General features: G+C 66.6%; 55 protein-coding genes, 2 tRNA genes, 1 pseudogene and 1 riboswitch (2 of these 59 only partly in view). Of the genes and pseudogenes, 22 read left to right on the top strand and 36 right to left on the bottom strand.

Going from position 1 to position 55,124, the window contains the following annotated elements:
* The 4 genes from BM115_RS03440 to BM115_RS03425 form a co-directional block, all read right to left on the bottom strand.
* Positions 1-419: the start of a TolC family outer membrane protein gene (locus BM115_RS03440; RefSeq protein WP_092290577.1), read on the bottom strand. 1,069 nt of this gene lie to the left of the window's left edge; the window shows 419 of its 1,488 coding nt (coding positions 1-419); it begins with the start codon at positions 417-419; its stop codon lies off the left edge, out of view.
* A 136-nt stretch (positions 420-555) separates the two neighbouring features.
* A complete protein-coding gene (locus BM115_RS03435; RefSeq protein ID WP_092290575.1) occupies positions 556-879 on the bottom strand; it encodes a rhodanese-like domain-containing protein in 324 nt (107 codons plus the stop codon).
* A 16-nt stretch (positions 880-895) separates the two neighbouring features.
* The gene (locus tag BM115_RS03430; protein ID WP_092290573.1) at positions 896-1,549 is read right to left on the bottom strand and encodes a protein-L-isoaspartate O-methyltransferase family protein; all 654 of its coding nucleotides are present in this window, start codon (positions 1,547-1,549) and stop codon (positions 896-898) included.
* 136 nt (positions 1,550-1,685) lie between these two features.
* A complete protein-coding gene (locus BM115_RS03425; protein WP_255370676.1) occupies positions 1,686-2,444 on the bottom strand; it encodes a TetR/AcrR family transcriptional regulator in 759 nt (252 codons plus the stop codon).
* 248 nt (positions 2,445-2,692) lie between these two features.
* Between BM115_RS03425 and BM115_RS03420 the strand changes: the two genes are divergently transcribed.
* The 3 genes from BM115_RS03420 to BM115_RS03410 all read left to right on the top strand — a co-directional run bounded on the left by BM115_RS03420 (position 2,693) and on the right by BM115_RS03410 (position 4,551).
* Positions 2,693-2,980 (top strand): zinc/iron-chelating domain-containing protein, encoded by a 288-nt coding sequence (locus BM115_RS03420; protein WP_092290569.1) that lies wholly within the window; start codon positions 2,693-2,695, stop codon positions 2,978-2,980.
* A 39-nt stretch (positions 2,981-3,019) separates the two neighbouring features.
* Positions 3,020-3,589 carry a DUF1439 domain-containing protein gene (locus BM115_RS03415; RefSeq protein ID WP_092290567.1) on the top strand — a complete coding sequence of 190 codons (570 nt, stop codon included), beginning with the start codon at positions 3,020-3,022 and terminating at the stop codon, positions 3,587-3,589.
* An 80-nt stretch (positions 3,590-3,669) separates the two neighbouring features.
* Positions 3,670-4,551 carry an undecaprenyl-diphosphate phosphatase gene (locus tag BM115_RS03410; RefSeq protein ID WP_092290565.1) on the top strand — a complete coding sequence of 294 codons (882 nt, stop codon included), beginning with the start codon at positions 3,670-3,672 and terminating at the stop codon, positions 4,549-4,551.
* A 74-nt stretch (positions 4,552-4,625) separates the two neighbouring features.
* On the opposite strand, the gene trmB is transcribed toward BM115_RS03410, so the two are convergent.
* Both trmB and BM115_RS03400 read right to left on the bottom strand, forming a co-directional pair.
* Positions 4,626-5,393, bottom strand: a complete 768-nt coding sequence (trmB, locus tag BM115_RS03405) for a tRNA (guanosine(46)-N7)-methyltransferase TrmB (RefSeq protein WP_092290563.1) — start codon at positions 5,391-5,393, stop codon at positions 4,626-4,628.
* Between the two features lie 76 nt (positions 5,394-5,469).
* Positions 5,470-5,544 (bottom strand) — tRNA-Gly (locus BM115_RS03400).
* 155 nt (positions 5,545-5,699) lie between these two features.
* Here BM115_RS03400 and BM115_RS03395 point away from each other — a divergent pair.
* Complete coding sequence (locus BM115_RS03395; protein ID WP_092290561.1) at positions 5,700-6,089, top strand: DUF5594 family protein; 390 nt, start codon at positions 5,700-5,702, stop codon at positions 6,087-6,089.
* 13 nt (positions 6,090-6,102) lie between these two features.
* On the opposite strand, the gene BM115_RS03390 is transcribed toward BM115_RS03395, so the two are convergent.
* Positions 6,103-6,996 carry an aldose epimerase family protein gene (locus BM115_RS03390; protein WP_092290559.1) on the bottom strand — a complete coding sequence of 298 codons (894 nt, stop codon included), beginning with the start codon at positions 6,994-6,996 and terminating at the stop codon, positions 6,103-6,105.
* Between the two features lie 64 nt (positions 6,997-7,060).
* Here BM115_RS03390 and BM115_RS27435 point away from each other — a divergent pair.
* A pseudogene (locus BM115_RS27435) lies at positions 7,061-7,189 on the top strand (cupin); the annotation flags it as partial.
* A gap of 21 nt (positions 7,190-7,210) precedes the next feature.
* Here the strand turns inward: BM115_RS27435 and BM115_RS03380 are convergent.
* Positions 7,211-8,425, bottom strand: coding sequence for a polyhydroxyalkanoate depolymerase (locus BM115_RS03380; protein ID WP_092290557.1), 1,215 nt, complete (start codon positions 8,423-8,425; stop codon positions 7,211-7,213).
* Between the two features lie 299 nt (positions 8,426-8,724).
* Here BM115_RS03380 and BM115_RS03375 point away from each other — a divergent pair, with 299 nt between their 5' ends.
* On the top strand, positions 8,725-9,381 hold the full coding sequence (locus BM115_RS03375; RefSeq protein WP_092290555.1) for a glutathione S-transferase family protein: 657 nt from the start codon (positions 8,725-8,727) through the stop codon (positions 9,379-9,381).
* A gap of 24 nt (positions 9,382-9,405) precedes the next feature.
* Here BM115_RS03375 and BM115_RS03370 read toward each other — a convergent pair whose 3' ends face one another.
* The gene (locus BM115_RS03370; RefSeq protein WP_092290553.1) at positions 9,406-11,406 is read right to left on the bottom strand and encodes an acetoacetate--CoA ligase; all 2,001 of its coding nucleotides are present in this window, start codon (positions 11,404-11,406) and stop codon (positions 9,406-9,408) included.
* A 120-nt stretch (positions 11,407-11,526) separates the two neighbouring features.
* Positions 11,527-13,077, bottom strand: a complete 1,551-nt coding sequence (gene ubiD, locus BM115_RS03365) for a 4-hydroxy-3-polyprenylbenzoate decarboxylase (RefSeq protein WP_092290551.1) — start codon at positions 13,075-13,077, stop codon at positions 11,527-11,529.
* A gap of 643 nt (positions 13,078-13,720) precedes the next feature.
* Between ubiD and BM115_RS03360 the strand changes: the two genes are divergently transcribed.
* Positions 13,721-14,764, top strand: coding sequence for a lytic transglycosylase domain-containing protein (locus BM115_RS03360; RefSeq protein WP_092290549.1), 1,044 nt, complete (start codon positions 13,721-13,723; stop codon positions 14,762-14,764).
* 91 nt (positions 14,765-14,855) lie between these two features.
* Here BM115_RS03360 and BM115_RS03355 read toward each other — a convergent pair whose 3' ends face one another.
* From BM115_RS03355 to ribBA, 4 genes are all read right to left on the bottom strand, one after another.
* Positions 14,856-16,037: a pyridoxal phosphate-dependent aminotransferase gene (locus BM115_RS03355; protein WP_092290547.1), complete on the bottom strand. Its 1,182-nt coding sequence runs from the start codon at positions 16,035-16,037 to the stop codon at positions 14,856-14,858.
* A 163-nt stretch (positions 16,038-16,200) separates the two neighbouring features.
* Positions 16,201-16,707, bottom strand: a complete 507-nt coding sequence (gene nusB / locus BM115_RS03350) for a transcription antitermination factor NusB (RefSeq protein WP_092290545.1) — start codon at positions 16,705-16,707, stop codon at positions 16,201-16,203.
* Positions 16,707-17,210: a 6,7-dimethyl-8-ribityllumazine synthase gene (ribH, locus tag BM115_RS03345; RefSeq protein WP_092290543.1), complete on the bottom strand. Its 504-nt coding sequence runs from the start codon at positions 17,208-17,210 to the stop codon at positions 16,707-16,709. The genes nusB and ribH overlap by 1 nt, the downstream gene beginning before the upstream one ends.
* An 88-nt stretch (positions 17,211-17,298) precedes the next feature.
* Positions 17,299-18,414 (bottom strand): bifunctional 3,4-dihydroxy-2-butanone-4-phosphate synthase/GTP cyclohydrolase II, encoded by a 1,116-nt coding sequence (gene ribBA, locus BM115_RS03340; RefSeq protein WP_092290541.1) that lies wholly within the window; start codon positions 18,412-18,414, stop codon positions 17,299-17,301.
* A gap of 244 nt (positions 18,415-18,658) precedes the next feature.
* On the opposite strand from ribBA, the gene BM115_RS03335 reads away from it, so the two are divergent.
* Positions 18,659-19,699: a CaiB/BaiF CoA transferase family protein gene (locus BM115_RS03335; RefSeq protein ID WP_092290539.1), complete on the top strand. Its 1,041-nt coding sequence runs from the start codon at positions 18,659-18,661 to the stop codon at positions 19,697-19,699.
* Here BM115_RS03335 and BM115_RS03330 read toward each other — a convergent pair.
* From BM115_RS03330 to glyA, 16 genes are all read right to left on the bottom strand, one after another.
* Complete coding sequence (locus tag BM115_RS03330; protein WP_092290537.1) at positions 19,688-20,320, bottom strand: riboflavin synthase; 633 nt, start codon at positions 20,318-20,320, stop codon at positions 19,688-19,690. The two genes, BM115_RS03335 and BM115_RS03330, sit on opposite strands and share 12 nt — an antisense overlap.
* 42 nt (positions 20,321-20,362) lie before the next feature.
* Positions 20,363-21,484: a bifunctional diaminohydroxyphosphoribosylaminopyrimidine deaminase/5-amino-6-(5-phosphoribosylamino)uracil reductase RibD gene (gene ribD, locus BM115_RS03325; protein ID WP_092290535.1), complete on the bottom strand. Its 1,122-nt coding sequence runs from the start codon at positions 21,482-21,484 to the stop codon at positions 20,363-20,365.
* Between the two features lie 40 nt (positions 21,485-21,524).
* The gene (locus BM115_RS03320) at positions 21,525-22,064 is read right to left on the bottom strand and encodes a GspH/FimT family pseudopilin (RefSeq protein WP_092290533.1); all 540 of its coding nucleotides are present in this window, start codon (positions 22,062-22,064) and stop codon (positions 21,525-21,527) included.
* A 1-nt stretch (position 22,065) separates the two neighbouring features.
* A complete protein-coding gene (locus BM115_RS03315) occupies positions 22,066-22,542 on the bottom strand; it encodes a type IV pilin protein (protein WP_092290531.1) in 477 nt (158 codons plus the stop codon).
* Positions 22,539-24,329, bottom strand: a complete 1,791-nt coding sequence (locus tag BM115_RS03310; RefSeq protein WP_255370675.1) for a pilus assembly protein — start codon at positions 24,327-24,329, stop codon at positions 22,539-22,541. Before BM115_RS03310 ends, BM115_RS03315 begins: the two co-directional genes overlap by 4 nt.
* 29 nt (positions 24,330-24,358) lie before the next feature.
* A complete protein-coding gene (locus BM115_RS03305; protein ID WP_092290529.1) occupies positions 24,359-24,931 on the bottom strand; it encodes a pilus assembly protein in 573 nt (190 codons plus the stop codon).
* Complete coding sequence (locus tag BM115_RS03300; protein WP_143093846.1) at positions 24,925-25,857, bottom strand: PilW family protein; 933 nt, start codon at positions 25,855-25,857, stop codon at positions 24,925-24,927. The genes BM115_RS03305 and BM115_RS03300 overlap by 7 nt, the downstream gene beginning before the upstream one ends.
* Positions 25,854-26,258, bottom strand: a complete 405-nt coding sequence (locus tag BM115_RS03295) for a type II secretion system protein (RefSeq protein WP_092290527.1) — start codon at positions 26,256-26,258, stop codon at positions 25,854-25,856. Before BM115_RS03295 ends, BM115_RS03300 begins: the two co-directional genes overlap by 4 nt.
* A gap of 173 nt (positions 26,259-26,431) precedes the next feature.
* Positions 26,432-26,878: a type IV pilin protein gene (locus BM115_RS03290; protein ID WP_177219838.1), complete on the bottom strand. Its 447-nt coding sequence runs from the start codon at positions 26,876-26,878 to the stop codon at positions 26,432-26,434.
* Between the two features lie 35 nt (positions 26,879-26,913).
* Positions 26,914-31,635 carry a pilus assembly protein gene (locus tag BM115_RS03285; protein WP_092290523.1) on the bottom strand — a complete coding sequence of 1,574 codons (4,722 nt, stop codon included), beginning with the start codon at positions 31,633-31,635 and terminating at the stop codon, positions 26,914-26,916.
* 46 nt (positions 31,636-31,681) lie between these two features.
* A complete protein-coding gene (locus tag BM115_RS03280; protein WP_092290522.1) occupies positions 31,682-32,275 on the bottom strand; it encodes a pilus assembly PilX family protein in 594 nt (197 codons plus the stop codon).
* A 6-nt stretch (positions 32,276-32,281) separates the two neighbouring features.
* A complete protein-coding gene (locus BM115_RS03275; RefSeq protein ID WP_092290885.1) occupies positions 32,282-33,121 on the bottom strand; it encodes a PilW family protein in 840 nt (279 codons plus the stop codon).
* Positions 33,118-33,669, bottom strand: a complete 552-nt coding sequence (gene pilV, locus BM115_RS03270) for a type IV pilus modification protein PilV (RefSeq protein WP_092290520.1) — start codon at positions 33,667-33,669, stop codon at positions 33,118-33,120. Before pilV ends, BM115_RS03275 begins: the two co-directional genes overlap by 4 nt.
* Positions 33,670-33,673: 4 nt before the next feature.
* Entirely contained in the window at positions 33,674-34,273 is a 600-nt protein-coding gene (locus BM115_RS03265) for a GspH/FimT family pseudopilin (protein WP_177219837.1), read from the bottom strand.
* Positions 34,274-34,510: 237 nt separating this feature from the next.
* Positions 34,511-34,978 (bottom strand): transcriptional regulator NrdR, encoded by a 468-nt coding sequence (gene nrdR / locus BM115_RS03260; protein WP_092290516.1) that lies wholly within the window; start codon positions 34,976-34,978, stop codon positions 34,511-34,513.
* 135 nt (positions 34,979-35,113) lie between these two features.
* Positions 35,114-36,361: a serine hydroxymethyltransferase gene (glyA, locus tag BM115_RS03255; RefSeq protein WP_092290514.1), complete on the bottom strand. Its 1,248-nt coding sequence runs from the start codon at positions 36,359-36,361 to the stop codon at positions 35,114-35,116.
* Between the two features lie 182 nt (positions 36,362-36,543).
* Positions 36,544-36,644, bottom strand: a riboswitch (ZMP/ZTP riboswitch).
* 210 nt (positions 36,645-36,854) lie between these two features.
* Between glyA and ybgC the strand changes: the two genes are divergently transcribed.
* From ybgC to BM115_RS03195, 12 genes are all read left to right on the top strand, one after another.
* Positions 36,855-37,259, top strand: coding sequence for a tol-pal system-associated acyl-CoA thioesterase (ybgC, locus tag BM115_RS03250; RefSeq protein WP_092290881.1), 405 nt, complete (start codon positions 36,855-36,857; stop codon positions 37,257-37,259).
* A complete protein-coding gene (tolQ, locus tag BM115_RS03245) occupies positions 37,256-37,939 on the top strand; it encodes a protein TolQ (RefSeq protein ID WP_177219836.1) in 684 nt (227 codons plus the stop codon). The genes ybgC and tolQ overlap by 4 nt, the downstream gene beginning before the upstream one ends.
* A gap of 33 nt (positions 37,940-37,972) precedes the next feature.
* Positions 37,973-38,410: a protein TolR gene (gene tolR / locus BM115_RS03240; protein WP_092290512.1), complete on the top strand. Its 438-nt coding sequence runs from the start codon at positions 37,973-37,975 to the stop codon at positions 38,408-38,410.
* Positions 38,411-38,425: 15 nt separating this feature from the next.
* Positions 38,426-39,484: a cell envelope integrity protein TolA gene (gene tolA / locus BM115_RS03235; RefSeq protein ID WP_092290510.1), complete on the top strand. Its 1,059-nt coding sequence runs from the start codon at positions 38,426-38,428 to the stop codon at positions 39,482-39,484.
* 205 nt (positions 39,485-39,689) lie between these two features.
* The gene (gene tolB / locus BM115_RS03230; RefSeq protein ID WP_092290508.1) at positions 39,690-41,057 is read left to right on the top strand and encodes a Tol-Pal system beta propeller repeat protein TolB; all 1,368 of its coding nucleotides are present in this window, start codon (positions 39,690-39,692) and stop codon (positions 41,055-41,057) included.
* Positions 41,058-41,085: 28 nt separating this feature from the next.
* Positions 41,086-41,595, top strand: coding sequence for a peptidoglycan-associated lipoprotein Pal (pal, locus tag BM115_RS03225; RefSeq protein ID WP_177219835.1), 510 nt, complete (start codon positions 41,086-41,088; stop codon positions 41,593-41,595).
* Between the two features lie 17 nt (positions 41,596-41,612).
* Entirely contained in the window at positions 41,613-42,368 is a 756-nt protein-coding gene (ybgF, locus tag BM115_RS03220; protein ID WP_092290506.1) for a tol-pal system protein YbgF, read from the top strand.
* A 203-nt stretch (positions 42,369-42,571) separates the two neighbouring features.
* A complete protein-coding gene (queC, locus tag BM115_RS03215; RefSeq protein ID WP_092290504.1) occupies positions 42,572-43,255 on the top strand; it encodes a 7-cyano-7-deazaguanine synthase QueC in 684 nt (227 codons plus the stop codon).
* Between the two features lie 51 nt (positions 43,256-43,306).
* Positions 43,307-44,422 (top strand): YeeE/YedE family protein, encoded by a 1,116-nt coding sequence (locus BM115_RS03210; protein WP_092290502.1) that lies wholly within the window; start codon positions 43,307-43,309, stop codon positions 44,420-44,422.
* 50 nt (positions 44,423-44,472) lie between these two features.
* Positions 44,473-44,548 (top strand) — tRNA-Lys (locus BM115_RS03205).
* 173 nt (positions 44,549-44,721) lie between these two features.
* Positions 44,722-45,630: a hypothetical protein gene (locus BM115_RS03200; RefSeq protein WP_092290500.1), complete on the top strand. Its 909-nt coding sequence runs from the start codon at positions 44,722-44,724 to the stop codon at positions 45,628-45,630.
* A 137-nt stretch (positions 45,631-45,767) separates the two neighbouring features.
* Entirely contained in the window at positions 45,768-48,611 is a 2,844-nt protein-coding gene (locus BM115_RS03195; RefSeq protein WP_092290498.1) for an EAL domain-containing protein, read from the top strand.
* An 18-nt stretch (positions 48,612-48,629) separates the two neighbouring features.
* On the opposite strand, the gene BM115_RS03190 is transcribed toward BM115_RS03195, so the two are convergent.
* The 3 genes from BM115_RS03190 to BM115_RS03180 all read right to left on the bottom strand — a co-directional run bounded on the left by BM115_RS03190 (position 48,630) and on the right by BM115_RS03180 (position 49,982).
* Positions 48,630-49,145, bottom strand: coding sequence for a DUF3318 domain-containing protein (locus BM115_RS03190; RefSeq protein ID WP_092290495.1), 516 nt, complete (start codon positions 49,143-49,145; stop codon positions 48,630-48,632).
* Positions 49,142-49,519: a phage holin family protein gene (locus BM115_RS03185; RefSeq protein WP_092290877.1), complete on the bottom strand. Its 378-nt coding sequence runs from the start codon at positions 49,517-49,519 to the stop codon at positions 49,142-49,144. The genes BM115_RS03190 and BM115_RS03185 overlap by 4 nt, the downstream gene beginning before the upstream one ends.
* Before the next feature lie 145 nt (positions 49,520-49,664).
* Complete coding sequence (locus tag BM115_RS03180) at positions 49,665-49,982, bottom strand: ElaB/YgaM/YqjD family protein (protein WP_313818631.1); 318 nt, start codon at positions 49,980-49,982, stop codon at positions 49,665-49,667.
* Positions 49,983-50,183: 201 nt separating this feature from the next.
* Between BM115_RS03180 and BM115_RS03175 the strand changes: the two genes are divergently transcribed.
* Entirely contained in the window at positions 50,184-50,822 is a 639-nt protein-coding gene (locus BM115_RS03175; RefSeq protein ID WP_092290490.1) for a peroxiredoxin, read from the top strand.
* Between the two features lie 79 nt (positions 50,823-50,901).
* On the opposite strand, the gene BM115_RS03170 is transcribed toward BM115_RS03175, so the two are convergent.
* The gene (locus BM115_RS03170) at positions 50,902-52,095 is read right to left on the bottom strand and encodes an acyl-CoA dehydrogenase (protein WP_092290488.1); all 1,194 of its coding nucleotides are present in this window, start codon (positions 52,093-52,095) and stop codon (positions 50,902-50,904) included.
* 190 nt (positions 52,096-52,285) lie between these two features.
* On the opposite strand from BM115_RS03170, the gene BM115_RS03165 reads away from it, so the two are divergent.
* The gene (locus BM115_RS03165) at positions 52,286-53,107 is read left to right on the top strand and encodes an IclR family transcriptional regulator (RefSeq protein WP_092290486.1); all 822 of its coding nucleotides are present in this window, start codon (positions 52,286-52,288) and stop codon (positions 53,105-53,107) included.
* A gap of 12 nt (positions 53,108-53,119) precedes the next feature.
* Here BM115_RS03165 and kynA read toward each other — a convergent pair whose 3' ends face one another.
* Complete coding sequence (kynA, locus tag BM115_RS03160) at positions 53,120-54,004, bottom strand: tryptophan 2,3-dioxygenase (RefSeq protein ID WP_092290484.1); 885 nt, start codon at positions 54,002-54,004, stop codon at positions 53,120-53,122.
* 17 nt (positions 54,005-54,021) lie between these two features.
* A protein-coding gene (kynU, locus tag BM115_RS03155) for a kynureninase (protein ID WP_092290482.1) crosses the window boundary here: on the bottom strand, positions 54,022-55,124 show its 3' portion. Its footprint extends 151 nt past the window's final position; 1,103 of the gene's 1,254 nt are visible here — the last part of the coding sequence; the start codon falls outside the window, past its right edge — the gene reads right to left on this strand; the stop codon is at positions 54,022-54,024.

Below are 55,124 nucleotides of genomic sequence, written 5' to 3'. Positions count from 1 at the left end.
TCGAGCTGCGCCTGCTGGAACGTGACTTCGCCGGCCAGCGTGGCCAGTTCGCCCTGCTTGTACGTTTCCCAGCGATCCCAGCGGAACAGCGGCTGCGTCAGTTGCAGCGCCCAGGTGTTGGCATTGAAGTAGCGCGTGACGTCCACGGGCGAGCTGTAGTCGGCCATGGTGCGCTGCACGCCCGCCGTGCCAAGCACCTGCGGGAGCAGGCCGGCGCGTGCCTGGGGCAGGCGCTCGCGCGTGGCCAGCAGCTGTGAGCGGGCGCTCGCGAACTGGGCGTCATTGGCTTGCGCATCGCGGTAGACCTGGAGCAGGTCCGCCCCCGCAGCGGCCGGAACATGCAGCAGGGCCAGCAGGGACACGGCGAGCGCCAGGGGTTTCCTGGCTGCACCGGGCACGGCGAGAAGCGCGAAACTCATGACATCTCCAGCTCGGCCAGCGCGCGCGCGGCCATCGTTCTTGTTGGTCTACGGGTGATACTGCTGAGGCGAGCGACTTCGGGACTTCGGGATTCAGCGTGACGGCGGGGCCCGGACATCGCCCGGGCCGCCTTCCTCAATACTGCGGAACGGACGGGTCCACCTGCGTGGACCACGCGTGGATGCCACCGGTCAGGTTGTAGACGTTGGCGTAGCCCTGGCGCTCCAGGAAGCTGGCCACCTGCATGCTGCGCGCACCGTGGTGGCAGATGCAGACGATCTGCGCTTCATCGTCGAGTTCGCCGAGGCGGGCCGGGATCTGGCCCATCGGGATGTGGGTGATGCCGGGCATCGCGGCGGTGCGGATCTCGAGATCCTCGCGCACATCGAGCAGCACCGGCTTGGCGCGGCCGGCGTCAGCCAGCCATTGCGCGAGTTCGGGGGCAGTAATGACCTGCATGGCGGCTCCCGGCGGCTCAGAACTGGAACCGCGACGGCTGGGCAGCGCCTTGCAGCGGCTTGACCAGCGTCTCGAACAGGTTCACCGACTGGTAGCCGGATTCCGAGGTGCGCGTGATGATGCGCGCTTCCATCACCGGCGCGTCACCGACGATGACCGCGATGCGGCCGCCCACCTTGACCTGCGACAGCAGCGCCTGCGGAATCTCGGGCACCGAGCCCGACACGCAGATCACATCGTACGGCGCGGCGGCAGCCCAGCCCTCGGCGCCATTGCCTTCGGCCACTTCGGCGTTGCTCACGCCGGCGGCGGCCAGGTTCTGCCGGGCCAGTTCGGCCAGCTCGGGCACGATTTCCACGGTCAGCACGTGGCGGGCGCGGTTGGCCAGCAGGGCGGCCATGTAGCCGGAGCCGGCGCCGATTTCCAGAACATTCTCATGCTTGCGCACGTTCAGGTCCTGCAGCAGACGGGCTTCCACGCGCGGGGCCAGCATGTTCTGGCCGGCCGGCAGCGGGATCTCCATGTCGACGAAAGCCAGCGCGGCGTATGCCTGCGGCACGAACTGCTCGCGCTTGACCACGGCCAGCAGGTCCAGGATTTCCTGGTCCAGCACGTCCCACGGACGAATTTGCTGTTCGATCATGTTGAAGCGGGCTTTTTCGAGATCCATCTTGCCTTTTCCTTCCAATTCCAGTGCTTGCGGAGAGCCCGCCATTTTACCCCTGCGGACTGCCGCAGGATGTTTACAGATTATTGGCAACGACTTGCGCGGGGCCAGTTGTTGCGCGTTGGCACAGGGCCGGCGCTCAGCTGTCCTCGCCGCCAGCCCGCTCGGCCGCCTGGGCGGCCAGCATTTCATCCCGGATCTGTTCCCAGACCCAGGGGCCGGACTTCGCCGGCAGCGGCGTGTCCCGGGCCGGGCCCGTGGTCAGGCCGAACAGCAGCATCTGGATCAACTGGTCCACGAACGCCGCCGGATCGATCTCCTGCACCGCCACCTGGCTGAACGCGCGCTGCCACAGCATCAGGAAGACCAGCGGGGCGCAGATCAGCGTGGTGGCGGGGTTTGCCGGGGTCTCACGGAACTCCCCGCGCGCCGCGCCCCGGGCCAGTACACGGGCGAACAACTCGTCGCCGGGGCCCATCACTTCGTCCTGGTAAAACTGGGCGATGTCCGGGAAATTGCCCGATTCGGCCATGATCAGCTTGGTCAGCCCGGCGGCGCGCGTGGCGCCGATCAGGCCCCACCAGCCCAGCAGCAGCTCGCGCAACAGTTCGGGCGTGGACCCTTCGTAGGTCTCGACCAGATCGATTCCCCGGGCCAGCGCCGGCACCATGTTCTCGCGCACGACGGTCTTGAACAGCTCTTCCTTGTTCGCGAAGTACAGGTACACAGTGCCTTTCGAGACACCTGCGGCGGCGGCAACGTCCTCGAGCCGGGTCGCGGCGTAGCCGCGCTCCACGAACAATTCCAGCGCGGCCGCCACCAGTTCCTGCGGGCGCGCGGCCTTGCGCCGGTGCCACCGGCGCGCGTCGGGATCTTTCTTGGGCGAGAGTTCGGTCACAGGGCAGGGATACGCGAGACGGCGGCGCACGTCCGCGTGGCGGCGCCGCATCGAAATTAAATAACTTGTGGGTCAGTAATGTAGAGGAGCGGTCTTGAGCGGTCAAGCCAGCACCATCCCGCATTGTGACGCATCCGGCGCAGGTTGCGCTTTGTTGCAGGTTGGACGGGACGGCTCAGGCAGAATGACGCCTTTCGCGTACCTTTCCCGATGTCTTGCATGACGACATCTGCGCCTGAACCTTGAGCATGGCCTGCCAGTCTGACTTTTCCTGCCGCGATGGTTGCGGCGCCTGCTGCATCGCGCCGTCCATCACGTCGCCCCTGCCGGGCATGCCGCACGGCAAGCCGGCGGGGCAGCCCTGCGCGCAGTTGCTGCCCGACATGCACTGCGCGGTGTTCGGCCAGTCGGAGCGCCCGGCGTTCTGCGGCGGGCTGCGCCCTTCGGCCGAGATGTGTGGCAACTCCCGCGAGGCGGCGCTGCACTGGCTGACCCGGCTCGAGGCGCTGACCGCGCCATCCACCGTTGCCGCCTGACTGGCATCAGGCCGCAGCCCGTCTTTTGGAGGTTCTACGATGATCGCGATGACACGCCGGCGCTGGCTGGCGGCCGCAGGCATCGCCACGGCAACTGCCGCCACCGCCTGGCTGGCGGCCTGCAGTGGGTTCATGAACGAATACACGTTCTCGCAAAGCCAGCTTCAGTCGGCGCTTGAACGCAAGTTTCCGTTCAACAAGCGCTATATGGAGTTGTTCGATATCCAGCTCGCCAACCCGCAGTTGGCGCTGGACCCCACGCGCAACCGCGTGACCGTGCAGTTCGACGCCACCATCGACAACCGGCTGTTCTTCCGCCAGCCGCTGACCGGCCGTTTCGCGCTGGACAGCGCGTTGCGCTACGACCCGCCGTCACACTCGCTGGTGCTACAGGACCCCGAGGTGCGCCAATTCGACGTGCAGGGCATGCCGGCACAGTTCTCGCGTCAGCTCAATGCGCTGGGCGGGATCCTGTCCGAGCAGCTGTTGCAGGGCTACCCGCTGTATACGTTCAAGCCGGAGCAGTTGCGGCTGGCTGGCGCGCCGGCGGAGCCCGGTACAATCACGGTCCTGCCGGACGGTATCAACGTCAAGATTAATCGTCCGTAAACACGGTTTCCCAATAATAATGCCGAGGGTTCGCGCATCCCCGCGCGGACCGAACCGCGCCTGACCTCTCCTGAATCCGCATGGATATCGCACTTGCCCTGAAAGCCGTGATCCTCGGCATCGTCGAAGGACTGACCGAGTTTCTCCCCATCTCCAGTACCGGCCACCTGATTCTTGCCGGCCAGTTGCTCGATTTCAACGACGAGAAGGGCAAGATCTTCGAAATCGTGATTCAGTTCGGTGCGATTCTGGCGGTGTGCTGGGAATTCCGGCGCAGGATTGGTGCGGTGGTCAGCGGCCTGGGTTCCGATCCGAAAGCCCAGCGGTTTGCGATCAACGTCATTGTGGCCAGCGTGCCGGCCATCGTGCTGGCGCTGATCTTCGGCAAGTGGATCAAGGCCCATTTGTTCAATCCGATGAGCGTGGCCATGGCGTTTATCGTCGGCGGCGTGGTGATTTTGCTCGCCGAATGGCGCGACGCACGCCGGGGTACGGTTTCGCATCCGCAGGGCAATGCGCTGCTGGAAGCGGCCAAGGCCGGGGCGCCGCGCATCGAATCGGTGGATGACCTGAACTGGCGCGACGCGCTGAAGGTCGGCCTGGCGCAGTGCTGCGCGCTGGTGCCCGGCACGTCCCGCTCCGGCGCTACGATTATCGGCGGCATGCTGTTTGGCCTGTCGCGCCAGGTGGCGACCGAGTTCTCGTTCTTCCTGGCCATTCCGGTGATTTTCGGCGCCACGGTCTACGAGCTGTACAAGGCACGCGCGCTGCTCTCCGCCGACGACCTGGGGATTTTCGGCATCGGCTTTGTCTTCGCGTTCCTGTCGGCGTTCCTGTGCGTGCGCTGGCTGTTGCGTTTCGTCGCCACGCACGATTTCAAGCCATTCGCGTGGTACCGGATTGTCTTCGGGATTATCGTGCTGGCCACGGCGTGGACCGGGGTGGTGTCCTGGCACGCTTGAGGTAAGCGGAGCAAATAAAAAAGGCGTGGTCTCTATCGGCCACGCCTTTTTTGTTTCTGCTGGTGCCCCAGCGATCAACGCTTGCGGAACACCACGTCCCAGACGCCGTGTCCGAGCCGGACGCCGCGCTTCTCGAATTTGGTCACGGGCCGGTAATCGGGCCGCTCGGCAAAACCGCCCTCGGCCTGCGAGGTATTTTCTAGGGCCGGTTCGCCCGACAGCACTTCCACCATCTGGTAGGCATACTCCTCCCAGTCCGTGGCGCAGTGGAGATAACCACCGGGCTTCAGGCGGCTGGCCAGCAGCTTGACCAGCGGCGGCTGCACCAGCCGGCGCTTGTTGTGCTTCTTCTTGTGCCAGGGGTCGGGGAAGAAGATATGCACGCCATCGAGACAATTCTCAGTCAGCATGTGTGCGATGACCTCGACCGCATCGTGTCGCATGATGCGAACATTCTCAATGCCACGCTCGCCGGCCAGCTTCAGCAAGGCGCCAACGCCGGGCTCGTGCACCTCGCAGCCCAGGAAGTTGTCCTGCGGACGTAGTTGGGCGATGTGCGCGGTGGTCTCGCCCATGCCGAAGCCGATCTCGAGGATGGCCGGGCCCGAACGGCCGAAGGTGGCCGTCCAGTCGAGCGGCGTGGGCGCATAGGGCACGATGAAGCGCGGGCCAAGGTCGTCGATGGCGCGCTGCTGCCCGGTGGAGGTGCGCCCGGCGCGCCGCACGAACGAGCGGATGCGGCGCGGATGCGCAACGTCATCGCCGGGTTGGCGCGGGGCATCTGACGTGGCCTCGGCGTCGTCGGCCGGCTTCGGTTCGGTACTGGCGTCTTGGGGGAGCATGGCAACAAAAAGCCGCCGGGCGGAGTGCCGATCGGACTATCGACCGGGTGCCAGAGGCGGCTTGTTCAATCAGGGGTGGAGCGGGCGATGGGAATCGAACCCACGTCTTTAGCTTGGGAAGCTAAGGTAATGGCCATTATACGACGCCCGCAAGAAGCGCGATTCTACGCGGGAAGGGCGGACGAGCGCAAGCTGGCGGGGTGATGGCGCGATCACTACAACGGAACTCGCACAATTACGAGGCGGCCGCGCATGGGGTGCAAAGCAGGCGCAGAATAGCCGTCACGCCAAGCCCCCGCATCCGCCGTGCACCTCGCCCCCGCCCAGCGCTTCAATGCCGAATTCCTGCCGCGCATCATCGCGCGCATTCACGCGTTGTCTCGCGGCACGCTTCAGACCGAGGTGCGGCCGGCCGATCGCCCGCATCTGCCGGCCTGCCTGCGGGTCTCCGGGGCCGCGCGGGCCGGCGGCGGGCGCTATGCGCATCCGCTGGACATCACGCTGTCATGGGATGGCTACGAGGTGGAGCGGCTGTTCGAGATCGGCGGCGAAACGCGCTTTGCCGCCTACCTGGAGGCGCTGCCTGCCAAGCTCGATGCCTGGCAGGATGCCCGCCAGCTCGATCTGAACACCCGCACCCAGGCCGATCCGGCGGTCTTGATCGGCGGGCTCGATTTCGAGCATCTGGTTCGCTAGCCCGCGCGGGGGCTCAGATGACCAGCCGGCAGACGGCCGATTCGGCCTTGCCTGGCGCCAGCCACCGCAGCCCCTCTCCATGCCCGATCGCGTTGGGCAACCCCAGCCACGGCTCCACGCAGTAAAAGTCAGAATCTTCTCGCTCGGACCACGTCGTGATCGCGTGCCATGGCGCGCGCCCCGGGACGTTGAGAACGAAGTCGATCTCGCGCGCCGGCATTTGCAGCCGCAACGTGCCCGGCCCGCGCAGGATGTGGAAGGTGTCCTGCAGCCGGGCGTCATCCAGTCGATAGGTGCGCTCGCCCGGTTCGGCGCCGGTCAGGCCGCCGTCCGGGGTCTGTCGCACGCGGTCTGCGGGCGGCAGGGACAGGCGGGTTGCCGATCGCTGCGTGTGAGGCAGCGCGAAGTAGAAATGATGGCCGGCGTACCACGGCAGCGGCGCCGAGCCCGTGTTCCTGACTTCTAGCTCGACCTCCAGCCCTTCGGGCACGAGCCGGTAGGTGGCCGTGAAGACAAAGGCGAACGGATAGCCCGCCTGCGTCGCCTCGGACGATGTCAGCGTCATGCTCACCGCAGACTCGGAGAAATCCGATACCTCGAACGCCATGTCGCGGGCAAAGCCGTGCTGCGGAAGCTCGCGCACCACGCCGTCGGTATCGCGCCATTTCCCTGGTTCGCCGTCGACGAAATGCCGGCCGATGAATGGGAACAGCAGCGGGTTGCCGCCGCGCACCTTGGCCACGCGGGACCAGTCGGCATCGTCTGGCCAGTAAAGGATGTCCTGGCCGCGATGGACCCATCGCACCAGCCGGCCGCCATGCGCCGGCGCCAGCAGCAGATAGTTGTCACCCGTGCCAATGCGCACCAGATCCTGCCCTTGAAAACGTTCCATGCCGACCTGCGCCATGCGCCTGCCTCCCGCAGAAATTCGGAAAACCCCGAGGGTATCGCAACTTCCCGCCGGTATCCCTTTGGGGTGGCCCGCATCGTCCCCCACAGACTTTTCTCATGTGCGCCCGCGCGACACGGCTGTTGTCGACCAGAGTTTGAGAGATTTCTTCCTCTACCGCGATCTCGGCATTGCCGATGCTACGCACGGCATTCTCGCGATCCGGCATTCGCTAATCGGCCATGTGGATCGTCTCGCGCACCAGCGGATAGACCTGCGACTCCCAGTGCTTGCCGTTGAACACGCCGTAGTGGCCCACGCCGGTCTGGATGTGATGCATCCGCATGTAGGGCCGCACGTTCGTGCACAACTCCTGCGCCGCCATGGTCTGGCCGATGGCGCAGATGTCGTCGCGCTCGCCCTCCACGGTGAGTAGCGCGGTGCGGCGGATGGCCTGCGTGGCCACGCGCCGGCCGGCCACGTCGAGCAGGCCCTGTGCGAGCAGAAATCGCTGGAATACGAGGCTCACGGTCTCAAGGTAGAACTCGGCCGTGAGGTCCATCGTGGCGAAGTACTCGGCGTAGAAGGTCTGGATGGCATCGGCCTTGTCGTGCTCGCCGCGTGCGCGCAGGTCGTAGAGATCGCGCAGGGCCTGCTCGTGGCGCTCCCGGTTCATGCTCATGAATGCGATCAACTGCACGAAGCCCGGATACACGCGGCGCGTGGCGCCCGGAAAGCGCCACGGCACGTAGCCGATCAGCGTCGATTCGAACCATTCGATGGGCCGGCTCATGGCCAACTCGTTGACCTTGGTCGGATTCACGCGCGCGTCGATCGGGCCGGCCATCAGCGTCAGGCTTGGCGGCTGCGCCGGGTCGCCGTCCTCGGCCATCAGCGCCACTGCGGCCAGCGCCGCCACGGTGGGCTGGCACACGGCCATCAGGTGGGTGTGGCCGCCCAGCGCGTGCAGGAAGGTGATCAGGTGCTGCACGTATTCATCGAAGCCAAACCGTCCGTACAGCACCGGGACGTCGCGCGGGTTGTGCCAGTCCGTAATGTAGACGTCATGGTCGCGGAGCATGGTTTCCACCGTGCCGCGCAGCAGCGTGGCGAAGTGGCCGGACATCGGCGCCACCAGCAGCACGCGCGGCTGCGCGGGTGCGCCTTCGCGGCGGAAACGCAGCAGGGTGCAGAACGGCGTGCGCGTGACGATTTCCTCGACCACCGGTACCTCGCCGCCATTCACGCGCACGCTATGGATGGCGAATGGCGGCCGGTAGTGGGTCAGGCGGGCCAGCGCCAGCACCTCGCAGGCGGCGCGGACGGATCTCAATGGTTCGCATTCGTCGGCGCCCGGATAGCCGGCGATCAACGTGGCAGCGATATCGGCCAGAGAGCAGGCCGGCTGCATCATGTCCGCGTAGGTCTGGTAGGCCTGATAGAGCATTGCTCGTTTTCCTCCGCGGCATGGCGCCTCGCCTGATGTAAGCGTAGTGCGCCGCAATATATATGCCACCGATAATTGAACTTGGCACGCCGCTTGCGCGTGGCGAGTGGCATGACAAGCAGGAAGGAGGGAGTGCGGCAAGGGGCGCTTCCGCAGGCCATGCGCCACATCCGGTGGCGGGATACGGCCTCGGACTGGTGCCGGGCCGCGCACCGCGCGGGTGCTTGGCGATGCGGCATCCGCCACCGATACTGCAAACGATGCATCGCGCACTGGCCCCGGGGGGCCGAGGAGGCATGATGGCGAAGACCACGCTGACCATCAGCAGCAAGACCTATTCGTCCTGGTCGCTGCGCGGCTGGCTGCTGGCCCGGTTCGCGGGCCTGGAGTTCGAGGAAGTACTGGTGTCGCCCGAAGATCCGGCGGCGCGTGCCGAAATCCTGCTGCTGTCGCCGTCGATCCTCGTACCCTGCCTGCGCCATCAGGGCGTGACGGTGTGGGACACGCTGGCGATCGCCGAATACCTCAATGAGATTCGTCCCAAGGCGGGACTATTGCCCGACGATCTCGTCGCGCGCGCCCACTGCCGCGCCATCTGCGGCGAGATGCATTCCGGTTTCGCGGCGATGCGCGCCGCCTTGCCGATGAACCTCAAGGGGCATTTCCCCGGGCTCAAGGTCTGGTCGCGCGCCCAGGCCGACATCGACCGGATCGTCGCGATCTGGACCGAGTGCCTGACCCGCTACGGCGGCCCATTCCTGTTCGGCGAGCGCCGCACGATGGCGGACGCGATGTACGCGCCCGTGGTCACGCGCTTCGTCACCTACGGCGTGATGCTCGATCCTGAGCCGGTGGCCTACTGCAAGGCCATCCTCGCCATGCCCGAGATGCAGGAGTGGATCAGCGCCGCGCGCGAGGAGCCCGACGAGATCAGCGAACTCGACGTCGAATTCTGATCCTTTCCGATCCTTCTCCCAGCTCTAGGCGGCCGCCGTCCTCGCCAGATAGGTGGCCGCGTAGGCAAAGTACCAGTCCAGGCAGTCCGGATTGGCCATCGCGTCGCGGTTGGCAATCTGCTCCGGCGGATGGCCGAGCAGCAGCTTCTTGATCGGCACCTCCATCTTCTTGCCGGACAGCGTGCGCGGCACGCCGGGCACCTGCACGATGTCATTCGGCACATGGCGCGATGACAGCCCGGCGCGAATCCGGGCCCGCAGCGAGTCGCGCAGCGCCTCATCGAGCACATTGCCCTCGCGCAGCACGACGAAGAGCGGCATGTACGACTCGCGGCCCAGGTATTCGAGGTCGACCACCATGCTGTCGAGTACCTCAGGCAGTTCCTCCACCACGCGGTACAACTCGCTGGTGCCCATGCGGATGCCGTGCCGGTTGATCGTGGCGTCCGAGCGGCCGTAGATGATGGCACCGCCGCGCGGCGTGATGCGAATCCAGTCGCCGTGGCGCCAGGCGTTCGGATAGGTGTCGAAGTAGCTGTCGCGGTAGCGCTTGCCGTCGGCATCGCCCCAGAGGTAGAGCGGCATCGACGGCATCGGCTCGGTGCAGACCAGCTCGCCCACCGCGTCGATCATCGCCTGGCCCTGTTCGTCGAACGCTTCCACCTTGGCGCCCAGGCAGCGGCACTGCATCTCGCCCGCGTACACCGGCAGCAGCGGACAGCCCGCCACGAACGAGCCGGCGAAGTCGGTGCCGCCGGACATCGGCGCGAGCCAGATGTCGGCGCGCACGTGGCGATAAATCCACGCATAGGCCTCTTCGGGCAGCGGCGAGCCGGTGGAGCCCAGCCCGCGCAGCCGGGACACATCGGCAAAGGCGGCCGGCTCCAGCCGGGTCTTCATGCAGTTGGTGAAAAACGCGGCGCCGGCGCCGAACATCGTCACGCGCGCGTCATCGACAAAGCGCCACAGCACGCTGGCGTCTGGCCAGGCGGGGTTGCCGTCGTAGAGCGCCACGGTGGTGCCGAGCAGCAGGCCGCCTACCTGCGCGTTCCACATGATCCAGCCGCTGCTGCTGTACCAATGGAAGACGTCGTCCGGGCCGAGGTTGTTGTGGAACGCCAGCAGCTTGAGCTGCTCGATGACGATGCCGCCGTGGCCATGGACGATCGGCTTGGGCATGCCGGTGGTGCCGGACGAGTAGACGATCCAGAGCGGGTGGTCGAACGGCACCGGCTCGATCCGCAGCGGCACCGCGTGCGCCAGCACGTCCGCCCAGTCGTGGCGGCGGACCGGGCCGGCGGTGTCGATCTCACTGCCGATGGCCGGAATCAGCACGAGGTCGGTCAGCGAGGGCAGGGCGGCGACCAGATCGGCGATCACCGGCGCGCGGTCGTAGGTCTTGCCGCCGTAGTGGTAGCCGTCGACGGCAATCAGCACCTTGGGCGCGATCTGGCGGAAGCGGTCGATCACGGCCACCTGGCCCATGTCCGGCGCGCAGCCGGACCAGACCGCGCCCAGGCTGGCCGTGGCCAGGAAGGCGACGATGGTAGCCGGCACGTTGGGCAGGTAGCCGGCCACGCGGTCGCCCGGCGTCACGCCCATCGCGCGCAGGGCATGGGCGAGGGAGGCGACCTGGGCTTCCAGGGCATCCCAGCTCACATCGGCCAGCGGCTGGGCTTCGCCGGCATGGCGGATGGCCGGGCGCTGGCGCGCCTCACCGGTGCCGGCGTGGCGGAAGACCTGCTGGACGTAATTGAGCGTGGCGCCTTCGAACCAGCGCGCACCGGGCATGGTGCGGCGGTCCAGCACGCGCTCGGCGGGGGTATCGAAATGGACGTCGAAGTAGACGCGGATGGCGTCCCAGAACGCCTCGATGTCGGTGACCGACCAGCGCCAGAGGCTGTCGTAGTCATCGAAGGCGAGGCCGCGCTCGCGGCGCAGCCATGTGATGAAAGCGGCCAGCTGGCTGCTCTCGGCAAAGTTGGCGGACGGCGTCCACATCAGCTTTCCGGATGCCACGGTCATGCCTGTCTCCTCCTCGACCCGTCTGCGCGGGGGGTTGGGGTGCGCCGCGGGTTTGTCGCTGGTGCGTTGACAGCAGCCGGCGCGGCGCGATGCGAGGTCACATGATAACCGTCTCCGAGATCACCTGGCGGCGCCCCCCGATTCGAACAGCGTGCCCCACATCTCGTCCACGCGCGCCTTGACGGCGGGATCCATCGAGATGGTCCGGCCCCATTCGCGTGTGGTTTCGCCGGGCCACTTGTCGGTGGCGTCGATGCCCATCTTCGAGCCCAGGCCGGAGACCGGCGAGGCGAAGTCGAGATAGTCGATGGGCGTGTTCTCGACCATCACCGTGTCGCGGCTCGGATCGACCCGGGTGGTGATGGCCCAGATGACCTCCTTCCAGTCGCGCACGTCCACATCGTCATCCACCACGACGATGAACTTCGTATACATGAACTGGCGCAGGAAGCTCCAGACCCCGAACATCACCCGTTTGGCGTGGCCGGCGTACTGCTTCTTCATGCGCACCACCGCCATGCGGTAGCTGCACCCCTCGGGCGGCAGGTAGAAGTCGGTGATTTCCGGGAACTGCTTCTGGAGCAGCGGCACGAAGACCTCGTTCAGCGCCACGCCCAGCACGGCGGGCTCATCGGGCGGCTTGCCGGTGTAGGTGGAGTGGTAGATCGGGTCGCGCCGCATGGTGATGCGGTCGATCGTGAAGACCGGGAACCAGTCCTGCTCGTTGTAGTAGCCGGTGTGGTCGCCGTAGGGCCCCTCCAGCGCATGCTGGTAGCCGGACGGGTGGGCCGGATCGGGCTGGATGTGGCCTTCGAGGATGATCTCTGCCGAGGCCGGCACGGACAATTCGGACAAGGTCGGCGTCAGGCAGCCGGCCAGCGCGGTGCGGCTGCCGCGCAGCAGGCCGGCGAACTGGTATTCGGAAAGCGTGTCGGGCACCGGCGTCACGGCGCCGAGGATGGTGGCCGGGTCGGCGCCCAGCGCCACGGCGATCGGGAAGGGCTTGCCGGGGTTGGCCAGCGCGTGCTCGCGGAAGTCCAGTGCGCCGCCGCGATGCGCCAGCCAGCGCATGATCACCTGATTGCGGCTGATGACCTGCTGGCGGTAGATGCCCAGGTTCTGGCGCTTCTTGTGCGGGCCCTTGGTGACCACCAGGCCCCAGGTGATCAGCGGGGCGGCGTCGCCGGGCCAGCAGGTCTGGATCGGCAGGCGGCCCAGGTCCACGTCGTTGCCTTCCCAGACGATCTCCTGGCAGGACGGGCTGCTCACGCGCTTCGGCGCCATGTCCCACACGGACTTGGCCAGCGTGAACAGCTTGCCGGCCTCGCGCAGGCCGCGCGGCGGCTCGGGTTCCTTGAGCGCCGAGAGCACGCGGCCGATGTCGCGCAAGTCCTCGAGTGAGTTCGCGCCCATGCCCATCGCCACCCTGCGTGTCGTGCCGAACAGATTGGCGAGCACCGGCACCTTATAGATAGCGTCATGGCCCGCGCCTGCATCGTTCCGAGATTGCACGCTCGGTTTCTCGAAGAGCACGGCGGGACCTTCCGCGCGCAGCAGGCGGTCGCAAATCTCCGTCATTTCGAGATTGGGCGAGACCGGCGTGGCGATCCGTTTCAGCTCGCCAAGCTGCTCCAGTTGGCCGATGAAATCGCGCAAGTCTTTGTATTGCATAGTGAAATCTGTGAAGGTTGCCGCGCTGCGCCAATCCATGGCGTGCCCTGGCGAGGTGTGTGACGATACACATCAGCGTCCGGCGGTGCAAAAAAATCGTGTCGGAAGCGTACGAGAAATGTAAATTTTTTGCGGTGTAGACCGGTCCTCAAAGGAAGGGTAACCCTAGGCCAGTCCTACGATCCCGAGCCTCCGGGTGATGTAGCCGCCGCTTAAATAACGCCGTTACATATTTCTAAAAGTAGTGACTTGTGCATTCGTTATGCTTGACGGGTTATAAAAGGGTTCCTACAATCCGGTCTGCTCTGTGGGGTGTTGCGCCGCAACATGGCTTGAGGCTTCTGTCAAGAGGCGCTCTTTAAAAAAGCCAGCGTGACCACACCTCCTTTGATCTTGATCGCGATACGTGTAGCAAGCGTGCGCGGCGGGGTCCTCCGGCGGGATGCCGGAGCGTGAGAGTCTTTTAGTGGCAGGGTGCGTTTCCCCAAGAGCGTACCCTGTTTCTCGTTGGGCGCATGGGGAGCGCCCGCCAACAGGTGCTGGACACCCCTGCTAGGTGGCGCAGCATCCTTACTTGAGTACGTTGAGATCGGGCACGCGTGGCAATTGGCACGCGCGCAGCGGGCAGCGGATGGAGGTAAGTATGAGCGGTTGGAAAACCCTTCATCTTCCCGGTGTCGGGCGGGCGTTGCAGGTCCGCTTCAGACAACCGGTTCCCGGTGTGAACCGCGCGCTGCAAATGCGCCTGGCCCACCCGGTGGCAGGTCGCGCCTTGCTGCGCGGCAGCCGTACCACCTTGAAGTACACCCTGAACAGCCTGGGCGTGCTTTCTGTGGCCGCAGCAGTCACCTTGACGGTCAGCCAGCAATGGCGGACGTCGCTCGCTGGCGCGCTGGCGGGCAAGGAAGCACCCACGGTACTGCTCGGCGCCGCCCTGCCGGCTACCACGGCCCGTGCCAGCACTGGCGTGCCGCCGGTCTCGGCCGACGTGGCCGCCGCGCGTCTGGCGCATGCCACCAACGGCTTGCCGACGGTGTCTGGCGTGGACGAGTGGAGTGTGTCGGCCGCGGGCAAGGTCCCGTCGGTGGCGCACCTGGCCGCGCAGATCCCGGTGCAGCGCGTGGCGCTGGACGCCCGCAACACGACGGCGCTCGGCTCCGCACGTGAGCAGGCGGCCGTGGCGGACTACATCGCCCGCAAGTACCGTGTGGCGGCGCAGGCCACCGGGCAACTGGTGAAGGCCGCGTACATGACGGGCCGCGAGGTCGGCATCGACCCGCTGCTGATCCTCGGCGTGATCGCCATCGAGTCCAGCTTCAACCCGTACGCCGAAAGCGGCGTGGGTGCGCAGGGCCTGATGCAGGTCATGACGAAGGTCCACCAGGACAAGTACGAAGCCGTGGGCGGTGTGTCCGCCGCGCTGAACCCGTACGCCAACATCAAGATCGGCGCGCTGGTGCTGAAGGATTGCATCGCCCGTGCCGGTTCGCTGGAAGGCGGCCTGAAGTACTACGTGGGTGCCGCCACGACCAACACCGATGGCGGCTACGGCGCCAAGGTGCTGGCCGAGCGCGCCCGCCTGCGCCAGTTGCTGGGCCTGCCCGCCAACGACGCGAAGCCGGTCGACGCCAAGCCGACGACGGCCGAAAAGCTGGAAGCGGCCACGGCCACGGCCCAGGCGGCCTGATCGTCAGGCTGCGGAAGAAAAAGAGCACCCCTCGGGGTGCTCTTTTCGTTTGCGCTGTATCTATATAGATAGCGATGGCCGGCCCGGATCCTCAGCGCAGGAAATGGTGGAGCCGCTGCATCGCTTCCTCGATGTTCTCCATGGCCGTTGCGTACGAGATGCGGATGTAGTCGCGCGCCGTATGCGGGCCGAAGTCCGTGCCGGGCACCATCACCACACCGGCGTCATGCAGAATGGCCTGCGTCAGCTTGTCGGCATCGCCCGCATGGGGGTGGTTCACGTGGCGGCAGTCGGCATAGACATAGAAGGCGCCGTCCGGCTTCACCGGCACGCGCAGCCCCAGCGCCTCCAGCGCCGGCACGATGGCGTCACGGCGGCGGCGGAATTCCGCCTTGCGCTCGTCGTAGATCGCCAGCGCCTCGGGCGTGAAGCAGGCCAGCGCCGCGTGCTGCGCCACCGCCGACGCGCAGATGAACAGGTTCTGCGCGACCTTCTCGAAGGCCGGCACCAGCGCGTCCGGCACCACCAGCCAGCCCAGGCGCCATCCCGTCATATTGAAATACTTCGAGAAGCTGTTCACGGTGACCACGTTGTCGTCCAGCGACAGCGCGGACACCGGCGGGGCATCGTACGACAGGCCCTGATAGATCTCGTCGAGGATGGCGAAGCCGTTGCGGCGGCGGACTTCGGCGAGGATGCCGCGCAGCTCGTCCGGCAGGATCGACGTGCCGGTGGGATTGCTCGGCGACGCCAGCAGCACCCCGCGCGTGTCCGGCCCCCAGTTGGCGGCCACCTGGGCGGCGGTGAGCTGGAAGCGCTCGGCCGGCCCGCTCGGCACCATGCGCGCCCGGCCGTCGAAGGCGGCCACGAAATGACGATTGCAGGGGTAGCTCGGATCGGGCATCAGCACTTCGGCGCCAATCTCTACCAGTACCGCGCAGGCCAGCAACAGCGCGCCGGAAGCGCCGGCGGTCACGATCACGCGGCGCTCGGGAATATCGATCCCATAGGCGGTCTTGTAGTAGCCAGCGATGGCCTCGCGCAGCGCGTGGATGCCCAGCGCCCCGGTGTACTGCGTCACGCCCCGGCGCATGGCCGCCTCCGCGGCATGCACGACCGGCGCGGCGGCGGTGAAGTCCGGCTCGCCAATCCCCATGTGGATGATGTGGCGCCCGGCCCGTTCGAGTTCGGCGGCCTGCTTGGCCAGTTCCATGACGTGGAAGGCGTCGATATTGGCGAGGCGGGAGGCAGTGGCAAGGCGCTGGAGGTCCATGGCGGTCAGGATAGGCAGAGGGCTGGGGTGGCTTGAGGGTAAGGGTAGGCAGCGCGGCGCGGATCCCAAAGGATCACGCGATGCGCGGAAATATGGCGCCGAAACAAAAACACCCGCCGGGGCGGGTGCTCTGGGCTGGTGCCAGCCAGCAGTGACGGGAGGCTTAGCGGCGCGCAGCGACTTCCGGCGCGCGAACCTGGGCGGCGAGCTTGTCCAGCACGCCATTGACGTACTTGTAGCCTTCCACGCCGCCGAAGGTCTTGGTCAGCTCCACGGCCTCGTTGATGACGACCTTGTAGGGAATGTCCAGACAATGCACGAGTTCGAAGCTGCCAACCAGCAGCGCGGCGCGCTCCACGGGCGACAGTTCGGCCACGGGGCGATCCAGGAACGGTTCGAACGCGGCGGTCAGGCGCGCTTCCTCGCGCACGGCGCCGTTGAGCAGGGCGTCGAAGTGCTCGCTGTCGGCCTTGTTGAAGCCTTGCGCGTCATGCAGGTGGGCTTGAATCGCACCAATATCGTTACGATTCAGCAGCCATTGATAGAGGCCCTGCAGTGCCAGCTCGCGCGACCGGCGGCGCGCGCTCTTCGGCGGGGCCTTGGGCTCGGTGCGGGCCGGCTTGGCGCCGCCCGGCTTGCCGGCGTCGCCAGTGTCGGTGGCGTCACTCATCATGCTTCCTCGTCTTCATCTTCGTCGTTCTGGCCGCTGCGCAGGGAGTCCAGCGCGACTACCAGGTTCGCCATTTCCACGGCGGCGCGGGCGCAGTCGCGGCCCTTCTCGCGCGTGCGGGCGTGCGCCTGCGCGTCGGTATCCACGGTCAGGATGCCGTTGGCGATGGGCACGTTGAAGTCCAGGCCCACGCGCGTGATGCCGGCGCCGGACTCGTTCGAGACCAGCTCGAAGTGGTAGGTCTCGCCGCGCACCACGGCGCCGAGTGCGATCAGCGCGTCGAACTGGCCGCTTTCGGCCATCTTCTGCAGCGCCAGCGAAATTTCCAGCGCGCCGGGCACCGTCACGACCAGCGTGTCTTCGCCTTCGACGCCGAGTTTTTCGAGTTCGGCCACGCAGGCCTCGCGCAGCTCGTCGCAGACGGGCTCGTTGAAGCGACCCTGCACGATGCCGATGCGCAGGCCTTCACCTTCGAGGTTGCTGGGGTAGAAGCCGTGATCCATTGTCAGTTCTCCAATTGTTCGGGGAAGGGTGGCTGGCCGCGCCGGAAGGGCGCTGGCCGCCATCGATATTCGTGAAAATTCGTTCGTCTTAGTCGCAGTTGGCTTCGCCGTGCATCGGCTGGCAGCCGGTCACTTCGAGATCGTAGCCGGTCATGCTCGGCATCTTCTGGGGCGAGCCCAGCACGCGCATCTTGCCCACGCCGAGGTCGCGCAGGATCTGGGCGCCCATGCCGTAGGTGCGCAGGTCCGGCTTGCGGCGCGGACGGTCTTGCGGGGCGTCCAGCGCGGCGAACTGCGAAAACAGCTGCTCGGGCGAATCGCCCACGTTCAGCAGCACCATCACGCCTTGCTCGGCGCCATGCAGCACCTCGAGCGCGGCCGGCAGGCTCCAAGAGTGCGTGGTGCGGGCCGATTCCAGCAGGTCGAGTACCGACAGGGGCTCGTGCACGCGCACCAGCGTCTCGGTGTCCGGGCGCGGCTGGCCCTTGACCAGCGCCAAGTGGGCGCGGCCGGTGGGCTTGTCGCGGTAGATCACGCCCTGGAAGGTGCCCCACGGCGTCTGCATGGTGCGCTCGCCCGCGCGCTCGATGATGCTTTCGGTGCGGCTGCGGTAGTGGATCAGGTCGGCGATGGTGCCGATCTTGAGATCGTGCTCGCGCGCGAACTCGACCAGATCCGGCAGGCGCGCCATGGTGCCGTCGTCCTTCATGATCTCGCAGATCACGGCCGCCGGCGTCAGGCCGGCCAGGGCGCCGAGGTCGCAACCGGCTTCGGTATGGCCGGCGCGGATCAGCACGCCGCCGGGCTGCGCCGTCAGCGGGAAGATGTGGCCGGGCTGCACGAGGTCGCTGGCCTTGGCGTCGCGGGCCACGGCAGCCTGCACGGTGCGCGAGCGGTCGGCGGCGGAGATGCCGGTGGTCACGCCTTCGGCTGCCTCGATCGACACCGTGAAATTCGTGCCGTGCACCGTGCCGTTGCGCGACACCATCGGATACAGCTCCAACTGGCGGCAGCGTTCGGCGGTCAGCGTCAGGCAGATCAGGCCGCGCCCGTACTTCGCCATGAAGTTGATGGCTTCCGGCGTGACGAAGTCGGCCGCCAGGACCAGGTCGCCTTCATTTTCGCGGTCTTCCTCGTCAACGAGGATGACCATGCGGCCGGCGCGAATGTCGGCAATGATGTCTTCGGTACGGGCGATAGTCATGGCTGGGGCAACGTCAGGGAATACAGCGGGTGGCAGTAGGCGGGCAGGGCCGGAGGCAGGTGCAACAAAGCCGGCGAAATCAAGCCCGCTATTGTACGCCAAGCGGCCGGGTTCGGTCCCGCCCTAGGCCGGCTCTAATATGGCGCATCAGGCACTTATATGCCGCGGTGTGACGGACGACAGTTACGGACGCGGCTGCCCGCTTATCATGTCACTCACTGGATACGTATCGGGAGCCTGCCGCATGACCTTGCCGCTGATGGGAATTCGTGTCGTTGAGTTCGAGGGGATTGGCCCCGGTCCGCTGGCGGGCCGGATGCTGGCCGACATGGGGGCGGAGGTCATCGTCATCGCGCGCCAGCAGAAAGTGGCCGTGGCGGCGCAACTTGGTGGCGATAAGGAGAGTCCGCTGCGGCGGGGCAAGACCATCGTGCCGCTCGACCTGAAGAACCCGGCGGGGCTGGCGGAAGCGCTCGCGCTGGTGGCCGGCGCCGATGCCTTGATCGAGGGCAACCGCCCCGGCGTGATGGAGCGGCTGGGACTCGGCCCCGCCGACTGCGCCGCGCGCAACCCGCGTCTGGTCTATGGCCGCATGACCGGTTGGGGGCAGGCCGGGCCGCTGGCCCAATCGGCCGGACATGATCTCAACTACGTGGCGCTCACGGGCATGCTGTCGCTGTCCGCGCGGCCCGGCGAGACGCCCGCCATCCCGCCGACCGTGGTGGGCGACGCCGGCGGGGCGCTGGGCCTCGCCTTCGGCATCGCCTGCGCGCTGGTCGATGCGCGCGCCAGCGGCCGGGGGCGCGTGGTGGACGGCGCCATCGTCGACATGGTGGCCATGCTCGGCGGTATCGCGCTATGGGTGCGCAACAACGGCCAGATCGACGGCCCCACGCCAAGCCCCTTCCATCAATCGCCGTTTTACGATGTTTATGCCTGCGCGGACGGTGGGCATATCACCATCGGCGCGCTGGAACCGCAGTTCTACGCGCTGCTGCTCGCCAAACTCGGCATGACCGATGTGGATCCCGCTGCGCAGTACGACCACACGACGTGGCCGGCGCTGAAATCGCGATTCGCCGACTTGTTCCGCAGCCAGCCGCGTGCCCACTGGGATGCGCTGCTCGGCGGCACCGATGTCTGCTACGCGCCCGTGCTGAGCGTGGCGGAAGCGGCCAGGCATCCGCACAACGTGGCGCGCGGCATTTTCATCGAACGCCCGGACGGCACGCTCGACGTGGCCGGGGCGCCGCGGTTCTCGGACCTGTCGCCCTCAGAGCAGTGAGACGGACTCGCCCTGCGAGGCGGACAGCATCCGCTCCACGTACCGCGCGATCAAGTCGATCTCGAGGTTGACGCGCGCGCCAGCCTTGAGTTCGTTCAGCGTGGTCACTTCTACGGTGTGCGGGATCAGGTTGATCGAGAACTCGCAGCCTTCGGCCACGTCGCTGACGCTGTTCACGGTCAGCGAGACGCCGTTCACCACGACGGAACCCTTGTAGGCCAGATAGCGGCCCAGCTCGCGCGGGGCGCGGATGCGCAGCTCGTGCGATTCGCCCACCGGGGCAAAGCGCACGACATCGCCGAGCCCATCGACGTGACCGGACACGAGATGGCCGCCCAGCCGGTCGGCCAGCCGCAGTGCCTTCTCGAGATTGACGCGGCCCGGCTTGTCGAGGCCCACGGTCTTGTCGAGCGATTCTCGGGAAACGTCTACGTCGAACTGGCCGTCCTGCATGGCCACGACGGTCATGCAGGCACCCTGGATGGCGATGCTGTCGCCGATGATCACATCGGTCAGGTCCAGTTCGCCAGCGGCGATGCGCAGGCGTACGCCGGCGTCGGCGTTGCCCAGCGGGGAGACGGTGTCGATGCGGCCAACGGCCGCCACAATGCCAGTAAACATGCTTGCCTCGGAATGCGTAGGGTCTGTCTGTTCAGGGTGATGTCAGTGCTTGCTGTCGCCACGGCGGGCAATCAGCCGGAGATCGTCGCCGATCTGGCGCACCTCGTGCCAATGGAAGTCGACGGCGTCCTCGAGCCGGGCCAGCGGTGGCAGGTTGAACATGCCCTGCGCATCGCCCAGCAGCCGGGGCGCAAGGTAGATCAGCAGCTCGTCGGCGCAGCCCTCGCGGATCAGGGATCCGTTGAGCTTGAAGCCGGCTTCCACATGCAATTCGTTGATGCCGCGCTTGCCCAGTTCCTGCAACATGCGGCGAAGTTCGACCTTGCCGTGCGGATTGGGCAGGACCACTACCTCGGCGCCGCGTGCCTCCAGTGCACGCTGCCGCGCGGCGTCTTCCACGGCGCAGAAGACCAGCACGGGCTTGGCGAAATCCCCGGTGTCGCGGTTCAGGATCTGCGCATCGAGCGACACCTCCAGCCGGGAGTCCACCAGCACGCGCTGCGGCTGGCGCGGCGTGGGAATGGCGCGCACGGTCAGCGCGGGATTGTCGTCCCGCACGGTGCCGATGCCGGTGAGGATGGCGCAGGCCCGGGCGCGCCAGGCATGGCCATCGTCGCGCGCGGGTTTGCCGGTGATCCACTGGCTGGTGCCGTCATGCAGCGCGGTGCCGCCATCGAGGGAAGCGGCCACTTTCACGCGCACCCACGGCAGGCCGCGCGTCATGCGCGAGACGAAGCCGATGTTGAGATCGCGCGCTTCTTTTTCCAGCAGGCCGCAGCGTACGTCGATGCCGGCATCGCGCAGCCGTTGCAGGCCGCGCCCGGACACCGCCGGGTTGGGGTCTTCCATGGCGGCCACCACGCGGGCGATGCCCGCACGCACCAGCGCCTCTGCGCACGGCGGCGTGCGGCCGAAGTGGCTGCACGGCTCCAGCGTGACATAGGCGGTGGAGCCGGCGGGATCGTGGCCGCGCGAGAGGGCGTCCTTCATCGCCTGGATCTCGGCATGGTCCTGACCGGCCGGCTGGGTATAGCCCTGCCCGATGATCTCGCCATGCTTCATCAGCACGCAGCCAACGCGCGGGTTGGGCGTGGTGGTGAACATGCCCCGCGCGGCGAGCGCGAGGGCCAGTTCCATGGCGGTATGGTCGGAGTCGGAAAACATGGCGAGGCAGTCTGTGCCGTTAGGTGAGAAAGCAGGGCGATCAGTCGCAGTCGGCATCGGGGCCGGCGCCGCAGATCCGGATGCGCCCCTGGGCGCCGAGCCTGACCTGCCGCTGCGCACCGCGGCATCGCACATGGAACGTGGCCGCGTAGAAACCGCCGCGTTCCGATCGAGAGTATCCCACAGGTGTCAAGCGGAGCGCAGGCGGTCCCTTGGCGCCATCGGTGCCGCGCAGGGTCACGCGCAGGCAGGCGGCATCCAGCGCCGTCACGGCGATGGGCGGCCCGGTGGTCGCCTGGGGTGCCACCGGTGCGAGCTGCCATCCGCCATCGAGCGTGGTGGCGCCCGGCAAGGGCCCGAGCCGGATTTCGACGCGCCGGTTGGCCGCCGTGGTGCGTGCCATGGCCAGCGATGCCGCCAGCCGGTCTGCGGCGTAGGTCACGGTGTGCTCGGCCAGCATGTGGCGCAGGGTGGGCAAGGCGATGGCCGCGAGGATGGCGGCCACGGCCAGCGAGACCAGGAGTTCGGTCAGCGTCATGCCGCTGCGCCGGCGGACATGCGCGATTGCGGTCTGTTGCATTTCAGCACCCTTCGGGCAGTCGAGCGGGCGGATTCGCCGCGGTGAGCAGGGAAAGCCACTCGCCCGTGCTCCGCAGCACGAGGGTGCCGCAGCGCGTATCGACAAAAGTGGGCGTGGCGCGGACTTCGACGCAGCGGGACAGGTCAAGTCCGGCGCAACTGGTGGCCGTCAGCCAGTGCCGGACCGGGGCGGGCGGCGCAGGCACGGGGCGGGGCCAATGGCCGGCCGGGGCGGTTGCGTCTAGGGCGCTCGCAAACGTCGACGCGCTGAGGGCATGCCGCTCGAGCGCCAGCATCGCGGTGACCGCTTCGGCACGTGCCTGCATGCGCCACGCCCGGTGGAAATGCTGCCGCCATGCCGGTAGCGCCATGGCGGCGAGGATCACGACGATCATCAGGGTGATCATCAACTCGACGAGGCTGAAGCCGCTGCTTTGGGTGTGCGGCAGGCAGGGTCGGTGCGTCATGGCGATGCTCATAGCGGTGTCCGGATCAGTTCGCGCCAGCCCAGCCGACCGCGCCGGCGTGTCAGGTAGGCGTGTTGTTGCAGGTAGGCGCCGTCGCCATCGACCTGCCACAGGGCAAGGGAATGGACATCGCGCCGGGAGATGCCGGGCGCCGGAGTGGCACCTTCGATGACCGGGGAGAGGCTGACGAACGGACCACCGAAGGCCGGATCGAACGGCAACCCTGTGATGGCGGCGCCGGGTTTGCCATCGGCCTGCAGGACGGTGACCGACTCCCCGGTAGCGGCGTCGATCAGGTAGCTCCGTGCACGGCCATCGGGTGCCAGCGTGGTGAAGGAGAGATGGGCAGGGCTGGCGGCGTCCAGTGTCTCGATCTGTTCGCCCGGATGGGGTAGCGCGAGCGTCCATCCTGTCGTGCCGGGGGGGTCCGACGAGGGGACGGCACGCAGCACCACGCCGTTACCGCTCGGGATTGCGCGGATCTGGCGTGGGTTGGCTGGCTTTTCGGTGTGGTCCGGAATGGCGGACACGGCGTTGCCGGTGCCGTAGACAATAAGCGGGGTAGCACCGGTGTACGTGATCACGGGTGGTTCGACACTGCCACGTCTGCTGGCGGTCTGGCGATGCAGGCATGTTGCGGGTGGCGTATCGGCGCCAAGGGCGTCGAGGGGGAACCGCCAGAGGCGGCCTACATCGTCGATGGCGTAGGCGGCGCGGGCGGCGCCACTGGCATCGCTCCGCACCGTGACGGCGAGGAGTTGCGTGGTGGCCGTCTTGCTGTCGCAGCCTTGTTCAGGTAGCGGCAGTCGCGGAACACGGCCGGTGGTCGCCCAGGCGCCTGCCGGCCGGTCCAGCGGAAGCAGCGCCAAGGCCGCCCGTGCACCCGCCGGCGTGCCCGGCGCGAGGATGCCGACGGCGAACCAGCGCCGCTCGTTGTCGACCCTGAGCATGGCGGCGCGTAGCGGGCCACTGCCGGTCAGCGGCAAGGCGTCGCTTCCCGTCACTTCCCAGATCAGTTGGATGGGTGTGTCGGCGTCCGGAGTGGATACGTCGAGGACGAATGCGGTGCCGGGCGTGCGCGCCGTAGCGGGTGTGGCGCAAAGGAGAAGGGTGCGCCAGCGGCCGTTTGGGTCAGCATCCACGCTATGGGGCCTTGGGCACGGCGGGGCCGGCACCCGCGTGCCCACGGCGGTTAGGGCGGCGGCTTCGGCCAGTGCGGCGCGCGGTAGGTAGCCGGCGCGTTCCCGGCCCGTCATCGCGTCGAAGCTGTGCAGGATGCCATCGCGCGTGCCCAGCCAGACGGTGGTTGGCCGCAGTGCATGTGCGTTGCGGAAGGCGGTGTGGCCCGGTTGCATGGGCTGCCACGCCGGTGGCGCCACCACGTGCACGCGCGCGCCGGCGGCGCTGGCAAGCCGGGTGTCGCGTGGGCGCATGAGCGGGTTGGGGCGGTTGCCACGAAGCCACGAGAGCCGGTCCGCGCCGTGGGTGTCGGGCTGGCCGGTTGTGGGATCGATGTTGAGATGTTGCTTGGCCTCCGCATCGATGGCGGGCCACCGCAAGGGCGTCAGCCGCGTCCCGCCCAGATAGAGGCGACGCGTGTCCGTGTCGCGCTGGTCGAGCCTTTCTCCCGCTTCCCAGAGGTGCAGTACCCCACGCCGGTTGGCATCGGCGGTGGTGCGGAAGCCGATGGCATGGAGGCGCCCGGTCCAGGGGTAGCCGGCAGGCGCCACACGGTAGCCCATCGGCAAACGGCCGGCCTCGCTGGCAACGGCGCCGGGGCAGCCGCTAAGCCCTAGCACGATCCCGATGCACCCCATGACAAGGCGGATCATGGCTGGAACTCCGTCTGGAGCAGCACGCGCACGGACGGATCGCGGCCAAGGCCGAGCGCGGTAATGCGGAAGCGCGGCCACTGCGCCGTGCCGGCCAGTGTCTGGAGGGTCTGGTGGTGGTCGAGGACTTCGATGAGGTAGCGGGGCGGATGCGTCGCCCCGGCCACGCCTTCGGGCAGATCGGGCAGGCGCGCCCCGGTGAACGCACCAATCGATAGCGCCGGGACGCTCTCGGGTGGGCTGCCCTCGATCCATGGCCACCAGGCCGGCTGGCCGGTGCCCGTTCGACAGATGGCGCGCTGGGCCTCCACGCCGCAATGGCCCGGGTCCGGCCACGACGCCAGCCGAGCATGCGGCGACGCGGCAGCCGCAAGCAGATCCGCCTCCGCATCGAGCAAGGCCGCCTCCGCCGCGCGGAACGCGATCTCGCGGTCCAGTTGCAGCCCTGCCAGTTGACGGCCGGCGTGGAGGAAGTGCATCGCTGCGGCGCAGACGCTGGCCGTGAGCACCAGCATCGTCGTGACGAAAGCGAGAGCGGCGATGCCATCCTGCGTGCGGCGGGTCAGCATAGGGTCTCCAGGCAGGGCGAAGGGTTGCGCAGGCGGAAGGTGGTGGTGAAGACGCGCCGGCGGACCGCATGCCGGGTCGCAGGGGGGAACGACAAGTCCTCGTCGGCGTCGCCATGGGTCAGCGCGGGCAGCAGGGTCAGCGGCTCCGGCCGGGTCGTCTGCCCGGTAGCGCGGTCGCCCCGGATCACCAGTGCGATCTGCACCGTGCGCACGCGATGCCAGCCGGCATCGCCCTGCGCCCGGATGTCGCGGGCGCGGAGATAGGTGTCCGCCTCCCCGTCGCCGTCCCGGTCGACGCCATAGCGCAGCTGCATGGCCTCCACGCCACGGACGAGCGTCCCCGAGGTGTAAGTGACGGCTTGCATCTGGCGCCCCTGCCGGCGCGGATAGCGGCACAGCAACTGCGGCACGCCATCACTGCCGAGGCCGATGTACAGCAGGTTCATCGCGGCGTGATGCGAGGTGGGCACGCCATCGACCGGTTGGGCGGTTGCCGCCAGCGCATGCCCGCCACAGTCGGTCATGGTGCCGTCGGGCCGCGTGGTCGCATCGCCGCTGCTGCTGCCGGAGAAGCGCAGGCGCAGGGCATCGCTCTGATGCCGGCCTCGGGTGCCGCACGGGGCAGATAGATCGACGGCGGGCTGGCCGCAGTCGTCGTGGCCCTCGAGCGGCGCGGTTGGCGCCGGATGCCCTGGGGTGAGCGAGGCCCGACCGGGAATCCAGCCCGCCTGACGCACCAGTTGAGCGACGATGCCCAGCGCCCGATGGCCGCGCTCCGCCATCATCACGCTGTCCGCGACGTTGGCGTATGCCTGCCGGACGACTTGGAACGTGGTGATGGCCAGTACGGATGCCAGCAGCCCGAGCACCATTCCCACCATCATCCCGGTGAGCGTGAACCCACGCTGGCGAGGGCGACGCGTCATGGCGCTACCCATAGCGCCACGTGGGCGGGAGGTGCCGTCATGCCGGGCGAGGCGTCCGCCGTAATGCGGACCGGCCCGGCCAGCACAATGCGCGCACCGGGCGCGCAGAGCGGCCGAGCGCCGGCCCCGACGCCGAGCGCGCCACACAGCTGCGCGTGGCGCCCGCCGGGCGGCACCATCGAACCGGCACCGGCCGTTTCGGCGAACTCCGACGCCCACTGCGTGGTCTGCGCCAGACTCTCCTGCTCACCCGCCAGCCGGAGCCACAAGGGGCCGAGCACGGCCAGCGGCATGGCGCCGATGCCGATGACGGCAAGGCAGATCAGTGATTCGAGGAGGATGTAGCCGCTGGAGCGCCGCTGAGGGCGGCGGCCGGAAGGGGAGGGTGGAGCAAGGGACATGGCGCATCGGTTCGAACAGAACGGATGTCCACGATAGCCTCGGGCGAGGCCCTAAAACGTGTCCGGATGTGGAGGTTTTGTGGAAGTTTGTGTCCGAGGTCGACTCGGAACAGAGCCAAGCCGGAGACCCGGCTTTGGCCCGCGCACGGGTCATGCGCGGGCCGGGGAAACGGCTACCAGCACTCCGCCAGGCTTGCCGTGCCCGTCTTGGTCTTGGTATTGAGGTTGTCGATGCCGAGGGTTCCGCACAGCGCGTCGGCCAGCTTTGGCGCGGCCGTGAGGGTGTAGCCGGTGGCATCGGCGCCGCCGGTCACGGCGATGGTGATCACATGGCTGCCTTGATCGCAGGTATCCCCGGACCCCGTAGTCTGGGCGGCGCAAGCCAGTACCTTGAGTTGGGCCGGGTCCGACGAATACTTGTTGTTCACCGTGAAATACCGCTCCTGGGCACCCTGCACGCGTGCCAGGGCGGCCTTGGCTTCGGTGCGGCGCGCCTTGGTCACGTACTGCCCGTACTGCGGGTAGGCAATGGCGGCCAGGATGCCGAGCACCATGACCGTGATCATCAGTTCGATCAGCGTGAAGCCTTGCATGCGCTGCCGCAGTCCTGTCCGGGTCATTGCCGTTCTCCGTCTTGTTTCATGTTGCACCGCCATCAGTGCAGGATCTCGCGCCACGACAGGCGACCGCTCGGCTTGTCGGCGCTTTCCGTGATGGTCTGCGTGCCGCCGCTCGAGCCGGACATCAGCTTGCACTCCTTGCCCGGGCCGCAGTCGATGATAGGCGGCTTCGGCGTGATACCCACCGTCGAGCCGACGCCGCTCACCACCACACCGTTGACCGTATCGTTCTGGTCGATCTTGCCGTCGCCGTTCAGGTCCACCGGCGATTCACTGAGACGAGCGCCGCTGAACGTGCCGACTTCGTAGATGAAGCTCGAGCCGCCGCTGTCGCAGACCTCGGTGGACGGCGTCATCGTGACCAGCACGACACGTTTGCCACGGATCAGGGCGTCCGTGACCACCCGCTCGCCGAGTTGGGCGTAGGTTGGGCCAACCAGAAGGTCCATGTACCAGCCCTGGACCCCTCCAGGCGTCAGTTGCACCTTTGTGTCGGTCGAGATCCGGTAGGTGAGGCCGTTGGAAACCCCAGCCGACAGCGTCTTCTGTTCCTGCAGCATGCTGCGCGTGATCGTGCCCTGCGCGGCAATGTTCTGGTCCCAGATGCCGTACAGCGACTGGGTCGAGAAGTTCGAAGGGTCGCTGTTGTCGACGTACCGGCCCGTGCCGAACACCACCATGTAGCCGCCGGTCGGGTTGCGTGCCACGTCCGGCTGGCCGGTGATCGGTTGACGGTTGCCGGCACTGTCCTTGGCGGTGAACATCAGCTTGCGCGTGGACTGCCACTTCGAATCGGTCTTGTCCGAGACGTCGAACTTCCAGAGGTTGCCGAGCAGGTCGCCAGCGTAGAGGAAGTCCACGGTACCGTCGCCGTTGACGTCCGCCGGGAGCACCGAGGCAATCCCGTTGGACGCCGTCGCGGTGGCATCGTCGAGCGTCAGCTTGAGATAGTCCGTGCCGGGCGTCCAGCGCTTCGAGCCCCGCACGCGGTCCAAGTAGACGATGAAGATGGAGCCACGGCCCGCCGTGCTGTTGTAGCCGTTTCCGAAGATCGCCACCCACTTGCCATTCGACATCTTGACGATTTTCGGCTGGCCCACCACGTGGCCGAGATCGGCGTCGGCCGAGCTCGGGAACTCCCACAGCACGGTGCTGCCTGCGGTGTTCTCGCTGACCGACTCCGGATCGGTGACGTCGAGCGCGAACACCCCACGGCCGCCGAGGCCGAGGCCGCTGACCAGCACGGTGCGCCAGTTGCTGTTGACCTTCGCATCCTTGACGGCGGGTGTCCCGTCGACCGTGTAGGTGTGGACGTAGTCGAGGTTCGTCAGGGTGGGCAGCTTGCTGTACACCAGGGACGGCACGTAGGCGAACAGCTCCTTGCCGCCGTCTTCATCCTTGGCGGAGAACGCGTGCATCATGCCGTCGTTCGCGCCCACGTAGAGTACTGGCTTGCGGGACCGCTTGCTCAGCACGAACTCGGCGTAGTCGTTACCCGCGTAGCCGGCGTTGGGCGGGCCCACGTACTGCGGGCTGGAGTTCACGATGTCGCCCAGGATGGTGGTGGGGCGGGCGCGGAACTTGCCCGAGGCATCGCCCTCATTGCTCTTGTCTCCGCGCAGCCAGTTGACGCGCTTTGTGCCGTCCGCGCCGCCCGTATTCATGATGGTCTGGAAGTCGGGGGGCAGGCTGTCGTAGCGGAACGGAATGCCCGCGCCATCGGGATCCACACTGTTGTACGTGAGGATCGCGCGGTTGGTGGGTGCGATGCCGCGGAGCGTCTGGCCGGCGTCCCAGATGGCCGGGAGGACGGCCTCGCCCTTGGCATTCAAGGCAAAGTTGAACAACTGGCCTGACCAGTCGGAGCCGTTGAAGCGCGCCTGGTAGGACCGTGTGTTGACGTCCAGCCGCGACGAGCTTGCCGCGACGGAAGAGGACGACGAGGTGGCCAGGATCGAGATGAAGGCACGTTCCAGCGCCGCGCTCAGCGCGCCCGGGTTGGTGGCGTAGAAGTAGTTATCGGGCAGGCCATCCGAGCCGCCGTCGCCATTGGACAGGCGGACGTCCCATTCGGTCTGTTTGTTAGGGGTCTTGTCGCCGTCGCTGTCCTTGAAGCCGCCCCACTTGGCGGCGTACTGGAGCGGGTCGAGGAACTGCGAGCCCGCGTTGCCGGTTACGCTGTAGGTGACGCTCGTTTCCGCATCGCCCAGATTGCAGTTGCTGCAGCCTTTGACGCCGGTCGGGTCGGTGTAGTTGAAGCCGTAGATGCCGGAGTGGAAGTGCGGGCCGTCCTTGTCGGTGCCGGACACTACGTAGCCGAAGCCCTGCCCGTTGCTCGAGGAGCCGGACACCACCTTCGTCGACACCGTGATGTTGCCGCCGGTGACGGAGTAGCTCAAGATACCCCAGACGTCCTGGTCGTAGTCGCCACCGGCCACCGAATCTTCCCAGCTCACGTAGAAGCGGCCGCTGCTGCCGTCCTGCGAGATCACCTTGAAGTCAACCAGCGTGCCGGTGCTCGGGTCAACGTTGGTCGGGTGCAGCTGGTAGGACGGCATGATCGTCACGGTCTTGCCGTTGACGTTCACGTTGATCTTGGGCGTATTGGTCGCCAGCTGCACGGCGTAGGTGGAGACCTTCAGCGCGGCGTTGCGAGTGGTTTCATCGGCGGAAGTGACGTCGAGGTCCGTCCGGATGCGGTTCATGTGCGCGAACAGCGCCGCGCCCGCGATCTGGAACGTGCCCTTCTGGGACGGTCCTTCCGGGCAGATCCCGAGCACGTTGCTGAGCGAGCCGACCTTCTTGGCCGAGCACACATTGTCGATGATGCCGCCGCTGACCCCGCCCGCGAACCAGTTGCCGTTGTCGATGCCTTCCCCGGTGCCAACCTTGTTGGTCCAGTCGCTGATTGTCGGCGATCCGGCCAGATCGCTCAGGCCGCCCAATTGGTCGTTGTCGTAGGAGGAAACGCTCGAGTTGAACACCAGCGCATTGAGCGGTGAGCAATAGGGCGCCCGCTTGGGGTTCGACGCCGGCAGGTTCATCGGGTTGGCCCACGTCGCGGTCGTCAGGCCGAGGGCCACATCCTTGCCATTGGTCTTGGGTGCGAAGTCGGCGTTGGCCGTCTTCCCGGCGAAGTAGCGGAGCGTCTCGACATAAATTTCCGAGATCGGATTGCCCCATGTGGAGCAATTCCCCTCGTTGGCCGGCTTGTTCTGGGCGTTCTGGCCGCCGCTCGGTTGAATGGCGGTTTGCTGATAGTTGCAGCTGTCTGCGCTGGTGTAACCCCCATCGCTATAGCTGTAGCCGTATGGGCGCAGCTTGTCGATGTTCCAGACAATGCCCTTGACCGGGGTGGCAGCGCGGTAGGTAAAGATGCCAGAGTCAGGGTTGATCTCGGTCGAGAAGTTCGTCACGTTCTGGCGCAGCACACCACCTGAGATGTTCTTGTCGTAGGTGCCCGTCATCAGCCCGAACAGCATCTGGCCGGTTTCGCCATACTTCTGCAGCAACCCGTACGGCTTGTACGCATTGCCGTACTGTTTGCACGATTCGCCGCCGATCATCCCCGTTACGCAGGCCTGCACGCGTGCGTTGAACGTGCCCTTCGCCTGCCCCGTGCCGGTGCCCCGAACCGACTGCGACGGGTTCTCGGCCGACGCGTTGATGCCCGATGTTGCGGCGCGGTTGCCGTTCGAGGAGCCGGAGACAGTCTTGCCGTTGGTCTGAGGCAAAAAGCTGCTTTGGGTGTTGCTGGCCTCGCTGTACCAGTTGCACTGCCATTTCTCGCTGGCGCCCCAGGTGGCATAGTTACCTTTGACTACGCGCAATTGCGGGGCCTGCGTGTTGGCCTGTGAGTTGAGATTGCTGCTGTCTTTCGGGGTGACATTGCAGATGGTCAGGCCGCCGCGCGTGAGATTGGACACGGTCCACGACGAATAGCTGTTGCTTGCGCCGGCCGGCTTGGACACGCTGTCCGCGTAGATTGCCATCGTGATGGCGTTGCTATTGCCAATGCTGCTGATCCAGCCGGTCAGCGATGTGCCGGCCGGAGCGCTGCCGCGCGGAACCAGCCGAATCTGGTCGCCGATCTGCATCTTGGAGTTGTCGCTCACCGTCAGCGTCACCACGTCGGCGCGCAGCGTGATCTGGGTGGACGACGTCTGGGTCTCCACCTCGGAAGGCAGTTCCAGGTCTACCGGCACCAGTTTGCGCAGGTCGGTGCCGCCGTAGTACTTGGCCCAGGCGTGGGCGTCCATCGGCAGGAAGGCGCGTTCCAGCACGGTGGTCGTAGCCGTGTCTACGGCGCGTGTGCCGCCGTAGAGGATCTTGCGCACTTCGTCGATGCGGCTCATCGACACCCAGTTCAGGAAGTTGCCGCTCCACTTGGTGCCGTCGCAGTATTTTGCGCTGTCAGCCATCGCGGCGGGCACGAAGCCCTGGATGCTGCTGCTGTCATAGCTGTAGCATTTAGCCGAATCGAAATAGCCCGCGTAGGTGATGCGCGAGCTATACGTCGAGTCCAGGATGCCGTCGCCGTCCAGGTCGGAGTAGTCGTTGTACGCCTTCTGGTGAAGCGAATGATCCTTGGAGAGATCGATCATTACCATCGGCGAAACGCCGCCGCCTGCATAGAGGGGCTTGGTGGACAGGTTGAGCTGTGCCGCCGAGGCGGAGGCCACGGCGAGCAGGAACGATGCTGCAAGCAGTACGGCTTGCAGGCGGCTCGCGGGTCGGTGCAGAAGGAACGGTTTCATGGTGCGCCCAGCGGTTGGAGGGTTGCGCGACACGGTTCGGGAAGTATCAGAAACGCACGACTTCCTGGATCATCACCTTCGTGCTCGGGTTGGCCCCGTAGCCGATGGCGCTGACGCGGAAGACGTACTTGATGTTGCCGGCCTCGAGGCTGCCTTCGTTGATGTCGGGGATCGATTCGATCAGGTAGCGTGGCTGCCTCGAGACGCCGTTGGAGCCGGCGGCGGCCACGGTCGGCAGCTTCTGGTCGGCAGTCAGCAGCGTCACTTCGCCGAGTTCCACGGACCGGGCGGGATCCTCGAGGTACAGGTCCCATGCCGGCTTGCCCGTCACGGCGGGCAGGCAGAAGCCCTTGAAGCCGGCGACGTCGCAGGTCAGCGCCGCGCCGGTGACGCCGGAGATGAAGCGGATGTTGCGGATGTCGTTGCGGGCATCGCGCAGCGCTGCCTCGGCAGCCTGGAGCGCGATGTTCTGGTCGCGCGTGTTGCGCGCCATGCGCTCGGACGACAGGCTCGACATGCTCGCCGCCAGCCCAACCAGCGTGAGGATGATCAGGAACAGCAGCACCAGCACCAGCGAGATGCCGCGCTGCCCCTGGCGTCGATGCAGGCGGGCGCGCGGACGGGGAAGGATTCGCGTCATGTCGTGTCAGTTCAGGCGGTTGCGGAGGGCGATGAAGAACGTGGCGTGCTTGCGCAGGCGGCCGTCGTTGGCCATGTTCATGACGCTGCCGGCATCGCCGGCCGGGGCGGCGTCGTTCTGGGCATACGCCTTGCCGAAGTGGTTCAGGACCAGCGAGGTCGGCGCGGCGTTCGTGGTGCTCTTGCCGCGCAGCACCAGCGAGACACGCAGGGCGCGCACATTGGCCATGTTCGCCGCGCCGGGGCGGACGAAGCGGTTGACCGTCTGGTCGCCGTCGGTATCCTCGCCCAGCAGGATCTGGAACGCCTCGACGTTGGGGAACAGCGGCGTGGCGGCCCCGTTGACCGTGCACTGGAGCCAGGGCACGCCGGCCGCGTCGTTGATGATCGAAAACACCTCGGTCATCAGGATGTTGCCGTTCACATCGTTGCCGGCGCAGTCGATCATGGTGCCGTCCGGCGTCGGGGCCGTGGGCGTGCCTGGCACCGCCGCTGGGTCGGCCCCCGGCGGCGACGAGCCGAAGTAGCGCACGGTCAGTGTGTCGCTGGCATTGACGCCGGTATCGTTGGTGGCTTCGAGCGTCTCGTTGACACCGAAGCTGTTGTCCAGGAATGTGAAGTCGGAATAACCGGCCTGGCGGCCCTGCCGTTGCAGCAACTGCGCGATGGCGCGCGAGTTCTCCTGCACTTCGGCGAGATCGCCCTGGGTGTTGTACGAGCGCTGCTGCGCCAGGTAGAGTGAGATCACCACGATGACCAGCAGCATGCTGATCACCATGCCGACCATGAGTTCGACCAGGGTGAAACCCTGCGCGCGGCGCCTCGGTTTGCGGATGGACGTAGTCATGGCACGAAGGCGGTCACGAATCGTTGGGGGGTGTCCTGGCCGTCCTCGCGCCACCAGATCTTGATGACGTAGGGCGCACCGTTGACGTTCTGGCACTGCGGGTCCGCGGCGTCGCCGTCATTGGGGGAAGCGTCGATGCAGATCATGCCGCTGGCGGCGGGCAGCGCTTCCTTCAAATCGTCCAGCCAGGCCGCGAAGCTGGCCCCGGCCATGGCGGCCGGCGTGCACCCCTTGGCCGCGTAGCAATCGGCGTTCGGTACGCCATTCGGCTTGTCGAACGCGCCGGCCGTCATGGCGACCTCATTGCTGCGCATCTGGTCCGCCATGTTGTAGGCCATGGTGGTGGCGATGTTGCGCATGGACGCCGTGCGGGCATCGACCAGCGTGCGGAGCTGCAGCATGGCCAGCGCCAATACGCCGATGGCGAGCACGACGATCGTGATCAGTGACTCAATCAGCGTGAACCCGTCATGGCGCGCGCGCGTGGGCGTGCGCAGTCGAACCGGGCGGGCACGTCTCGGTAGGCCGTTCTGTGGGGAGGGCGACATGGCGTCAGATGCAGGGCGTCTGCTGCTGGGTTTGGGGGCGGCCGCTGCCGGTCATGCTGACGGTCTGGCCGGGCAGTTCGGAGTTGCGTTCACAGAACCGCCAGGTGGCCGTCGGGGAAGTGGAGGCGCCCGAGGACCGGAACCGCACCAAATCGGGTGTGGCGCCCAGGTTGCTGGCTTCCAGGGTCAGGGTCGGGGTCGGTTCGTCGCTGTAACGCAGCACGTCGTCCGTAGGATCGACCACGCCGTCGGCGTTGAGATCGGCGAAGATCACGCGCCGCTGGTTCCAGTCGTCGGAGCAGGCGTTGCCAGTGCCCACGGGACAGATCGTGACGGTGCTGTTGCGCCGTGCCGCTTCGCTGCGGGCCGCTTCGATCTCGGTGAAGAACTTCGACGATTCCGTCGCGATGCGGCTGTTATGCAGGAAGGAACGGAAGTTGGGGATGGCCGCCGCCGCGAGGATGCCGAGGATCGTCACGGCAGTCAGCAACTCGATCAGCGTGAAACCGCCGATTAAGCGCGTCTGAGAGCGGTGGAGATGCCCGATGCGGGCGCGGCTGCGCGGCTGGCTGGCATGCTGCGGCGACCCCATGCCAGCGGGCATGGACGCAGGCCGAGCAGGCGTCAGCAAGCCCACTGCCCAAAGGCAGAAAGACTGACCCATTTGTGACTCCCGTCCAAAAAATCGAACTGTTCTTTTGCTTTTCTACGGGCGGCGCGTTGGAGTTTTGCTGCGCCGGAGCCTCTGTTGGGCCCCGTTTACGCCGTGCACGCGCTCGCCATCCGGCCTCCTTACCCGAAGGAGGTCAGTGCAGATTAGACAGCTTTTTTTACGAAGTAGCTACCCCTTTCGTGGGGTAGGCGGGGAAAACTCGTCGAGTACGTCGCGAAATTCCGACACATCTTCAAAACTGCGATAAACGGAAGCAAAGCGGATATAGGCAATTTTGTCGAGTTTGCGCAATTCGCGCATAACCAGTTCGCCCACCTGGCTGCTGGCGATCTCTTTCTCGCCCAGCGCCAGCAGTTTTTCTTCGATCCGGGTAATGGCCTGGTCGATGGCCTCGGCGGACACCGGCCGCTTGCGCAGGGCCAGCCGCATGGAGTCCTTGAGCTTGCCGCGCGTGTAGTCCACGCGGGAGCCGTTCTTCTTGACGATGGCGGGGAAGAAGAGCTCGATGCGCTCGTAGGTGGTGAAGCGGCGGTCGCAGGCTTCGCAACGCCGGCGGCGGCGCACCGTGTCGCCGTCCTCGGAGACGCGACTGTCAAGCACCTGGGTGTTGGAATGACCGCAGAAGGGGCATTTCATGCCGGACCACCTGAAGATATATGCCGGGCCGCATTATCGCTCGCGGTGTGCAAAAGGTAAAACGGCGCTGCCGGGGCAGCGCCGTTCGTCACGCGCACTATATAGATAGGCGCGATGCCGGTTGTGGGCCGGATATCAGCCGTAGACCGGGAAGCGGCGGGTCAGGGCGGACACCTGCTCGCGCACCTTGGCGATATTGGCTTCGTCGTGCGGGTTGTCCAGCACGTCGGCGATCAGGTTGCCCACCTGGCGGGCTTCGTCTTCCTTGAAGCCGCGCGTGGTCATGGCCGGCGAGCCCAGGCGCACGCCCGAGGTCACGAACGGCTTTTCCGGATCGTTCGGGATGGCGTTCTTGTTCACCGTGATATGGGCGTCGCCGAGGATCTTCTCGGCTTCCTTGCCGGTGATCTGCTTGGCGCGCAGGTCCACCAGCATCACGTGGCTCTCGGTCTTGCCGGACACGATGCGCAGGCCGCGCGCGATCAGGGTCTCGGCCAGCACGGCGGCGTTCTTCACCACCTGTTGCTGGTAGGCCTTGAACTCCGGCGTCAGCGCTTCCTTGAAGGCGACGGCCTTGCCAGCGATCACGTGCATCAGCGGGCCGCCCTGGATCCCCGGGAAGATGGCCGAGTTGATGGCCTTCTCGTGCTCGGCCTTCATCAGGATCACGCCACCACGCGGGCCGCGCAGGCTCTTGTGGGTCGTCGTGGTCACGAAGTCAGCGTGCGGCACCGGGTTCGGGTACACGCCGGCGGCGATCAGGCCGGCGTAGTGAGCCATGTCCACCATGAAGTAGGCGCCAACATCCTTGGCCACCTTGGCGATCCGCTCGAAGTCGATGCGCAGGGCGAAGGCCGAGGCGCCGGCGATGATCATCTTCGGCTTCTTCTCGTGGGCCAGCTTCTCCAGCGCGTCGTAGTCGATGTCTTCCTGGGCGTTCAGGCCGTAGCTGACCACGTTGAACCACTTGCCGCTCATGTTCAGGGCCATGCCGTGGGTCAGGTGACCGCCTTCGGCCAGGCTCATGCCCATGATGGTGTCGCCCGGCTTGAGCATGGCGAAGAACACGCCCTGGTTGGCCTGCGAGCCCGAGTTCGGCTGCACGTTGGCGGCTTCAGCGCCGAAGAGCTGCTTCACGCGGTCGATGGCCAGCTGCTCCACCACATCCACGTACTCGCAGCCACCGTAGTAGCGCTTGCCGGGATAGCCCTCGGCGTACTTGTTGGTCAGCTGCGAGCCCTGGGCGGCCATCACGGCCGGCGAGGTGTAGTTCTCGGACGCGATCAGCTCGATATGGTCTTCCTGGCGCTGGTTTTCCTTCTGGATCGCGGCGAAGACTTCGGGGTCGATCTGCTCGATGGTGAAACGGCTGCGTTCAAACATGGCGTGACTCGTCTGTAAAAAAGGGATGCCGATGCACTTTTCGGATACGAACAGGCAATCGGGATACATCTCGGGGGTTTCGCAGAACTTCGCGATTAGGGCGCGCGGGGAAGGCATTGGCGTCCCGCACCAGTGACCTCTATATATAGAGGTCGTCCGGTGCAGGGCGCACCCTGCTTCCCATTCGCTGCCCAGGCGAGCGGCAGGCGTTTGTGATTCACGCCAGATAACTTGCGCTTCCTCGTGGTAGTACCCACTGACTTCGCCAGTCGCGCAAGATGGAATGGTTGCCGCAGAGTTTACGCGAGGCCGCGCCGCGCCGCAAGGCGGTGCCAGAGGGGGTAACGCGGGGGCAGGGCAGGCCGGATGTGGCGGGCGGTGCATCGGGCCAGCTTCCCGCAAAGCCGCGCGGCGCCTGGCTCGCAACTTGCTGTTGCATTTCTCCTGCGGGTTTACCTGCGGCGGGCCGTTGCGGTCCGTTACAATGCCGGCCATGCCGAACTATGTCTGGCCGCTGCGCGTGTACTGGGAAGACACGGATGCCGGCGGCGTGGTGTTCTACGCCAACTACCTGAAATTCTTTGAACGGGCCCGGACCGAATGGCTGCGCTCGCTCGGGATCGGTCAGCAGGACCTTGCCGATACGTCCAATGTGGTCTTCGTGGTACGCAGTACTGCTGTGGAATACAATGCGCCCGCCCGGCTGGACGACCAGCTGGAAATCCGCACCGTGATTGAACGGGTGGGGCCTGCCTCGGTCCAATTCGCCCAAGAAGCGTGGCGCGACGACCTCCAGCTGGCCAGCGGCAAGATCCGGGTGGGATGTGTCGATAAAGACACATTTCGTCCGGCCCCGATTCCTGCTCCTGTTCTCGCAACTATAAGAAACGCTCGATGAATCCGGTGACCGTCACGCAAGACCTGTCGATTATCTCGCTGGTGCTGCACGCCAGCCTGCTGGCACAGGCCGTCATGGCGCTGCTGCTGGTGATGTCCCTCTTCTCGTGGACCTATATTTTCCGCAAGCACCTGGCGCTGCGCGCCGCGCGCAGCCAGACGGAAATCTTCGAGCGCGACTTCTGGGCCGGTGGCGATCTCCAGGCGCTTTATAACAGCGCCGTCAACAACCGCCACAACACCGGCGCGCTCGAACGCATCTTCGAGTCCGGCATGGGCGAGTTCCTGAAGGCCCGCGAGCGCAGCAACGACGCCGGCGCGCTGCTCGACGCCGCCCGCCGCGCCATGCGCGCCGCCTACCAGCGTGAGATGGATGTGCTCGAGTCGCACCTGCCGTTCCTGGCATCGGTAGGCTCGGTCAGCCCGTACATCGGCCTGTTCGGTACGGTGTGGGGGATCATGAACGCCTTCCGCGGCCTGTCGAATGTGCAGCAGGCGACGCTTGCATCCGTTGCGCCTGGTATTGCCGAAGCCCTTGTGGCCACGGCCATCGGTCTGTTTGCGGCGATTCCGGCCGTGATCGCCTACAACCGATATGCAACGGAGATCGATCGTCTGGCCATCCGCTTCGAGAGTTTCATGGAAGAGTTCCTGAACATTCTCCAGCGCCAGACCCGCTAATCCACCTCATTCATCGCATTCGGAGCACTAGCCATGGCAGCCATCCAGCGCCGCGGCGGCTCGCGCCGCCGGGCCAGCGCCGACATCAACGTCGTGCCGTACATCGACGTGATGCTCGTGCTGCTCGTCATCTTCATGGTGGCGGCCCCCATCGTGAATCCGGCCGTGGTCGACCTGCCTTCCGTGGCGCAGGCCACGCCGCAGCAGAAGGCGCCGCCCATCGTCGTGTCCGTGCATGAGGACGGCACCCTGACCGCGAGCGGCAAGGACAACGCCGGCAACGCCTTCGAGCGCAAGCTCGACAAGCGCGGCCTGCTGGATTTCGTCCACCAGCGCCAGAATGAGAACCCGGACCAGCCCGTGGTGATCGCCGCCGACCGTGCCGTGAAGTACGAGGCGGTGCTCGACGTGATGTCCGTACTGAAGGCCGACGGCGTGAAGCGCGTGGGCCTGATGGTCAAGTCCAAGTAAGCACCGCGACATCCAGTGGCCAGTCTCTCGTCACGTCATCCGCAAGCCCGGCCGCAGCGCCGGGCCCAGGCAGCCGCCTATCCCTACCAGCCGGTGAAGGAGCGCGGCACCACGCGCTCGTTCGTGATGGCCCTGTTCATGCACCTGCTGCTCGGGCTGGTGCTCTACTACGGCGTGCGCTGGCAGAGCAGCACGCCGGTGGGCGCCGAAGCCGAGCTGTGGGACGAAATTCCCGACACTACGCAGGCCCCGCCGCCGCGCCCCGTGGAGCTGCCGCGCCCGACGCCGCAGCCAGAGCCGGCCTTACGCAGCAAGGCCGAGGAAGACGCGGACATCGCCCTGGAACGCCAGAAGCGCAAGCAGGCCGAGGAGGCCGCCGAGCGCGAGGCCGCCCGCAAGGAACAGGAAAAACGCGACGCCCAGCGCAAGGAAGAGCAGCGCAAGGAAGACCTGCGCCAGCAACAGCAGCGCGAAGAGGCGCAGCGCAAGGAAGACGCGAAGAAGAAGGCCGAGCTGGATCGCAAGGAGCAAGCCGAGCGCGACCGCAAGGAAGCCGCCGACGCGAAGGCCAAGTCCGACGCCAAGGCCCGCGCTGACGCGGAGCAGAAGGCGAAGGCCGCCGATGCCGAAGAGAAGGCCCGTGCGAAGGCGGATGCCGATGCGAAGGCCAAGCGCGAAGCCGCGGCCAACGCCCAGCGCAAGAGCGAGCTGGCGCGCCTGCAGGCCCTGGCTGGCGGCAACGCCACCTCCAGCGGCGGTGGCGTGGGCAGCGCGGCGGGCTCCGGCGCGGGTTCGGGCGGCAAGGCGTCGCCGGGCTACGCCGACCGCGTGCGCCGCAAGGTGAAGCCGAACATCAACTTCGGTGGCGATGTGGACGGCAATCCGGCAGCCGTGGTGTCGGTCTCGCTGGCGCCGGACGGCTCGCTGCTGTCCGCCCGCCTGAGCAAGTCCAGCGGGAACGCGGACTGGGACAACGCCGTGCTGCGTGCGGTACAGCGCTCCGACCCGCTGCCGACTGACGAGAACGGCAAGGCGCCTTCGAGCTTCACGATCACGTTCAAGCCGAAGGACTAGGCGCCTCATCTGCCATGTTTTGCAACATAATGCAACCTTCATCGATGGCGTCAGGTCGCATTGCTACCATGAACGGTTGCCTGACGCGGCCGGCAGCGTGCAATTGCACGCAGAACGGGCCATGCGCCAAGCGGCGCGTTGCCCGTCCTGCTGTAGTTGCTGTGCCCGCCGTACCGATGAATCCTGATATCGACTGAGGAGCAGCATGCGAAAGCTTTGGGCCCCCAACTGGCTGTCCGCAAGGCGGCACAACGCTCAATCCACATCGTCGCCCGCCACCCAGCCCACGCGTGAGCAAAGCCGCTACGCGCTGATGGCCTGGCTGGCGGCCGCACTGATGTCGGCCGGCGTGGCACACGCACAATTGAATGTGGAAATCACCGGAGTTGGCTCGAACCAGTTCCCGGTGGCCACCGCCAACTTCCAGGGCGAGGCGCAGGCCCCGCAGAACCTGACCGCCATCATCCGCAGTGACCTGGTCAACAGCGGCCGCTTCCGCAACGTGGATCCGGGCGGCGCCACCGTGGCCGAATCGGCCCAGGTGGATTTGGGTAGCTGGAAGTCGCGCGGCGCTGATGCCTTCGTTGCCGGCAGCGTCACCCCCGCCGGCAACGGCCAGTACGAGGTGCGTTTCCGCCTGTACGACACGGTCAAGGGCCAGAGCCTGGGCGGCCTGGCCTTCACGGTCGGCCAGAACCAGTTGCGCGTGACCGCGCACAAGATCGCCGACTACATCTACGAGAAGCTGCTCGGCGAGCGCGGCGTGTTTGCCACGCGCCTGTCGTACGTGTCGAAGGTGGGCAACCGCTACCAGCTGCTGATTTCCGATTCGGACGGCCAGAACGCGCAGATCGCGCTGACCAGCACCGAGCCGATCATCTCGCCGGCATGGTCGCCTGATGGGCGCCGCGTGGCCTACGTCTCCTTCGAGGCGCGCAAGCCGGTGGTCTACGTGCACGATCTGGCCACGGGCAAGCGCACGCTGGTGTCGAACCAGAAGGGCAACAACAGCGCGCCGTCGTGGTCGCCGGATGGCCAGCGTCTGGCGCTGGCGCTCTCGCGCGACGGCAACACGCAGGTGTACCTGGTCAATGCCGATGGTTCGGGCCTGCGCCGCATCTCGCGCAGCAGCGCCATCGACACCGAGCCGCAGTTCTCGCCGGACGGCCGGAGCATCTACTTCACGAGCGATCGCGGCGGTGCGCCGCAGATCTACCGCATGCCGGCCTCGGGCGAAGAGGGCGGCGCCGCGCAACGCGTGACGTTCAAGGGCAACTACAACGTCAGTCCGCGCCTCTCGCCGGACGGCAAGTACCTGGCCTTCATCTCGCGTTCGGGCGGCTTCAAGCTACAGCTGCAGGACCTCTCCAACGGTGACGTGACGTCCCTCACCGATACGTCCAATGACGAAGCCCCGAGCTTCGCCGCCAACGGCAAGTACATTCTCTACGCCACCCGCGTGGGCGGCCGCTCGGTGCTGGCGGCGGTGTCCACGGATGGCCGTACGAAGCAGGTGCTGTCTCTCCAGTCCGGCGAGGTTCGCGAGCCGTCCTGGGGTCCTTTCATGCAATAGTGCAATAGAAAAAAGAGGAGTTATTGCCATGTCCCAAATGATGACCAAGTCGCTCGCCCTCGCCGCCCTGCTCGCACTGGGCGCCTGCAGCTCCGGCGTGAAGCTGGATGACACCGCCAAGTCGGGTACCGGCACTGCGCCGACCACCGACCCGCGCGCCGTGGCGCCGGTGGACGTCTCGCGTGACCCGCTGAACGATCCGAACAGCCCGCTGGCCAAGCGCAGCGTGTACTTCGACTTCGACAGCTACAGCGTGAAGTCCGACTACCAGAGCCTGCTGCAGGCCCACTCGCAGTACCTGGGCGCCAACAAGGGTCGCAAGATCCTGATCCAGGGCAACACCGACGAACGCGGCACCAGCGAGTACAACCTCGCCCTGGGCCAGAAGCGTGCCGAGGCCGTGCGCCGTTCGCTGTCGTCGCTCGGCGTGCCCGAGTCGCAGATGGAAGCCGTGAGCCTGGGCAAGGAAAAGCCGAAGGCCACCGGTCACGACGAAGCCTCGTGGGCCGAGAACCGTCGCGCCGACATCGCCTACTGATCTACGGATAAGTCTTCATGAATGCTCGCGCATCCACCCTGTTGTGGCTGGCAGCCGTCTCAGGCGGCTTGCTGGCAGCCACGTCCGCACACGCCGGCGTCTTCGACGACGACGAGGCGCGCCGCGCCGTGATCACGTTGCGGGACCAGTTCAACGGTTTCCAGGCAACGGCTTCACAGCGCATCGACCAGAGCAGCAAGGCCCAGCTCGACATGCAGAACCAGCTCGAAGGTCTGCGCCAAGAGGTGGCCCGCCTGCGCGGTCAGAACGAGGTGCTCCAGAACGCGGTGGATACGCTGCAGAAGCAGCAGAAGGACTACTACGCTGACCTGGACGCGCGGCTCAAGAAGTTCGAGCCGCAACAGGTGACCGTGGACGGCCGGGAGGGCATGGCCCAACCGACCGAGAAGCCCGAGTACGACGCGGCGCTGAAGCAGTTCCAGTCAGGCGATTTCAAGGGTGCGGGCAATGCGTTCTCGGCGTTTGCCAAGAAGTATCCGCAAAGCCCCTACCTGCCGCTGGCGCAGTTCTGGCTCGGCAATTCGCTCTACGCGCAGCGTGACTACAAGGGCTCGACGACGGTCCTGCAGAGCATGGTGTCGGCCAACCCTTCACATCCGAAGGCGCCGGACGCCATGATCGCCATCGCCAACAACCAGTTCGAGTCCGGCCAGAAGGCCGCGGCGAAGAAGACGCTGGAGACGGTGGTGGCCAAGTATCCGGGCACGGAAGGGGCCCAGGCCGCGAGCAACCGGCTGAAGACCCTGAAGTAACCGGTCTGCCTGGCAGTACCGTTGCAGGAGGAAGCCCGCTGGAAATTCTGGCGGGCTTTTTCTTTTGGGGCTTTGCGACCATGGAAGGAAGCCGGGCGATGGGCGCCATCAGTCCAGCCTGATTGGGGGCGGCCCGCCGGCGCGCTAAAATACGCGCTTTCGCAGTCAGCGACCCCCATTCCGCGCCGTCCGCGCCCCCGATCATGACCAAACGCGCCATCGTCCTGCTTTCCGGCGGACTCGACTCCGCCACCGTCCTCGCCATGGCCAACGCCGCCGGGTTTGAAACCTACGCGCTGTCCATGCGCTACGGCCAGCGCCATTCGTCCGAGCTGGAGGCCGCCAAGCTGGTGGCGGCGGCGCTGGGCGCCAAGCGTCACGAGATCATCGACCTCGACCTGCGCCGCTTCGGCGGCTCCGCGCTGACCGACGATACCCTCGACGTGCCGACCGACGGCGCCACGGGCGGCATTCCGATTACCTACGTGCCGGCCCGCAACACCATCATGCTGTCGCTGGCCCTGGGCTGGGCCGAGGCGATCGGCGGCCGCGACCTGTTCTTCGGTGCTAACGCCGTGGACTACTCCGGCTATCCTGACTGCCGTCCCGAGTATGTGTCCGCCTACGAGGCGCTCGCCAACCTGGCCACCAAGGCTGGCGTGGAGGGCGACCGCTTCCACGTGCACGCGCCCATCATCGACATGACCAAGGCCGAGATCATCCGCGCGGGCGTGAAGCTGGGCGTGGACTACGGCCTGACCGTCTCCTGCTACAAGGCCGACGACGCAGGCCGCGCCTGTGGCGTGTGCGACTCCTGCCGCATCCGTCGCGCCGGCTTCGAGACGGCGGGCGTGCCCGACCCCACGCGCTACCAGGCCGCTGCCTGATCGATCCCCGCGCCAGCACATCATAAAAATACGAGTCACCCCCGGTCCACCATGCCTGACATCGACATCCCCGCGCTCTCCCACACCGTGCTGTGGAGCACGTTCGTCCTGACTTTCCTGTTCGGCGCCATTCTCCAGCGCACGCATTTCTGCACGATGGGCGCCATCTCGGACATCGTGAACATCGGCGACTGGAGCCGCATGCGCATGTGGGTCATGGCCATCGGCGTGGCGATGATCGGCACCGGCGCGCTGGCCTGGGCCGGCCAGATCGATCCGACCAAGACCATCTACACCTCGGCGAAGCTGGCCTGGCTGTCAGCGGCGGTGGGCGGGCTGATGTTTGGCTTTGGCATGGTGCTGGCCTCGGGCTGCGGCAGCAAGACGCTGGTGCGCATCGGCGCGGGCAACCTGAAGTCGCTGGTGGTGTTTGTGTTCCTGGGGCTCTCCGCCTATATGACGCTGCGCGGGCTGTTTGGCGTGGTTCGCGTGAACACGGTCGACACGGTGGCCGTGGCGCTGCCCGTCACGCAGGACCTGCCGTCGCTGGTGGCGCAGGGCAGTGGCATCGCGCGCGGCACGCTGCAACTGGTGCTGGGCGGGGCGATCGGCGCGGCGCTGGTGCTGTGGGCGTTGGCGGGACGCGGGTTCCGTAGCTTCGACAACGTGCTCGGCGGCCTTGGCGTGGGGCTGATCATCGTCGGCATGTGGTATGTGTCCGGCCATCTCGGCTATCTGTCGGAAGATCCGAACACGCTCGAGGAACTGTTCGTCAGCACGAATAGCGGCCGGATGGAAAGTCTGAGCTTCGTGGCGCCGTACGCCTACACGCTGGACTGGCTGATGATGTTCAGCGACAAGAGCAAGGTGCTGACCATCGGCATCGTCAGTGTGATTGGCGTGATTGCCGGCGCGGCGGTGTACGCGCTGGCCACGCGCACGTTCCGCTGGGAAGGCTTCGGCAATGCCGAGGACGTGGCCAACCACATGGTGGGCGGCATGCTGATGGGCGCGGGCGGGGTGACGGCACTGGGCTGCACGATCGGGCAGGGGCTCTCGGGCGTCTCGACGCTGGCCGTGGGCTCGTTCATCGCGCTCGCGGGCATCGTGGTCGGCGCATGGCTGGCCTTCAAGTACCAGATATGGCGACTGGAGCGCATGGCCTGAGGGTTGACGCCTGACAGGTAGCTCTCTATAATCGCGGATTCGATTTTTGCGGGTCGTTAGCTCAGTCGGTAGAGCAGCGGACTTTTAATCCGTTGGTCGCGTGTTCGAGTCACGCACGACCCACCAGCATTGCAGAAGGGCCTGTGGCGCAAGTCACAGGCCCTTTTTGTTTTGACTTTCCGCCGTCGGCGTTCGCCACCGCACAGAACTCCTGCGCCGCGCGTCCACAATCCATGGTTCATCCCGCGCGCCTCTGCCAGCGCGCGAACCCCTCATTTCGATGGCGATGAGACGACACGATGAACAGGCTTCTGGCTCGCCTGGCCACGCTGCTGGCGTGGGGGCTGGTCGCGATGGGCGGCGCGCAGGCGTCTGACTTCGCCTGCCAGCTGGCGCCGCAGTCCGCCTCGGTGCGCTGCGACGATCTGGTATCGCCCGGCCAGCGCTGCGGCAGCCCGCCGGACCGCCGCCCCGTGGCCCAGCGCATGATCTGCGAATACGCGATGCTCCACATGGGCTACGTGCGCATCGACGACGACCAGCGCCGCCAGCTGCGCGCGGGCACGCTGCGCATGGGCGACTTGCAGGCGTGGCGCCGCAAGCGCGATGCCTGTACTTCCGTGCCGTGCCTCGACGCCGTGTTCGCCGAGTGGTGGCGCCACCGCAGCGACCGGCTGTCCGCCGGGCGGCCGCCCGCGCAGCCGCCGGCCAGGCCGCTGCAGGCGCGGCCCGCGCAGGAATTCGCCATCCCGGCCCGCCCGGAGCTTCCGCCGGCGACCCTCGTTCCTGCCGCACCCTCCGCCGCCGCATCGCCCCCCATGTTGCCCGACGCCGAGCCCGTGCTGGCGATGACGATGGCGACCGCGCCTGACGCCCTCCCGCAGTCGTCGCTGCTTTCATCGGTGCACGACACCCGGCCGCCGCTGCCCAAGGAGGAGATCGGCGCCGCTTTCGCCACCTTCTCCACCCGGCATGCGATGGCCTGGGCCTGGCTGCTGTGGCTAGGGCTGCTGCTGGTGGCAAGCGTCGGACTGGACTGGGTCCTGAAGCGCCGCGGACGGGCGCCGCAGGCGGAGGGCCAGCCGGAAGCCGCGGGCACGGCCGGTGTGGCCCGACATCATCCGGCCATGTCCCGCGTGGCGATTGTGCTCGGCATGCTGCTGGTACTGAACGCGATCCTGCTGCTGGCGGTGTTCGTCAGCCGCTAGGGTCCAATTAACCAGTCTGAGTTAGAGACAGCCCCATTCCCGGTCATCGAAAATGCACTTGGCACGCTGCACGCCGGCGTGGCCATCGGTTCATTCGTCCAATGGGTGAGCGCCGCACGCCGGCGCGGGAAGTGTCTATGCAGCAAGGCGGTACTGCCCTCCCGGTCAATGAGCATGTTCTGCGCATCATCTGGCCGTTCCTGCCCGTGGTGGTGGCGCTCGCATTGTTCTGTCTGGCCAGCGTCGACATGTTGTCCGCCGCGCGCGGTTTCGTGGCGGGCGAGAGCCTGTGGTCGAAGGGGCAGAAAGATGCGGTGATGCATCTGCTGCGCTACACCGACTCGCGCGACCCTGCCGACTTCGCCGCCTACCGGCGTGCCATCGCCGTGCCCCTCGGCGACAAGCAGGCGCGTCTCGAACTCGAAAAACGTCCGGATTTCGATCGTCAGGTCGCCGTGGAAGGCCTGCTCGTCGGCGGCAACCACCCCGACGACATCCCCGGGATGATCCGGCTGTACCGCTATTTCCGGAATGTGACCGAAATCGACCAGGCGATTGCCGTCTGGGCCGCCGCCGACGTGGACATCGCCCGTCTGACCGTCGTGGCAGACAAGTTGCGAGAATGTGTCGGCGCGCGGGACGAAGCGGCCTGCCTGCCGCCGCTTCAACGCGAGATTGCCGAACTCGACGCGCGGCTCGGGCCGATGGAGATTGCGTTCTCGGCCACGCTCGGCCAGGCATCGCGGCGTGTGCGGGGCGTGCTGCTGTCCGGCACCGTCCTGCTGACGATCCTGTTGCTGGGCTGTGCCTCATGGCTGTCGATGCGCACCCAGCGCAAGGAGCGTGAGCTGCGCGCCGCGCTGGCCAAGAGCGAGCAGCGGCTGCAACTGGCCGTGGCGGGCAGCGACGATGGCCTCTGGGACTGGCATCCCCACCATGGCGAACTCTATTTCTCGCCGCGCTGCGCGGAGATGCTCGGCTTTGGCGCCGACGAGTTGCCGCACGCACGCGAAACCCTGCTGGCCCTGATGCATCCGGCCGACGTCGCCGAGTTCGACCGCCAGTTGGCCCGCCACGTGCGCGAGGGCACGCCGTACGACGTGGAGATCCGCCTGCGCCGCAAGCAGGGCGGCTACCTGTGGGTCCGCGCGCGCGGCCGCATGGTGCGCAGCCCGGTGGGCAAGGCGGTGCGGATGGCGGGCTCCCTGAGCGACATTTCCGACCGCAAGCGCTTCGAGGCGCAGTTGTTCGCCGAGAAGGAGCGGGCGCAGGTCACGCTGCGCGCCATCGGCGAGGCGGTGGTGACGACCGATGTCTGGGGCCGCATCGATTCGATGAACCCCGCCGCGGAGGGGCTGACCGGCTGGTCCGAGGCCGAGGCAGCCGGCTGCTTCCTGGCCCAGGTTTGCCCGCTGCTGGACGAATCGACCTGCACGCCGGTGACCGACCTGGTGCCGCGCGCGCTGGAAGACCGCTGGCCGAGCCAGTGCGTGATGCTGCTGGCGGGGCGTGCCGGCGGCGGCCCGGTGGTGGTCAAGCCATCGGTGGCGCTGATGCGGGACAAGGGCGGGCACGCCATCGGCGTGGTGTTGGTGCTGCACGACGTGAGCATGGAGCGCGCCCACGCCGCCCAGCTGGCGCACGAGGCCAGCCACGACGCGCTGACCGGGCTGGTCAACCGCGTCGAGTTCGAGCGCCGCGTGGCCACCGCCATCGCCCGCGTGCGGCAGGAGGGCGCCGCGCACACGCTGATGTACCTCGATCTCGACCAGTTCAAGGTGGTCAATGACACCTGCGGCCATGCCGCCGGCGACGAGCTGATCCGCCAGATGGCCGCCGTCATGCGCCAGCAACTGCGCAAGGGCGATACGCTGGCGCGGCTTGGCGGCGATGAGTTCGGCGTGCTGCTGGAACACTGCGATGCGGGCGATGGCGAACGCGTGGCCGAGGCCCTGCGTCGTGCCATCGCCACGTTCCGCTATGCGCATCGGCAGAGAATCTTCTCATTGGGTGTCAGCATCGGACTGGTACGAATCGATGCCGGTACCGGCAAGGTCGAGGAGGCGCTGAGCGCAGCTGATGCGGCGTGCTACATGGCGAAGGAGGGCGGCCGCAACCGCGTGCAGGTGTATCTGCCGAACGACAGTGTGGTGCGCGCCCGGCACGGCGAGATGGAGTGGGTCAGCCGGGTGCATGCGGCGCTGAGCGCGGGGCGTTTCTGTCTCTACGCGCAGGACATCGTGCCGTTGCAGCCGTCCGAATCGGATTCGGCAGGCGCGGCAGGGCGGCATATCGAAGTGCTGCTGCGCCTCGTGGACGAGCAGGGCCAGCTGGTGCCGCCGATGGCCTTCGTGCCAGCGTGCGAGCGCTTCAACCTCATGCCGATGATCGACCGATGGGTCGTGGAAACCGCGTTCGCGGCGCTGGCGCGGCTCCAAATCGAGCGGCCTGGCGAGATCGGCATGTGCTCCATCAACATGTCCGGTGCCTCGCTGGCCGACGCGCACTTCCCCGGCTTCGTGCGGCAGCAGGCTATCCGCCATGACATCGCTTTGTCTGGCATCTGTTTTGAAATCACGGAAACGGCGGCGATCAACAACCTCGCGCAGGCGGCGGCCTTTATCGAACAGCTGCAGGGCATGGGCTGCGTCTTCGCGCTCGACGACTTCGGCGCGGGCATGTCGTCATTCGCCTATTTGAAACACCTTCCAGCGGCTTACCTGAAGATCGATGGCAGCTTCGTACGCGAGATGCTCGATGACCCGGTCAATGCGGTGATGGTAGAGGTGATCCAGCGGATCGGGCACGCGATGGGCAAGAAGACCATCGCCGAATTCGTCGAGTCGGAAGCCATGCGGGAGCGGCTGCAGGCGTTGGGCGTGGACTACGCCCAGGGGCAGCTGATCGGCGCGCCGCTGCCCTTCGCGCGCGGCAACGCCGTGGTGGTGGACGGCGCCGAGCGGTTCGCCGTCACCCTCTAAGGCAGGTTCAGGGCAGGTTCAGGGCTGGGCCGGCGGCGGTGCGTCCGGCGTGGGGGAAGGCACCAGCGGATCCCGGAAGCCGGTATCGAACGCCTTCGCGGCCACGACCTCGGCCGCGCTGGCCGGGGCTTTCGTGTCCTGCCAGGTCTTGTAGGCCCAGTATCCGGCGCCAGCGACCATGCCGTATTTCGACAGCTTCCAGGCCACGCGGCCGATGGCGGTCCGGCGCAACAGCGGCATCGCCAGGGTGATGGCGGTACTCAGCATCGGGTATTCGCGCGTCACGCCCAGCATCTTGAGCCAGCCCGAGGGCCGGGTCAGCCGGGGCAGCCAGGAGCCCAGGTTGGTCATGCGGCGTGCGCCGCCGCGTACCTGGCGCAGCGCCTGCACGGCGTCGTAGCGTTCCAGTGCCGCGCGGGTGATCAGCAGTTCCTTGCGGACGGCCAGCGGCAGCTGTACCTCGCGCGAGAATCGCACCGGGCGCGGATGCTCGGCGCGGCGTTCGTCCATGGAGTCGTCGTCGGGCGTGGTCATCGGCGCAGCATCTCCCGGTCCTTGTCGAGTTCGGCGAGCGTGTCCGCGAACAGCGGCGGGGCGTTGCGCACCATGCGGCGCGCGGTAAGCAGGCAGGCGGCCATGCAGACCAGATAAATCACGACGATCGCGCCGATGGCCTGCCAGCGGTAGGTTTCCCAGAACAGGATGGCGACGAGAATCGTGAACGTCATTAGCGCCATGCCGAAAAATACCAGCCCGAAGCAGGCCAGCAGGGCGACTTTCATCAGCCGGGTGCGTTCCTCGGCCAGTTCCACGCTGGCAAGTTCCAGGCGCGTCTGGACCATCGACACCATCGAACCGGTCAGGTTGCGCAGGGAGTCCAGGAACTTGGGGGAAGGGGATTCGCTCATGCGGCTCCGGCGAAGAATCGATGCGCCAAGATTGGCGGCATCCTCGATGAGCGGACCGGGCGGCGGCATGGCGCCGCGCCTCCCGGGCCTTCGGCGCGGGCCGGCGCGGGCGCGGGGCCCGGATGCCGGCCGGCTTGCGCCTGTCTTACTTGCGGTTCAGCAGCAGGCCGATCAGCAGGCCCACGCCGGCCGCCACGCCCACGGCCTTCCACGGGTGGTCATGCACGTAGTCGTCGGTGGCACGCGCGGCGGCCTTGCTCTTGGTGACCACGGCGTCCTGCAGATCCTGGGCTTTTTCCTTGGCCTGCTTCAGCAGGCCCATGCCGCGCTCGCGCAACTCGGCAGCCTTCTCGCCGGTGGTCGAGGCCGCTTGCTTAAGCAGTTCTTCGGCATCGGACAGAACGGTCTTCACATCGCTCATCAGTTTCTCCTGTTTGCGGGCGGTTGGTTCGAATGGTGACATTTTGCCTTGCTCGCTATCGCTTGTGGCGCTTTCTGTCTTCCACTTAGGATATGTGGCGGCAACCCATCGTTTCAAGGCAAGCCGCTCACCCGACCGTCTTTATGACTTCGAGTGATTTTATAGTGACTTTATATTCGTTTCGGTTGGATCGCAATCCAACTAAGCTGGTTCCTTCAACCTTCCCCCTGGAGATTTTCAACAATGGCACTGCGTCTTGGCGACATCGCCCCGGACTTCGAGCAAGAATCGAGCGAGGGCCGCATCCGCTTCCACGATTGGCTGGGCGACGGCTGGGGCGTGCTGTTCTCGCACCCGGCGGACTACACCCCGGTCTGCACCACCGAGCTGGGGCTGACCGCCAAGCTGAAAGGCGAGTTCGAGAAGCGTAATGTCAAGGCCATTGCCCTGTCCGTGGACAGCGTGGAGTCCCATAAAGGCTGGATTGGCGATATCAACGACACCCAGTCGACCTCGGTGAATTTCCCGATTCTGGCCGATGCGGACCGCAAAGTGTCTGAGCTTTACGACATGATTCACCCGAACGCCAACGAAACGCTGACCGTGCGTTCGCTGTTCGTGATCGATCCGAAGAAGAAGGTAAGACTGATCATTACCTACCCGGCCAGTACCGGTAGAAATTTCAACGAAATCCTCCGCGTCATCGATTCCCTGCAACTGACCGACCACCACAGCGTGGCCACGCCGGGCAACTGGCAGGACGGCGACGACGTGGTGATCGTGCCGTCGCTGAAGGACGAGGAGATCATCCGCCAGAAATTCCCGAAGGGCTACAAGGCGGTTCGCCCCTACCTGCGCCTGACGCCCCAGCCGAACAAGTAAGCCGGCCGGCAGGCAGGCAAGTGTAAAAAAGCCCGGCTTGCCGGGCTTTTTTACATCGTCTTCCGCTGAAAAAACGCGATCAGAAGAAGGCTTGCAGGCCCGTCTGGGCGCGGCCCAGGATCAGCGCGTGGATGTCGTGGGTGCCTTCGTAGGTGTTGACCACCTCGAGGTTGACCACATGGCGGATCACGCCGAATTCGTCCGAGATGCCGTTGCCGCCGAGCATGTCGCGGGCTACGCGGGCGATGTCGAGCGACTTGCCACACGAATTCCGCTTCATGATCGACGTGATTTCCACGGCGGCCGTGCCTTCGTCCTTCATGCGGCCCAGGCGCAGGCAGCCTTGCAGGCCCAGCGTGATCTCGGTCTGCATGTCGGCCAGCTTCTTCTGCACCAGCTGCGTGGCGGCCAGCGGGCGGCCGAACTGCTTGCGGTCCAGCGTGTACTGGCGGGCGGTGTGCCAGCAGAACTCGGCGGCGCCGAGCGCGCCCCAGGCAATGCCGTAGCGGGCCGAATTCAGGCAGGTGAACGGGCCCTTGAGGCCGCTCACGCCCGGCATCAGGTTCTCTTCCGGCACGAAGACCTGGTCGAGCACGATCTCGCCCGTGATCGACGTGCGCAGGCCCACCTTGCCGTGGATGGCCGGCGCGGACAGGCCCTTCCAGCCTTTTTCGAGGATAAAGCCGCGGATGGCGTCCTTGCCGTCGTCGCCGACCAGCTTGGCCCAGACCACGAAGACATCGGCGATCGGCGAGTTGGTGATCCACATCTTGGCGCCGGACAGCTCGTAGCCGCCGTCCACCTTCTTGGCGCGGGTGATCATCGAGCCCGGGTCGGAGCCGTGATTCGGCTCGGTCAGGCCGAAGCAGCCAATCCATTCGCCGGTAGCCAGCTTGGGCAGGTATTTCTGCTTCTGGGCTTCCGTGCCGAATTCATAGATCGGCACCATCACCAGCGACGACTGCACGCTCATCATCGAGCGATAGCCGGAATCCACGCGCTCCACTTCCCGTGCGATCAGGCCGTAGCTGACGTAGTTCAGGCCCGGGCCGCCGTATTGCTCGGGAATGGTCGGTCCCAGCAGGCCCAGTTCGCCCATCTCGCGGAAGATCTCGATGTCGGTCTTCTCGTTGCGGAAGGACTGGAGCACACGCGGCATCAGCTTGTCCTGCGAGTACGCGGCGGCGGCATCGCGCACCATGCGTTCTTCGTCGGTCAGTTGCTGATCCAGCAACAGGGGGTCGATCCAGTTGAATTCGGCATTGGCAGCCATGGAGGTCTCCTTCTTTGGTGGCGCGCCGAGGGGCGGGGGCAGCCCTCGAACAGGTGTAGTGAAGTTCCGCATTGCGGAACCTTGTTCCGATGAGCTAGTATAGCCGAACCGATCCGCAGTGCAACAGGGGGTGGACCCGATCCCGCCCTGCCGCACGCCAGGTGGATCATCCTTCTCATGGAGCCACGCCTTGGCCACTTCCTCATTGCCCGCCCCGGCGGCAAACGCCGATACCGAGCGCCCCGCGCGCGAAAGCGATCCGAACTTCGTGACGGCGCTGGCGCGCGGCCTGGAACTGCTCCGTTGCTTCCGCACCGGCGAGGCGATGCTCGGCAATCAGGATTTCGTGCGCCGCACCGGCTTTCCGAAGGCGACGGTCAGCCGGCTGGCCGGCACGCTGGTGCAACTGGGCTACCTGCGCTATGACGACAGCCTGGGTAAATACGCGCTCGATGCCGGCGTGCTGGCGCTCGGTTTCTCGTATTTATCTGCCTCGGACGTGGTGGCGCTGGCGCGTCCCCACATGCTGGCGTTCGCGCAGGCGTATGGCGTGTCGGTGTCGCTCGGCAAGCGCGAGCGGATGGAGGTGATCTATCTCGAATCGATACGAAATGACGCCGGCGTGATGCTCGGCCTCGGCGTGGGGTCGCGGCTCTCGCTGATGTCGAGTTCGATGGGGCGCGCCTATCTGGCCGCGCTGCCGGCCGCGCGACGCGAGCGCGTGCTGGGCGAATTCGCACTGGCCTATCCGGAGCAGTGGAAGCAGCAGGAGGCGCCGATGCGCGCCGCGCTGGCCGAGGCTGAGCGGCTGGGTTATTCGGCCTCGTTCCGGGACTGGCATCCCGCTATCCACGCCTGCGCCGTGGCGTTCCGGCCGGTGGGGGAGAAGGACCTGCACATGATTAGCTGCAGCGCGTCGTATGGCACGGTGGCCGAGCAGGTGTTCCACGAGACCCTGGCCCCGGCGCTGCAGGCGCTGGGCGCGCGGCTGTCCGACCCCGGCGCGCGCTGATTGGACGCAAGTTCAAAGGTCCGTGCGCAGCTTCCACAGTTCCGGGAACAGCACCACGTCGAGCATCTTGCGCAGGTAGCCGACGCCCTCGGTGCCGCCGGTGCCGCGCTTGAAGCCGATCACGCGCTCCACCGTGGTCACATGGCGGAAACGCCATTGCCGGAACGCATCCTCGAGGTCGACGAACTTCTCGCCCAGCTCGTAGAGCTCCCAGTATTTGGACGGATTGCGATACACCTCGAGCCAGGCCGTCTCCACGGACGCGTTGTAGATCGTCGGTTGGGTCCAGTCGCGCTCCACCACCTCGGCGTCGATCTGGAACCCGCGCCGCGCCATCAGGCGGATCGCCTCGTCATACATCGACGGCGTGTGCAGCGCGGCATCCACCAGCGCCAGATGCTCGGGCCGGTGCGCGTGCGGGCGCAGCAGCGCCGCGTTCTTGTTGCCGAGGATGAACTCGATCTCGCGATACTGGTACGACTGGAACCCCGATGACGCGCCCAGGTAGGGCCGCATCGCCGAATACTCGGGCGGCGTCATTGTCGCCAGCACGTTCCACGCCTGCACCAGTTGGTCCATGATGCGCGACACGCGTGCCAGCATCTTGAACGCCGGGCGCAATTCGTCGTTGCGCACGCCATCACGCGCGGCGCGCAGCTCGTGCAGCATCAGCTTCATCCACAGTTCCGTGGTCTGGTGCTGGACGATGAACAGCATTTCGTTGTGGTCCGGCGAGCGCGGATGCTGGGCGCTCAGGATCTGGTCCAGACCCAGGTAGTCGCCGTAGCTCATGTCCTGCGCGAAGTCCATCTGCGCGCCGTGCCACTTGTCGTCCGCCGCATCGCCGGTGTTGGCCGATGCGCCGTGTCCCATCGGACATCCCTTGAATTCGCTCATGGTCCGCTCCGCTCCGCTCAGGTCACTGCCGTCCGCACGGCGAAGCGCGCGTCGCGATAGGCGCCGCTGTCGAGCACGTCTCGCAGAATCTCCACGGCGTCCCAGACTTCCGTGAAGCTCGTGTAGAGCGGCGTGAAGCCGAAACGGGCGATGCCGGGCTCGCGATAGTCGCCAATCACGCCACGTTCGATCAGCGCCGCGACCAGCGCGTAGCCGTCCGGATGGGCGAAGCTGACCTGGCTGCCGCGCCGGGCGTGCTCGCGCGGCGTGACCAGGGTCAGCGGGTGCGTGGCGCAACGCGCCTCCACCAGCGCGATAAACGCATCGGTCAGTTTCAGGGACTTCGCGCGCAGCGCGGTCATGCTGGTCTGGGCGAAGATGTCCAGCCCGCATTCGACCATCGCCAGCGAGGTCACCGGCTGCGTGCCGCACAGGAAGCGGCCGATGCCCTCGGTGGGGCGGTACTGCGGCGACATCGCGAACGGCGCCTGATGGCCCCACCAGCCGGACAGCGGCTGCCAGAACGCGTCGCGCAGCGCCGGCGCCACCCAGACGAAGGCCGGCGAGCCGGGGCCACCGTTCAGGTACTTGTAGGTGCAGCCAATGGCGTAGTCGGCGCCGGCCGCGGTCAGGTTCACCGGCACCGCCCCGGCCGAGTGGGCGAGATCCCACACCGTCAGCGCGCCGCGCGCGTGGGCCAGTTCGGTCAGTCCGGCCATGTCGAGCATCTCGCCGGTCTTGTAGTTGACGTGCGTCAGCATCAGCACAGCGGTGTCGGGGCCCACGGCGGCTTCGATCTCGGCCGGGCTGTCCACCAGGCGCACCGAGTAGCCTTGCTGGAGCAGGTCGGCCAAGCCCTGGGCGATGTAGAGGTCGGTCGGGAAGTTGCTGGCCTCGGAGACGATCACGCGGCGTGCCGGGTCGCGTTGCTGCTGCACGCGCAGCGCGGCGGCCAGCACCTTGAACAGGTTGATCGAGGTCGTGTCGGTGACCACCACCTCGTCGTGCCCGGCGCCGATCAGCGGGGCCAGCCGGTTGCCGAGCCGGCGCGGCAGATCGAACCAGCCCGCCGAATTCCAGCTACGGATCAGGCCCTCGCCCCATTCGGCGGACACCACTT

The organism is Cupriavidus sp. OV096, assembly GCF_900115455.1.
Classification (GTDB): domain Bacteria; phylum Pseudomonadota; class Gammaproteobacteria; order Burkholderiales; family Burkholderiaceae; genus Cupriavidus.
This window is presented reverse-complemented; position numbering and strand designations above follow the sequence as displayed.

Coding starts and splice junctions, on each gene's coding strand:
- BM115_RS03390 (WP_092290559.1), bottom strand. CDS start 6,996: ATGGCGCAGGTCGGCATGGAACGTTTTCAAGGGCAGGATCTGGTGCGC.
- BM115_RS03315 (WP_092290531.1), bottom strand. CDS start 22,542: ATGAGCATCGCCATGACGCACCGACCCTGCCTGCCGCACACCCAAAGC.
- ribBA (WP_092290541.1), bottom strand. CDS start 18,414: ATGACTATCGCCCGTACCGAAGACATCATTGCCGACATTCGCGCCGGC.
- ribH (WP_092290543.1), bottom strand. CDS start 17,210: ATGGATCACGGCTTCTACCCCAGCAACCTCGAAGGTGAAGGCCTGCGC.
- queC (WP_092290504.1), top strand. CDS start 42,572: ATGACCAAACGCGCCATCGTCCTGCTTTCCGGCGGACTCGACTCCGCC.
- BM115_RS03185 (WP_092290877.1), bottom strand. CDS start 49,519: ATGAGCGAATCCCCTTCCCCCAAGTTCCTGGACTCCCTGCGCAACCTG.
- ybgC (WP_092290881.1), top strand. CDS start 36,855: ATGCCGAACTATGTCTGGCCGCTGCGCGTGTACTGGGAAGACACGGAT.
- tolB (WP_092290508.1), top strand. CDS start 39,690: ATGCGAAAGCTTTGGGCCCCCAACTGGCTGTCCGCAAGGCGGCACAAC.
- BM115_RS03330 (WP_092290537.1), bottom strand. CDS start 20,320: ATGTTTACTGGCATTGTGGCGGCCGTTGGCCGCATCGACACCGTCTCC.
- BM115_RS03420 (WP_092290569.1), top strand. CDS start 2,693: ATGGCCTGCCAGTCTGACTTTTCCTGCCGCGATGGTTGCGGCGCCTGC.
- BM115_RS03290 (WP_177219838.1), bottom strand. CDS start 26,878: ATGACCCGGACAGGACTGCGGCAGCGCATGCAAGGCTTCACGCTGATC.
- BM115_RS03435 (WP_092290575.1), bottom strand. CDS start 879: ATGCAGGTCATTACTGCCCCCGAACTCGCGCAATGGCTGGCTGACGCC.
- BM115_RS03410 (WP_092290565.1), top strand. CDS start 3,670: ATGGATATCGCACTTGCCCTGAAAGCCGTGATCCTCGGCATCGTCGAA.
- BM115_RS03430 (WP_092290573.1), bottom strand. CDS start 1,549: ATGGATCTCGAAAAAGCCCGCTTCAACATGATCGAACAGCAAATTCGT.
- BM115_RS03265 (WP_177219837.1), bottom strand. CDS start 34,273: ATGCCCGCTGGCATGGGGTCGCCGCAGCATGCCAGCCAGCCGCGCAGC.
- BM115_RS03210 (WP_092290502.1), top strand. CDS start 43,307: ATGCCTGACATCGACATCCCCGCGCTCTCCCACACCGTGCTGTGGAGC.
- BM115_RS03200 (WP_092290500.1), top strand. CDS start 44,722: ATGAACAGGCTTCTGGCTCGCCTGGCCACGCTGCTGGCGTGGGGGCTG.
- BM115_RS03360 (WP_092290549.1), top strand. CDS start 13,721: ATGAGCGGTTGGAAAACCCTTCATCTTCCCGGTGTCGGGCGGGCGTTG.
- BM115_RS03170 (WP_092290488.1), bottom strand. CDS start 52,095: ATGGCTGCCAATGCCGAATTCAACTGGATCGACCCCCTGTTGCTGGAT.
- BM115_RS03300 (WP_143093846.1), bottom strand. CDS start 25,857: ATGACGCGTCGCCCTCGCCAGCGTGGGTTCACGCTCACCGGGATGATG.
- BM115_RS03415 (WP_092290567.1), top strand. CDS start 3,020: ATGATCGCGATGACACGCCGGCGCTGGCTGGCGGCCGCAGGCATCGCC.
- pilV (WP_092290520.1), bottom strand. CDS start 33,669: ATGTCGCCCTCCCCACAGAACGGCCTACCGAGACGTGCCCGCCCGGTT.
- ribD (WP_092290535.1), bottom strand. CDS start 21,484: ATGTTTTCCGACTCCGACCATACCGCCATGGAACTGGCCCTCGCGCTC.
- BM115_RS03305 (WP_092290529.1), bottom strand. CDS start 24,931: ATGCTGACCCGCCGCACGCAGGATGGCATCGCCGCTCTCGCTTTCGTC.
- BM115_RS03355 (WP_092290547.1), bottom strand. CDS start 16,037: ATGGACCTCCAGCGCCTTGCCACTGCCTCCCGCCTCGCCAATATCGAC.
- BM115_RS03320 (WP_092290533.1), bottom strand. CDS start 22,064: ATGCAACAGACCGCAATCGCGCATGTCCGCCGGCGCAGCGGCATGACG.
- BM115_RS03335 (WP_092290539.1), top strand. CDS start 18,659: ATGACCTTGCCGCTGATGGGAATTCGTGTCGTTGAGTTCGAGGGGATT.
- BM115_RS03280 (WP_092290522.1), bottom strand. CDS start 32,275: ATGACGCGAATCCTTCCCCGTCCGCGCGCCCGCCTGCATCGACGCCAG.
- nusB (WP_092290545.1), bottom strand. CDS start 16,707: ATGAGTGACGCCACCGACACTGGCGACGCCGGCAAGCCGGGCGGCGCC.
- glyA (WP_092290514.1), bottom strand. CDS start 36,361: ATGTTTGAACGCAGCCGTTTCACCATCGAGCAGATCGACCCCGAAGTC.
- nrdR (WP_092290516.1), bottom strand. CDS start 34,978: ATGAAATGCCCCTTCTGCGGTCATTCCAACACCCAGGTGCTTGACAGT.
- BM115_RS03190 (WP_092290495.1), bottom strand. CDS start 49,145: ATGACCACGCCCGACGACGACTCCATGGACGAACGCCGCGCCGAGCAT.
- BM115_RS03295 (WP_092290527.1), bottom strand. CDS start 26,258: ATGTCCCTTGCTCCACCCTCCCCTTCCGGCCGCCGCCCTCAGCGGCGC.
- BM115_RS03175 (WP_092290490.1), top strand. CDS start 50,184: ATGGCACTGCGTCTTGGCGACATCGCCCCGGACTTCGAGCAAGAATCG.
- BM115_RS03370 (WP_092290553.1), bottom strand. CDS start 11,406: ATGACCGTGGCATCCGGAAAGCTGATGTGGACGCCGTCCGCCAACTTT.
- BM115_RS03275 (WP_092290885.1), bottom strand. CDS start 33,121: ATGACTACGTCCATCCGCAAACCGAGGCGCCGCGCGCAGGGTTTCACC.
- kynA (WP_092290484.1), bottom strand. CDS start 54,004: ATGAGCGAATTCAAGGGATGTCCGATGGGACACGGCGCATCGGCCAAC.
- ybgF (WP_092290506.1), top strand. CDS start 41,613: ATGAATGCTCGCGCATCCACCCTGTTGTGGCTGGCAGCCGTCTCAGGC.
- BM115_RS03180 (WP_313818631.1), bottom strand. CDS start 49,982: ATGTCACCATTCGAACCAACCGCCCGCAAACAGGAGAAACTGATGAGC.
- BM115_RS03380 (WP_092290557.1), bottom strand. CDS start 8,425: ATGCTCTATCAGGCCTACCAGACCTACGCGGACATGATGCAGCCGGCC.
- ubiD (WP_092290551.1), bottom strand. CDS start 13,077: ATGCAATACAAAGACTTGCGCGATTTCATCGGCCAACTGGAGCAGCTT.
- BM115_RS03195 (WP_092290498.1), top strand. CDS start 45,768: ATGCAGCAAGGCGGTACTGCCCTCCCGGTCAATGAGCATGTTCTGCGC.
- tolQ (WP_177219836.1), top strand. CDS start 37,256: ATGAATCCGGTGACCGTCACGCAAGACCTGTCGATTATCTCGCTGGTG.
- BM115_RS03285 (WP_092290523.1), bottom strand. CDS start 31,635: ATGAAACCGTTCCTTCTGCACCGACCCGCGAGCCGCCTGCAAGCCGTA.
- BM115_RS03375 (WP_092290555.1), top strand. CDS start 8,725: ATGGCGAAGACCACGCTGACCATCAGCAGCAAGACCTATTCGTCCTGG.
- pal (WP_177219835.1), top strand. CDS start 41,086: ATGTCCCAAATGATGACCAAGTCGCTCGCCCTCGCCGCCCTGCTCGCA.
- tolR (WP_092290512.1), top strand. CDS start 37,973: ATGGCAGCCATCCAGCGCCGCGGCGGCTCGCGCCGCCGGGCCAGCGCC.
- trmB (WP_092290563.1), bottom strand. CDS start 5,393: ATGCTCCCCCAAGACGCCAGTACCGAACCGAAGCCGGCCGACGACGCC.